General features: G+C 51.1%; 47 protein-coding genes and 3 pseudogenes (1 of these 50 running past the window's edge). 24 read left to right on the top strand and 26 right to left on the bottom strand.

Features of this window, described 5'->3' with window-relative positions:
* Nucleotides 1–2,264 carry the 3' portion of an RNA polymerase-associated protein RapA gene (gene rapA / locus ACJHXA_RS11935; RefSeq protein WP_001117011.1) on the top strand. 643 nt of this gene lie to the left of the window's left edge, so only the last 2,264 of its 2,907 coding nucleotides appear in the window; its start codon lies beyond the left edge, outside the window; its stop codon occupies nt 2,262–2,264.
* Between the two features lie 11 nt (nt 2,265–2,275).
* Entirely contained in the window at nt 2,276–2,935 is a 660-nt protein-coding gene (gene rluA, locus ACJHXA_RS11930) for a bifunctional tRNA pseudouridine(32) synthase/23S rRNA pseudouridine(746) synthase RluA (RefSeq protein ID WP_000525176.1), read from the top strand.
* A 116-nt stretch (nt 2,936–3,051) separates the two neighbouring features.
* On the opposite strand, the gene djlA is transcribed toward rluA, so the two are convergent.
* The gene (djlA, locus tag ACJHXA_RS11925; protein WP_001200579.1) at nt 3,052–3,867 is read right to left on the bottom strand and encodes a co-chaperone DjlA; all 816 of its coding nucleotides are present in this window, start codon (nt 3,865–3,867) and stop codon (nt 3,052–3,054) included.
* A 254-nt stretch (nt 3,868–4,121) separates the two neighbouring features.
* Here djlA and lptD point away from each other — a divergent pair, with 254 nt between their 5' ends.
* The 6 genes from lptD to apaH are packed head-to-tail and all read left to right on the top strand — an operon-like array spanning nt 4,122 to nt 10,851.
* Complete coding sequence (lptD, locus tag ACJHXA_RS11920; protein WP_000746151.1) at nt 4,122–6,476, top strand: LPS assembly protein LptD; 2,355 nt, start codon at nt 4,122–4,124, stop codon at nt 6,474–6,476.
* A gap of 52 nt (nt 6,477–6,528) precedes the next feature.
* On the top strand, nt 6,529–7,815 hold the full coding sequence (gene surA, locus ACJHXA_RS11915; RefSeq protein ID WP_000800453.1) for a peptidylprolyl isomerase SurA: 1,287 nt from the start codon (nt 6,529–6,531) through the stop codon (nt 7,813–7,815).
* Nucleotides 7,815–8,804 (top strand): 4-hydroxythreonine-4-phosphate dehydrogenase PdxA, encoded by a 990-nt coding sequence (gene pdxA, locus ACJHXA_RS11910; RefSeq protein ID WP_000241271.1) that lies wholly within the window; start codon nt 7,815–7,817, stop codon nt 8,802–8,804. Before surA ends, pdxA begins: the two co-directional genes overlap by 1 nt.
* Entirely contained in the window at nt 8,801–9,622 is an 822-nt protein-coding gene (gene rsmA, locus ACJHXA_RS11905) for a 16S rRNA (adenine(1518)-N(6)/adenine(1519)-N(6))-dimethyltransferase RsmA (RefSeq protein WP_001065381.1), read from the top strand. Before pdxA ends, rsmA begins: the two co-directional genes overlap by 4 nt.
* A 2-nt stretch (nt 9,623–9,624) precedes the next feature.
* The gene (gene apaG, locus ACJHXA_RS11900; RefSeq protein ID WP_000610901.1) at nt 9,625–10,002 is read left to right on the top strand and encodes a Co2+/Mg2+ efflux protein ApaG; all 378 of its coding nucleotides are present in this window, start codon (nt 9,625–9,627) and stop codon (nt 10,000–10,002) included.
* A 6-nt stretch (nt 10,003–10,008) separates the two neighbouring features.
* Entirely contained in the window at nt 10,009–10,851 is an 843-nt protein-coding gene (apaH, locus tag ACJHXA_RS11895; RefSeq protein WP_000257186.1) for a bis(5'-nucleosyl)-tetraphosphatase (symmetrical) ApaH, read from the top strand.
* A 77-nt stretch (nt 10,852–10,928) separates the two neighbouring features.
* Here apaH and folA read toward each other — a convergent pair whose 3' ends face one another.
* From folA to ACJHXA_RS11855, 8 genes are all read right to left on the bottom strand, one after another.
* The gene (gene folA / locus ACJHXA_RS11890) at nt 10,929–11,408 is read right to left on the bottom strand and encodes a type 3 dihydrofolate reductase (RefSeq protein ID WP_000624375.1); all 480 of its coding nucleotides are present in this window, start codon (nt 11,406–11,408) and stop codon (nt 10,929–10,931) included.
* Nucleotides 11,409–11,599: 191 nt separating this feature from the next.
* On the bottom strand, nt 11,600–13,462 hold the full coding sequence (gene kefC, locus ACJHXA_RS11885) for a glutathione-regulated potassium-efflux system protein KefC (protein ID WP_000377194.1): 1,863 nt from the start codon (nt 13,460–13,462) through the stop codon (nt 11,600–11,602).
* Nucleotides 13,455–13,985, bottom strand: a complete 531-nt coding sequence (kefF, locus tag ACJHXA_RS11880; RefSeq protein ID WP_000600725.1) for a glutathione-regulated potassium-efflux system oxidoreductase KefF — start codon at nt 13,983–13,985, stop codon at nt 13,455–13,457. The genes kefC and kefF overlap by 8 nt, the downstream gene beginning before the upstream one ends.
* 107 nt (nt 13,986–14,092) lie before the next feature.
* On the bottom strand, nt 14,093–15,424 hold the full coding sequence (locus ACJHXA_RS11875) for an MFS transporter (protein WP_001183198.1): 1,332 nt from the start codon (nt 15,422–15,424) through the stop codon (nt 14,093–14,095).
* A 58-nt stretch (nt 15,425–15,482) separates the two neighbouring features.
* Nucleotides 15,483–15,770 carry a ferredoxin-like protein FixX gene (gene fixX, locus ACJHXA_RS11870; protein WP_000203741.1) on the bottom strand — a complete coding sequence of 96 codons (288 nt, stop codon included), beginning with the start codon at nt 15,768–15,770 and terminating at the stop codon, nt 15,483–15,485.
* The gene (locus ACJHXA_RS11865; protein ID WP_001287715.1) at nt 15,767–17,053 is read right to left on the bottom strand and encodes an FAD-dependent oxidoreductase; all 1,287 of its coding nucleotides are present in this window, start codon (nt 17,051–17,053) and stop codon (nt 15,767–15,769) included. Before ACJHXA_RS11865 ends, fixX begins: the two co-directional genes overlap by 4 nt.
* A gap of 50 nt (nt 17,054–17,103) precedes the next feature.
* Nucleotides 17,104–18,045 (bottom strand): electron transfer flavoprotein subunit alpha/FixB family protein, encoded by a 942-nt coding sequence (locus tag ACJHXA_RS11860; RefSeq protein ID WP_001091499.1) that lies wholly within the window; start codon nt 18,043–18,045, stop codon nt 17,104–17,106.
* A 14-nt stretch (nt 18,046–18,059) separates the two neighbouring features.
* A complete protein-coding gene (locus ACJHXA_RS11855) occupies nt 18,060–18,830 on the bottom strand; it encodes an electron transfer flavoprotein FixA (RefSeq protein WP_000692200.1) in 771 nt (256 codons plus the stop codon).
* Nucleotides 18,831–19,303: 473 nt separating this feature from the next.
* On the opposite strand from ACJHXA_RS11855, the gene caiT reads away from it, so the two are divergent.
* The 6 genes from caiT (at nt 19,304) to caiE (ending at nt 26,454) form a co-directional block, all read left to right on the top strand.
* A complete protein-coding gene (caiT, locus tag ACJHXA_RS11850; protein WP_000787111.1) occupies nt 19,304–20,818 on the top strand; it encodes an L-carnitine/gamma-butyrobetaine antiporter in 1,515 nt (504 codons plus the stop codon).
* A gap of 30 nt (nt 20,819–20,848) precedes the next feature.
* Nucleotides 20,849–21,991 (top strand): crotonobetainyl-CoA dehydrogenase, encoded by a 1,143-nt coding sequence (gene caiA, locus ACJHXA_RS11845; RefSeq protein ID WP_000347117.1) that lies wholly within the window; start codon nt 20,849–20,851, stop codon nt 21,989–21,991.
* Between the two features lie 128 nt (nt 21,992–22,119).
* Nucleotides 22,120–23,337: an L-carnitine CoA-transferase gene (caiB, locus tag ACJHXA_RS11840; protein WP_000349932.1), complete on the top strand. Its 1,218-nt coding sequence runs from the start codon at nt 22,120–22,122 to the stop codon at nt 23,335–23,337.
* Nucleotides 23,338–23,410: 73 nt separating this feature from the next.
* Nucleotides 23,411–24,964, top strand: a complete 1,554-nt coding sequence (gene caiC, locus ACJHXA_RS11835) for a crotonobetaine/carnitine-CoA ligase (protein WP_001297614.1) — start codon at nt 23,411–23,413, stop codon at nt 24,962–24,964.
* Nucleotides 24,965–25,072: 108 nt separating this feature from the next.
* A complete protein-coding gene (gene caiD / locus ACJHXA_RS11830; protein WP_000004397.1) occupies nt 25,073–25,858 on the top strand; it encodes a crotonobetainyl-CoA hydratase in 786 nt (261 codons plus the stop codon).
* 5 nt (nt 25,859–25,863) lie between these two features.
* Complete coding sequence (caiE, locus tag ACJHXA_RS11825; protein WP_000122876.1) at nt 25,864–26,454, top strand: carnitine operon protein CaiE; 591 nt, start codon at nt 25,864–25,866, stop codon at nt 26,452–26,454.
* A gap of 85 nt (nt 26,455–26,539) precedes the next feature.
* On the opposite strand, the gene caiF is transcribed toward caiE, so the two are convergent.
* The 11 genes from caiF to ACJHXA_RS11770 all read right to left on the bottom strand — a co-directional run bounded on the left by caiF (nt 26,540) and on the right by ACJHXA_RS11770 (nt 40,016).
* Nucleotides 26,540–26,935, bottom strand: a complete 396-nt coding sequence (gene caiF / locus ACJHXA_RS11820; RefSeq protein WP_000333120.1) for a carnitine metabolism transcriptional regulator CaiF — start codon at nt 26,933–26,935, stop codon at nt 26,540–26,542.
* A 260-nt stretch (nt 26,936–27,195) separates the two neighbouring features.
* A complete protein-coding gene (carB, locus tag ACJHXA_RS11815; protein WP_001126376.1) occupies nt 27,196–30,417 on the bottom strand; it encodes a carbamoyl-phosphate synthase large subunit in 3,222 nt (1,073 codons plus the stop codon).
* A gap of 17 nt (nt 30,418–30,434) precedes the next feature.
* Nucleotides 30,435–31,583, bottom strand: a complete 1,149-nt coding sequence (carA, locus tag ACJHXA_RS11810) for a glutamine-hydrolyzing carbamoyl-phosphate synthase small subunit (protein WP_000597260.1) — start codon at nt 31,581–31,583, stop codon at nt 30,435–30,437.
* A 455-nt stretch (nt 31,584–32,038) separates the two neighbouring features.
* Nucleotides 32,039–32,860, bottom strand: a complete 822-nt coding sequence (gene dapB / locus ACJHXA_RS11805; protein ID WP_103262120.1) for a 4-hydroxy-tetrahydrodipicolinate reductase — start codon at nt 32,858–32,860, stop codon at nt 32,039–32,041.
* A 166-nt stretch (nt 32,861–33,026) separates the two neighbouring features.
* Nucleotides 33,027–33,941 (bottom strand): ribonucleoside hydrolase RihC, encoded by a 915-nt coding sequence (rihC, locus tag ACJHXA_RS11800; protein ID WP_001239131.1) that lies wholly within the window; start codon nt 33,939–33,941, stop codon nt 33,027–33,029.
* A gap of 65 nt (nt 33,942–34,006) precedes the next feature.
* Nucleotides 34,007–34,957, bottom strand: coding sequence for a 4-hydroxy-3-methylbut-2-enyl diphosphate reductase (gene ispH / locus ACJHXA_RS11795; RefSeq protein WP_001166406.1), 951 nt, complete (start codon nt 34,955–34,957; stop codon nt 34,007–34,009).
* Between the two features lies 1 nt (nt 34,958).
* Nucleotides 34,959–35,408, bottom strand: coding sequence for an FKBP-type peptidyl-prolyl cis-trans isomerase (fkpB, locus tag ACJHXA_RS11790; protein ID WP_000004666.1), 450 nt, complete (start codon nt 35,406–35,408; stop codon nt 34,959–34,961).
* A gap of 87 nt (nt 35,409–35,495) precedes the next feature.
* Nucleotides 35,496–35,990 (bottom strand): signal peptidase II, encoded by a 495-nt coding sequence (gene lspA / locus ACJHXA_RS11785; RefSeq protein WP_000083369.1) that lies wholly within the window; start codon nt 35,988–35,990, stop codon nt 35,496–35,498.
* Nucleotides 35,990–38,806 carry an isoleucine--tRNA ligase gene (gene ileS / locus ACJHXA_RS11780; protein ID WP_001286857.1) on the bottom strand — a complete coding sequence of 939 codons (2,817 nt, stop codon included), beginning with the start codon at nt 38,804–38,806 and terminating at the stop codon, nt 35,990–35,992. The genes lspA and ileS overlap by 1 nt, the downstream gene beginning before the upstream one ends.
* Before the next feature lie 42 nt (nt 38,807–38,848).
* Nucleotides 38,849–39,790 carry a bifunctional riboflavin kinase/FAD synthetase gene (ribF, locus tag ACJHXA_RS11775; protein WP_000767329.1) on the bottom strand — a complete coding sequence of 314 codons (942 nt, stop codon included), beginning with the start codon at nt 39,788–39,790 and terminating at the stop codon, nt 38,849–38,851.
* A 7-nt stretch (nt 39,791–39,797) separates the two neighbouring features.
* On the bottom strand, nt 39,798–40,016 hold the full coding sequence (locus tag ACJHXA_RS11770) for a DUF2575 family protein (RefSeq protein ID WP_001295417.1): 219 nt from the start codon (nt 40,014–40,016) through the stop codon (nt 39,798–39,800).
* A 102-nt stretch (nt 40,017–40,118) separates the two neighbouring features.
* Here ACJHXA_RS11770 and rpsT point away from each other — a divergent pair, with 102 nt between their 5' ends.
* The 4 genes and pseudogenes from rpsT to ACJHXA_RS11750 all read left to right on the top strand — a co-directional run bounded on the left by rpsT (nt 40,119) and on the right by ACJHXA_RS11750 (nt 44,837).
* A complete protein-coding gene (gene rpsT / locus ACJHXA_RS11765) occupies nt 40,119–40,382 on the top strand; it encodes a 30S ribosomal protein S20 (protein WP_001274021.1) in 264 nt (87 codons plus the stop codon).
* A 483-nt stretch (nt 40,383–40,865) separates the two neighbouring features.
* A pseudogene (gene espX1 / locus ACJHXA_RS11760) lies at nt 40,866–42,288 on the top strand (type III secretion system effector EspX1).
* A 246-nt stretch (nt 42,289–42,534) separates the two neighbouring features.
* Nucleotides 42,535–43,866 (top strand): annotated as a pseudogene (locus ACJHXA_RS11755) (fimbria/pilus outer membrane usher protein); the annotation flags it as partial.
* Nucleotides 43,867–43,878: 12 nt separating this feature from the next.
* Nucleotides 43,879–44,837 (top strand): annotated as a pseudogene (locus ACJHXA_RS11750) (fimbrial family protein).
* A 38-nt stretch (nt 44,838–44,875) separates the two neighbouring features.
* On the opposite strand, the gene nhaR reads toward ACJHXA_RS11750, so the two are convergent.
* Entirely contained in the window at nt 44,876–45,775 is a 900-nt protein-coding gene (nhaR, locus tag ACJHXA_RS11745; RefSeq protein ID WP_001300855.1) for a transcriptional activator NhaR, read from the bottom strand.
* A gap of 65 nt (nt 45,776–45,840) precedes the next feature.
* Nucleotides 45,841–47,007: a Na+/H+ antiporter NhaA gene (gene nhaA, locus ACJHXA_RS11740; RefSeq protein WP_000681360.1), complete on the bottom strand. Its 1,167-nt coding sequence runs from the start codon at nt 47,005–47,007 to the stop codon at nt 45,841–45,843.
* Between the two features lie 585 nt (nt 47,008–47,592).
* On the opposite strand from nhaA, the gene mokC reads away from it, so the two are divergent.
* A complete protein-coding gene (gene mokC / locus ACJHXA_RS11735; RefSeq protein ID WP_000809168.1) occupies nt 47,593–47,745 on the top strand; it encodes a type I toxin-antitoxin system toxin MokC in 153 nt (50 codons plus the stop codon).
* A 103-nt stretch (nt 47,746–47,848) separates the two neighbouring features.
* Here mokC and dnaJ read toward each other — a convergent pair whose 3' ends face one another.
* Together dnaJ and dnaK are read right to left on the bottom strand one after the other, a co-directional pair.
* The gene (gene dnaJ / locus ACJHXA_RS11730) at nt 47,849–48,979 is read right to left on the bottom strand and encodes a molecular chaperone DnaJ (protein WP_001118464.1); all 1,131 of its coding nucleotides are present in this window, start codon (nt 48,977–48,979) and stop codon (nt 47,849–47,851) included.
* An 88-nt stretch (nt 48,980–49,067) separates the two neighbouring features.
* Nucleotides 49,068–50,984: a molecular chaperone DnaK gene (dnaK, locus tag ACJHXA_RS11725; protein ID WP_000516135.1), complete on the bottom strand. Its 1,917-nt coding sequence runs from the start codon at nt 50,982–50,984 to the stop codon at nt 49,068–49,070.
* 376 nt (nt 50,985–51,360) lie between these two features.
* On the opposite strand from dnaK, the gene ACJHXA_RS11720 reads away from it, so the two are divergent.
* The 3 genes from ACJHXA_RS11720 (at nt 51,361) to satP (ending at nt 53,219) form a co-directional block, all read left to right on the top strand.
* Complete coding sequence (locus ACJHXA_RS11720; RefSeq protein WP_000843568.1) at nt 51,361–51,765, top strand: DUF2541 family protein; 405 nt, start codon at nt 51,361–51,363, stop codon at nt 51,763–51,765.
* Between the two features lie 25 nt (nt 51,766–51,790).
* On the top strand, nt 51,791–52,504 hold the full coding sequence (gene msyB / locus ACJHXA_RS11715) for an acidic protein MsyB (RefSeq protein WP_001102379.1): 714 nt from the start codon (nt 51,791–51,793) through the stop codon (nt 52,502–52,504).
* 148 nt (nt 52,505–52,652) lie between these two features.
* Nucleotides 52,653–53,219, top strand: coding sequence for an acetate uptake transporter (satP, locus tag ACJHXA_RS11710; protein WP_000528538.1), 567 nt, complete (start codon nt 52,653–52,655; stop codon nt 53,217–53,219).
* Between the two features lie 34 nt (nt 53,220–53,253).
* Here the strand turns inward: satP and mog are convergent, their stop codons facing one another.
* Nucleotides 53,254–53,841, bottom strand: a complete 588-nt coding sequence (gene mog, locus ACJHXA_RS11705; RefSeq protein ID WP_001094682.1) for a molybdopterin adenylyltransferase — start codon at nt 53,839–53,841, stop codon at nt 53,254–53,256.
* Between the two features lie 114 nt (nt 53,842–53,955).
* The gene (tal, locus tag ACJHXA_RS11700) at nt 53,956–54,909 is read right to left on the bottom strand and encodes a transaldolase (RefSeq protein WP_000130182.1); all 954 of its coding nucleotides are present in this window, start codon (nt 54,907–54,909) and stop codon (nt 53,956–53,958) included.
* 278 nt (nt 54,910–55,187) lie between these two features.
* Here tal and ACJHXA_RS11695 point away from each other — a divergent pair, with 278 nt between their 5' ends.
* Nucleotides 55,188–56,618, top strand: coding sequence for an alanine/glycine:cation symporter family protein (locus tag ACJHXA_RS11695; protein WP_001112606.1), 1,431 nt, complete (start codon nt 55,188–55,190; stop codon nt 56,616–56,618).
* Nucleotides 56,619–56,687: 69 nt separating this feature from the next.
* Nucleotides 56,688–57,464 (top strand): peroxide stress protein YaaA, encoded by a 777-nt coding sequence (yaaA, locus tag ACJHXA_RS11690; RefSeq protein WP_000906183.1) that lies wholly within the window; start codon nt 56,688–56,690, stop codon nt 57,462–57,464.
* Nucleotides 57,465–57,671: the final 207 nt, after the last annotated feature.

Raw genomic sequence — 57,671 nt, 5'->3', positions numbered from 1 at the left:
GGCTGGTAGAAATGCTGCGCCGTTTCAACCTGCGCTTTGCGCTATTTGATGATGAGCGTTATGCCGAAGCTCAGCACGATGCTTACAACCCGTTTGACACCGAACAGCTGGTGATTTGCTCGCTGGATTTTGCCCGTCGTAGCAAACAGCGCCTGGAACATCTCTGTGAAGCCGAATGGGACCTGCTGGTGGTCGATGAAGCGCATCACCTGGTGTGGAGCGAAGATGCGCCAAGCCGTGAATATCAGGCCATTGAACAACTGGCAGAGCACGTGCCGGGCGTTCTGCTGCTGACCGCGACCCCGGAACAGCTGGGGATGGAAAGCCACTTCGCCCGTCTGCGTCTGCTGGACCCGAACCGTTTCCACGATTTTGCGCAGTTCGTTGAAGAGCAGAAAAATTATCGTCCGGTTGCGGACGCCGTTGCCATGCTGCTGGCAGGTAACAAACTGAGCAATGACGAACTGAACATGCTCGGCGAGATGATCGGCGAGCAGGATATCGAGCCGCTGTTGCAGGCAGCAAACAGCGACAGCGAAGATGCCCAGAGCGCCCGTCAGGAGCTGGTTTCGATGCTGATGGATCGCCACGGCACCAGCCGCGTGCTGTTCCGTAACACGCGTAACGGTGTGAAAGGATTCCCGAAACGCGAGCTGCACACCATTAAACTGCCGCTACCGACGCAGTATCAGACGGCTATTAAAGTCTCCGGCATTATGGGCGCACGTAAAAGTGCGGAAGATCGTGCTCGCGATATGCTCTACCCGGAGCGTATTTATCAGGAATTTGAAGGTGATAACGCCACCTGGTGGAACTTCGATCCGCGCGTTGAGTGGCTGATGGGCTACCTGACCAGCCATCGCTCTCAGAAAGTGCTGGTGATCTGCGCCAAAGCTGCCACTGCGCTGCAACTGGAGCAGGTACTGCGCGAACGTGAAGGTATTCGCGCTGCGGTGTTCCACGAAGGTATGTCGATTATCGAACGTGACCGCGCTGCCGCCTGGTTTGCCGAAGAAGACACCGGCGCACAGGTACTGCTGTGCTCAGAAATCGGTTCTGAAGGACGTAACTTCCAGTTCGCCAGCCACATGGTGATGTTTGACCTGCCATTCAACCCGGATCTACTGGAGCAGCGTATTGGTCGTCTGGATCGTATCGGCCAGGCGCACGATATTCAGATCCATGTGCCTTATCTGGAGAAAACCGCTCAGTCGGTGCTGGTGCGCTGGTATCACGAAGGTCTGGATGCATTTGAGCACACCTGCCCGACCGGACGCACTATTTACGATAGCGTATACAACGATCTGATTAACTATCTGGCTTCACCGGATCAAACCGAAGGCTTTGACGATCTGATCAAAAACTGCCGCGAGCAACATGAAGCGCTGAAAGCACAGCTGGAACAGGGTCGTGACCGCCTGCTGGAAATCCACTCCAACGGTGGCGAAAAAGCCCAGGCACTGGCAGAAAGCATTGAAGAGCAGGATGACGATACCAACCTGATCGCCTTCGCCATGAACCTGTTCGATATTATCGGTATCAATCAGGACGATCGCGGCGACAACATGATCGTGCTGACGCCGTCCGATCATATGCTGGTGCCGGACTTCCCTGGCCTGTCGGAAGATGGCATCACCATCACCTTTGATCGTGAAGTGGCGCTGGCGCGTGAAGATGCACAGTTTATTACCTGGGAGCATCCGCTGATCCGCAACGGTCTGGATCTGATTCTTTCTGGCGATACCGGTAGCAGCACGATTTCACTGTTAAAAAACAAAGCGTTGCCGGTAGGTACGCTGTTGGTGGAACTGATTTATGTGGTTGAAGCCCAGGCTCCGAAGCAGTTGCAGCTCAACCGCTTCCTGCCACCGACGCCGGTACGTATGCTGCTGGATAAAAACGGCAACAACCTGGCGGCGCAGGTAGAGTTTGAAACCTTTAACCGCCAGCTTAACGCGGTTAACCGTCACACCGGCAGCAAACTGGTTAACGCCGTGCAGCAGGATGTTCACGCTATCCTTCAACTGGGTGAAGCGCAGATCGAGAAATCTGCCCGTGCATTGATTGATGCAGCGCGTAACGAAGCCGACGAAAAACTGTCTGCCGAGCTGTCTCGTCTGGAAGCTCTGCGTGCAGTGAACCCGAACATTCGTGACGACGAACTGACCGCCATTGAGAGCAACCGTCAGCAGGTAATGGAAAGCCTGGATCAGGCAGGTTGGCGTCTGGATGCCCTGCGTTTGATCGTTGTAACGCATCAGTAACGGAGCCGAAAATGGGGATGGAAAACTACAATCCACCGCAGGAACCCTGGTTGGTTATCCTGTATCAGGATGACCATATTATGGTGGTCAACAAGCCGAGCGGTTTGTTGTCAGTGCCGGGTCGTCTGGAAGAGCACAAAGACAGCGTGATGACGCGCATTCAGCGTGATTATCCGCAGGCAGAATCGGTGCATCGTCTGGATATGGCTACCAGCGGCGTGATTGTAGTGGCGCTGACCAAAGCCGCGGAGCGGGAGTTAAAACGCCAGTTCCGCGAGCGCGAGCCGAAAAAGCAGTATGTGGCCCGCGTCTGGGGGCATCCATCCCCCGCAGAAGGTCTGGTGGATCTGCCGCTGATTTGCGACTGGCCAAACCGCCCGAAACAGAAAGTCTGTTACGAAACGGGTAAACCTGCGCAGACGGAATATGAAGTGGTGGAGTATGCGGCGGATAACACGGCAAGAGTGGTGTTAAAACCGATTACCGGGCGTTCGCATCAATTGCGTGTGCATATGCTGGCGCTGGGGCATCCGATTCTCGGCGATCGTTTTTATGCATCACCAGAAGCGAGAGCGATGGCACCGCGTTTGTTGCTACATGCAGAGATGTTGACGATTACCCATCCGGCGTATGGCAATAGTATGACGTTTAAAGCGCCAGCGGATTTTTAATCGTCACGCTGGCGCAGTTCGGTAGGCGGATAAGGCGTTCACGCCGCATCCGGCAATTGTGCGCCGATTGCCTGATGCGACGCGGGCCGCGTCTTATCAGGCCTACAGTTTAAAACTTATTTAAACCCTTTCTGCTGCTTTATCAGCTCATATGCCTGCTGAATTTCCTGCGCTTTCTGCTTCGCCATCTCCATCATCTCAGGCGGCAAACCTTTCGCCACCAGCTTATCGGGATGGTGTTCACTCATCAGCTTACGGTAGGCACGTTTGATGGTGGTCGCATCATCCGTCGGCTTCACGCCCAGCACATTACAGGCATCTTCCAGCGTTGGGCCACGCTGCGCTTGCTGCCAGTTACCACCGCCAGTTTGCTGCTGATAACCGCCGCCAAACTGTGCACCGCCCTGCATCATGCGCAAAAACTGGTCAAACTGGGCGCGGGAGATCCCTAATTCTTCAGCAATGACATACAGCACCGCCCGTTCATTCGGGTGCAGTGAACCATCAGCAAACGCCGCCTGAATCTGGATCTCCAGAAACATACGAATTAAGTCAAAACGACCAAAGCAGACACTGCGAAACTGGCGCATCTTTTCGCGCAGCGGGTAATTGTCTGATTTTCCCACCCGGAACGCATTTTGCGCCGCAGTACGGGAAGCGCCATGAAGATTCATTCGGTCCATCAACTGGCTGGCGATATGAATATCAGCCTCCGTGACGCGACCTTTGGATTTGGTTAAATGCCCCATCACTTCAAAAGTGGTGGCAAAAAACAGCGCCTGACGCTCACGCTGGTTGGCGAACCACGCCATTTTACGGCTACGGGCTTTATCAAACATATGGCCAATTAACAGGCCTAACACTACGCCCCAAAAGCCGCCGCCCATCAGTAAGGCCACGGCCACGCCAATGATTTTTCCCCAATACTGCATATATTCCCCAAATCGACACACGGATATCAGGGCTATCTCCCACAATATAAAGGTGCTTTTACCGTTTTCCGGCTGCGGTCAATTGTGGGACATCGCCTATAATTTGCATTATCATACCTGTCATTCAATGCCGTGCCTAACACCACTGACGCTATTCGGACAGGATTAACACTAGCGTAGAGATGACGAGTACGTTAGTCTCTGACCGTTTGTCACGCGCAACGTTACCGATGATGGAACAATAAAATCAACGTATGAAAAAACGTATCCCCACTCTCCTGGCCACCATGATTGCCACCGCCCTTTATAGTCAACAGGGACTGGCAGCCGACCTCGCCTCACAGTGCATGTTGGGCGTGCCAAGCTATGACCGTCCTCTGGTACAGGGCGATACCAATGACTTACCCGTGACTATCAATGCTGACCACGCGAAAGGGGACTACCCGGATGACGCCGTGTTTACTGGCAGCGTGGATATCATGCAGGGTAACAGCCGTCTGCAGGCCGACGAAGTGCAGCTCCATCAAAAAGAGGCACCAGGACAACCGGAGCCGGTACGTACCGTTGATGCGCTCGGTAATGTCCATTACGACGATAACCAGGTGATCCTCAAAGGGCCGAAAGGCTGGGCGAATCTGAACACCAAAGATACCAACGTCTGGGAAGGTGATTACCAGATGGTGGGTCGCCAGGGTCGCGGTAAAGCGGACCTGATGAAACAACGTGGCGAAAACCGCTATACCATTCTGGATAACGGTAGCTTTACCTCCTGTCTGCCGGGTTCTGACACCTGGAGCGTGGTAGGTAGCGAAATTATTCATGACCGCGAAGAACAAGTTGCGGAGATCTGGAACGCCCGCTTTAAGGTGGGTCCGGTACCGATCTTTTATAGCCCCTATTTGCAGTTGCCGGTGGGTGACAAACGTCGCTCTGGTTTCTTGATCCCGAACGCCAAGTACACCACCACCAACTACTTTGAGTTCTACCTGCCATATTACTGGAACATCGCGCCAAATATGGATGCCACCATCACGCCGCATTATATGCATCGTCGTGGCAACATCATGTGGGAGAACGAATTCCGCTACCTCTCCCAGGCGGGCGCTGGCTTGATGGAACTGGACTATCTGCCTTCAGATAAAGTCTATGAAGATGAACACCCGAACGATGACAGTTCACGTCGTTGGTTATTCTACTGGAACCACTCCGGGGTCATGGATCAGGTGTGGCGTTTCAACGTCGACTACACCAAGGTCAGCGATCCTAGCTACTTCAATGATTTCGATAACAAGTACGGTTCCAGTACTGACGGCTACGCAACGCAAAAATTCAGCGTTGGCTATGCGGTGCAAAACTTCAATGCCACCGTTTCAACCAAGCAGTTCCAGGTTTTCAGCGAACAGAACACCAGTAGCTACTCGGCAGAGCCGCAGTTAGACGTTAATTACTACCAGAATGATGTTGGTCCGTTTGATACGCGTATTTACGGCCAGGCAGTGCACTTTGTTAACACCAGAGACGACATGCCTGAAGCAACCCGTGTTCACCTGGAACCGACCATCAATTTGCCGCTCTCTAATAACTGGGGCAGCATCAATACCGAAGCGAAGTTGCTGGCAACCCATTATCAGCAAACTAATCTTGACTGGTATAACTCCAGAAACACGACCAAGCTGGACGAATCCGTTAACCGCGTAATGCCGCAATTCAAAGTTGACGGCAAAATGGTCTTTGAACGCGATATGGAAATGCTGGCTCCGGGTTATACCCAAACGCTGGAACCGCGCGCGCAGTATTTGTACGTGCCGTATCGCGATCAGAGCGACATCTATAACTACGACTCATCTCTGCTGCAATCTGACTACTCTGGCCTGTTCCGGGACCGGACTTACGGCGGTCTTGACCGTATTGCCTCCGCTAACCAGGTGACGACCGGTGTCACATCTCGCATATATGATGATGCTGCCGTTGAACGTTTTAATATTTCCGTTGGTCAAATCTACTATTTCACGGAGTCTCGCACTGGCGATGACAACATAACATGGGAGAATGACGACAAAACGGGCTCACTGGTGTGGGCAGGCGATACTTACTGGCGTATCTCCGAGCGTTGGGGATTGCGTGGCGGGATTCAGTACGATACACGTCTGGATAACGTAGCGACCAGTAACTCCAGCATTGAATACCGTCGGGATGAAGACCGTCTGGTACAGCTGAATTACCGTTACGCCAGCCCGGAATATATTCAGGCTACGCTGCCTAAGTACTATTCCACTGCTGAGCAATATAAGAATGGTATTTCGCAGGTAGGTGCTGTCGCCAGCTGGCCAATTGCCGATCGTTGGTCCATTGTTGGGGCCTACTACTACGACACCAATGCGAACAAGCAAGCCGACTCTATGTTAGGTGTGCAATACAGCTCCTGCTGCTATGCAATTCGCGTCGGTTACGAGCGGAAGCTGAACGGTTGGGATAACGATAAACAACATGCGGTATATGACAACGCAATCGGCTTTAACATCGAACTTCGCGGCCTGAGCTCCAACTACGGTCTGGGTACGCAAGAGATGCTGCGTTCGAACATTCTGCCGTATCAAAACACTTTGTGATTTGTTGATTTACCACGTAATCCGCAGTGCGGTTAATTGAAATGGAAAAAGTATGAAGAACTGGAAAACGCTGCTTCTCGGTATCGCCATGATCGCGAATACCAGTTTCGCTGCCCCCCAGGTAGTCGATAAAGTCGCAGCCGTCGTCAATAACGGCGTCGTGCTGGAAAGCGACGTTGATGGATTAATGCAGTCGGTAAAACTGAACGCTGCTCAGGCAAGGCAGCAACTTCCTGATGACGCGACGCTGCGCCACCAAATCATGGAACGTTTGATCATGGATCAAATCATCCTGCAGATGGGGCAGAAAATGGGAGTGAAAATCTCCGATGAGCAGCTGGATCAGGCGATTGCTAACATCGCGAAACAGAACAACATGACGCTGGATCAGATGCGCAGCCGTCTGGCTTACGATGGACTGAACTACAACACCTATCGTAACCAGATCCGCAAAGAGATGATTATCTCTGAAGTGCGTAACAACGAGGTGCGTCGTCGCATCACCATCCTGCCGCAGGAAGTCGAATCCCTGGCGCAGCAGGTGGGTAACCAAAACGACGCCAGCACTGAGCTGAACCTGAGCCACATCCTGATCCCGCTGCCGGAAAACCCGACCTCTGATCAGGTGAACGAAGCGGAAAGCCAGGCGCGCGCCATTGTCGATCAGGCGCGTAACGGCGCTGATTTCGGTAAGCTGGCGATTGCTCATTCTGCCGACCAGCAGGCGCTGAACGGCGGCCAGATGGGCTGGGGCCGTATTCAGGAGTTACCCGGGATCTTCGCCCAGGCATTAAGCACCGCGAAGAAAGGCGACATTGTTGGCCCGATTCGTTCCGGCGTTGGCTTCCATATTCTGAAAGTTAACGACCTGCGCGGCGAAAGCAAAAATATCTCGGTGACCGAAGTTCATGCTCGCCATATTCTGCTGAAACCGTCGCCGATCATGACTGACGAACAGGCCCGTGTGAAACTGGAACAGATTGCTGCTGATATCAAGAGTGGTAAAACGACTTTTGCTGCCGCAGCGAAAGAGTTCTCGCAGGATCCAGGTTCTGCTAACCAGGGCGGCGATCTCGGTTGGGCAACAGCGGACATTTTTGATCCGGCTTTCCGTGACGCCCTGACCCGCCTGAACAAAGGTCAAATGAGTGCACCGGTTCACTCTTCATTCGGCTGGCATTTAATCGAACTGCTGGATACCCGTAATGTCGATAAAACCGACGCTGCGCAGAAAGATCGTGCATACCGCATGCTGATGAACCGTAAGTTCTCGGAAGAAGCAGCAAGCTGGATGCAGGAACAACGTGCCAGCGCCTACGTTAAAATCCTGAGCAACTAATGGTTAAAACCCAACGTGTTGTGATCACTCCCGGCGAGCCCGCCGGGATTGGCCCGGACTTAGTTGTCCAGCTTGCACAGCGTGAGTGGCCGGTCGAACTGGTTGTTTGTGCCGATGCCACTCTCCTTACCGACCGGGCAGCGATGCTCGGTTTGCCGCTCACCCTCCGCACTTATTCCCCCAACTCTCCTGCACAACCGCAAACTGCGGGCACATTAACGCTACTTCCTGTCGCGCTACGTGAATCTGTCACTGCGGGGCAGTTAGCGGTTGAAAATGGGCATTATGTGGTGGAAACGCTGGCGCGAGCGTGCGATGGCTGTCTGAACGGTGAATTTGCTGCGCTGATCACAGGCCCCGTGCATAAAGGCGTCATTAACGACGCAGGCATTCCGTTTACCGGTCATACCGAGTTTTTCGAAGAGCGTTCGCAGGCGAAAAAAGTGGTGATGATGCTGGCGACCGAAGAACTTCGCGTGGCGCTGGCAACGACGCATTTACCGCTGCGCGATATCGCAGATGCTATCACCCCTGCGCTTTTGCACGAAGTGATTGCTATTTTGCATCACGATTTGCGGACCAAATTTGGTATTGCCGAACCGCGCATTCTGGTCTGCGGGCTGAATCCACACGCGGGCGAAGGCGGTCATATGGGTACGGAAGAGATAGACACCATTATTCCGCTGCTCGACGAGTTGCGGGCGCAGGGGATGAAACTTAACGGGCCGCTGCCTGCCGATACCCTGTTTCAGCCGAAATATCTCGATAACGCCGACGCCGTGCTGGCGATGTACCACGATCAGGGTCTTCCCGTGCTAAAATACCAGGGCTTCGGGCGCGGTGTGAACATTACGCTGGGCCTGCCCTTTATTCGCACATCAGTGGACCACGGCACCGCGCTTGAACTGGCGGGACGTGGCGAAGCCGATGTCGGCAGTTTTATTACGGCGCTTAATCTCGCCATCAAAATGATTGTTAACACCCAATGAATAATCGAGTCCACCAGGGCCACTTAGCCCGTAAACGCTTCGGGCAAAACTTTCTCAACGATCAGTTCGTGATCGACAGCATTGTTTCTGCCATTAACCCGCAAAAGGGCCAGGCAATGGTCGAAATCGGCCCCGGTCTGGCGGCATTGACCGAGCCGGTCGGCGAACGTCTGGACCAGCTGACGGTCATCGAACTTGACCGCGATCTGGCGGCACGTCTGCAAACGCATCCATTCTTAGGCCCGAAACTGACGATTTATCAGCAGGATGCGATGACCTTTAACTTTGGCGAACTGGCCGAGAAAATGGGTCAGCCGCTGCGTGTTTTCGGCAACCTGCCTTATAACATCTCCACGCCGTTGATGTTCCATCTGTTTAGCTATACTGATGCCATTGCCGACATGCACTTTATGTTGCAAAAAGAGGTGGTGAATCGTCTGGTTGCAGGACCGAACAGCAAAGCGTATGGTCGATTAAGCGTCATGGCGCAATACTATTGCAACGTGATCCCAGTGCTGGAAGTACCGCCGTCAGCCTTTACACCACCACCCAAAGTGGATTCCGCCGTCGTGCGCCTGGTTCCTCATGCAACGATGCCTCACCCGGTTAAAGATGTTCGTGTGTTGAGCCGCATCACCACCGAAGCCTTTAACCAGCGTCGTAAAACCATTCGTAACAGCCTCGGCAACCTGTTTAGCGTCGAGGTGTTAACGGGAATGGGGATCGACCCGGCGATGCGAGCGGAAAATATCTCTGTCGCGCAATATTGCCAGATGGCGAACTATCTGGCGGAGAACGCGCCTTTGCAGGAGAGTTAACGATGATCAATTCGCCCCGAGTGTGTATTCAGGTTCAAAGCGTCTACATTGAGGCACAATCTTCACCTGATAATGAACGTTACGTTTTTGCTTATACCGTAACCATACGCAATCTGGGGCGAGCGCCAGTGCAGTTGTTGGGGCGTTACTGGCTGATCACCAATGGCAATGGCCGTGAAACCGAAGTCCAGGGCGAAGGAGTGGTTGGCGTCCAGCCACTTATCGCGCCTGGCGAAGAGTACCAGTACACCAGCGGTGCAATCATTGAAACCCCGCTGGGCACCATGCAGGGTCACTACGAAATGATCGATGAAAATGGCGTCCCTTTCAGCATCGACATTCCCGTATTCCGACTCGCCGTTCCCACACTCATTCATTAAAAGAATATGGCGACATACCTTATTGGCGACGTTCATGGTTGTTACGATGAACTGATCGCATTGCTGCATAAAGTAGAATTTACCCCTGGGAAAGATACCCTCTGGCTGACGGGCGATCTGGTCGCGCGCGGGCCGGGTTCGCTGGATGTTCTGCGCTATGTGAAATCCTTAGGCGACAGCGTACGTCTGGTGCTGGGCAATCACGATCTGCATCTGCTGGCGGTATTTGCCGGGATCAGCCGCAATAAACCGAAAGATCGCCTGACACCGCTGCTGGAAGCGCCGGATGCCGACGAGCTGCTTAACTGGCTGCGTCGCCAGCCTTTGCTGCAAATCGACGAAGAGAAAAAGTTGGTGATGGCCCACGCAGGGATCACGCCGCAGTGGGATCTACAGACCGCCAAAGAGTGCGCGCGCGATGTAGAAGCGGTGCTATCGAGTGACTCCTATCCCTTCTTTCTCGACGCTATGTACGGCGATATGCCAAATAACTGGTCACCGGAATTGCGGGGGCTGGGAAGACTGCGTTTTATCACCAACGCCTTTACCCGTATGCGTTTTTGCTTTCCAAACGGTCAACTGGATATGTACAGCAAAGAATCGCCGGAAGAAGCCCCTGCCCCACTGAAACCGTGGTTTGCGATTCCTGGCCCTGTCGCTGAAGAATACAGCATCGCCTTTGGTCACTGGGCATCGCTGGAAGGCAAAGGTACGCCGGAAGGTATTTACGCGCTGGATACCGGCTGCTGCTGGGGTGGGTCATTAACCTGCCTGCGCTGGGAAGATAAGCAGTATTTTGTCCAGCCGTCGAACCGGCATAAGGATTTGGGCGAAGCGGCGGCGTCTTAAACACAGCCTGATATAGGAAGGCCGGATAAGACGCGACCGGCGTCGCATCCGGCACTAGCCGTAAATTCTATACAAAATTACCGCCGCTCCAGAATCTCAAAGCAATAGCTGTGAGAGTTCTGCGCATCAGCATCGTGGAATTCGCTGAATACCGATTCCCAGTCATCCGGCTCGTAATCCGGGAAATGGGTGTCGCCTTCCACTTCTGCGTCGATATGCGTCAGATACAGTTTTTGCGCTTTTGGCAGGAACTGCTCATAAACGCGACCGCCGCCAATCACCATGATTTCTGGTACGTCACCACACGCCGCGATGGCTTCATCCACCGACTTCACCCACGTTACGCGATCGTCCGTACCCGGTTGACTGCTGAGGATAATATTTTTGCGTCCTGGCAACGGACGACCGATTGATTCCCAGGTATGGCGGCCCATAATCACGGGTTTATTTAAGGTGTTGCGTTTAAACCAGGCGAGATCGGCAGGCAGGTTCCACGGCATGGCGTTTTCCATGCCGATAACGCGATCTACCGCTAACGCCGCAATCAGACTGATCATTGAGATTTCCCGATAAAAAAAATTGTCGCCACTATACGTAAAGCGTAAACCGTCGTCGACTGGTGCGAGGATGATGTTGAGGAAAATTTTATATTCTGCTGGCGAGTCCACGCTCTCTCCCTGGACTCGCCGCATTACAATGAAACAAAAACAAACAGTTAGCTGTAAAGTGTGATTTACGTCACTCTTTATTAGGATGAGGGTTTCGTTTCCGGTTCATCCGCCATGTTGCCGGTATGTTTACCTTCTTCGGTTCCCTGCCAGCCATGTCGTTGAATTAATGACAGATGTTCGCGGTCCTCGGTAATGATCTCACTTAACATCGCGCTGGTGCGTTTATAGACCGCCGCGCGGGCTTTGGTGTCGTTCTCAACCATTGCCATCTCTTCCACCATCTGAATATTAAAGCGGCGGAACACATCGGCACGTTCTCGCGCTTCATACGGCCCCAGACCTAAACTTTCCAGTGCCAGACGCCCGGTTTTCAGCGCACCTTCGAAGGTTTCACGCTCCGGCTTTTCAACGCCTGCCTGACGCAAACGAATGTAGTGGTCGACATCGCGGGCGCGGGCAATAATCTGCAAATGCGGGAAATGTTCTTTCACCATCTCTGTCAGTTGCAGGTTGGTTTGCGGATCGTCGATGGCGTTAATCAGCACTTCCGCTTTCGCCGCTCCGGCAGATTCCAGTAAATCCATCCGCGTGGCATCGCCATAAAACACTTTCATACCAAATTTACGCAAGGTTTCGATATGGTCCGGATCGTGATCGAGTACCACCATTTTCACCCCGCTGGAGAGCAGTAAACGTCCGGTAATCTGCCCAAAACGACCGAATCCGGCGATAATCACGCGCGGCTGTTCTTCGTCGATCTCATCGGCTTCACGCGCTTCCTCAGTAGAAGATTGCTCAAGGCGATTGAGGATCACCAGCAGAATCGGCGTTGCTGCCATCGACAGCGCCACCGCCAGGGTCAGCGATTTCGCCCACTCCGGCTCCAGCACATTCGCCATCTGCGCCGCGCCAAATACCACAAAGGCAAACTCACTGCCCTGCCCTAACAACACCGCAAACCAACGACGCTGTTTATTTGGCACTTGCAACGGTCGGGCAATCAGCCACAGCATGGCGATTTTGATGATGAGGAAACCGAGCAGCAAAATGACAATGCGCAATGGGTTTTCAAGCAGCGTGCCAAAGTCTATCGACATGCCAACACCGATGAAAAACAGCCCCAACAGCAAACCTTTAAATGGTTCGATATCGCTCTCCAGCGCATGACGGTATTCCGAACTTGCCAGCAGTACGCCCGCCAGAAACGCGCCCATCGCCATCGACAAGCCGACCTCTTCCAGCAGCAAACCAAAGCCAAACACGAGGAATAACGCCACGGCACTAAACACTTCCCGCAAGCCAGAGCGGGCTACAAAACGCAGCGCCGGACGCGTGACATAGCGCCCCAGCAATACCACCAGCACCAGCGCACCCGCCACTTTTAACGCCGAGAGAGCAAATGCGCCCATCGTCGTCGAGGCACTGCTCGTTGCCAGTAGCGGAATCATCGCCACCAGCGGGATCGCCGCGATATCCTGGAACAGCAGCACCGCAAAGGCACTGCGACCCATTTGCGTCACCATCAGATTGCGTTCATTCATCGCCTGCATGGCAATCGCCGTAGAGGAGAGCGCCAGCGTCATGCCGATCAATTCCGCGACCTGCCAGCGCAGCCCAAGTAACATGCAGAACAGCCCCAGCAGGCCGCCGCAAATCACCATCTGCAATGCGCCGCCGCCGAACACTGCCGCACGCAGCTTCCATAGCCTTTGTGGATCGAGTTCGAGGCCGATAATAAACAGCATCAGCACCACGCCAATCTCGGCAAAGTGCAGGATAGATTCGGCATCGGTCACCAGTCGCAGCCCCCACGGGCCAATAATGCAGCCGGCAATCAGGTAGCCAAGTACCGATCCCAGACCAAGACGTACCGCAATGGGTACAATCAGCGCCGCCGATCCGAGGTAGATCAGCGCCTGAACCAGCGTATGGCTATCCATGATGGGCCTCCTGCCATTCCAGCAGACGTTGCTTATAGTGACGCGCCTGCCCTTCGAGGGTTTCGTCGTCACAAATAAAGGTGCAGTGCATGGCAAACGGTGGCAGCCAGTTCAGCCCGCAGTAGATTGCCGTCGCCTGTAGCGGCTGCGACAGCACATCAAAGCCCGGATGCGCACCAATTTCAAAATGGCTTTCCCCGCCGCCGGTCGTCACCGCCCACAGCAAATGTTTGCCATGCAGCGCCGTGCCGCCGTGACCGTAAGCCCAGCCGTGCGAGAAAACTTTATCGATCCAAAGTTTGAGGAGCGGTGGAATGCTGTACCACTGCATCGGGTGCTGCCAGACGATCAGATCGGCGCGAGACAGCGCCTCCTGCTCGGCGGCAATATCGATATTGAAGTCAGGATAGAGTTGATAAAGAGAGCGAATTTCGACGCCTTCCAGCGTCCTTGCCTGTTCAAGCATCCGTTTATTCGCATGGGAATGATGCGGATACGGATGCGCATAAATTATAAGAATCATAGGTAGCCCGCGTGATTACGCCTTTGTTTTCCCACAAAGTGTAGTCATATATTCACGCGGCTTATAGTCAATAATATTGATTCAGAAAAGAGAGAAATCTGAACAATTTACCCCATTCTCTGCCCGCGGATCGTCATATTGCTGGTTTGCGCCAGTGACATCCCTCGAGTCTCCGGGGCAAACGCTACGGAAATCAACAAGCCAAACAGCGAGATACCCGCCCCCATTAGCATCGTGTTACTGATACCGTAATTATTGATAAAGATCGGCAGTGCCCAGGTCGAAACAATGGTGCCAATACGGCTTAAGGACATAATCACGCCCACGGCAGAGGCGCGGATATCTGTCGGGAAGAGTTCATTAGGATAGAGCCACTGCAAATTACCCGGCCCGCCAGAGAAAAAGGCATACACCGCAAAGGCCATCACTACCAGCCAGATCCCCATATCCGGGATCAGCCCCAAAACCGCCAGCGCCAGCGTCATCATGGCAAAGCTGCCAATCAACAATGGACGCCGTCCGGCAGTGTTTAGCCACAGCATCGGCGGAATACAGCCGAGCATAAAGAACAGGCTAATCACCACGTTCCCCAGTGCCGCGTTTTTGCCAACCCCCAATCCCAACAAACCAACGATTTGCGGGCCAAAGGTGTAAATGGCGAACATTGGGATCACCTGGCAGGTCCAGATGGCGGCAACAAACAGAACAAAAGGAAAATGGCGGCGATTAAACAGATCGCGAAAACGGGTTTGCTGCGGCTGCTCTTCATCGAAAGCCACCGGTTCGCCAAACAGTTTTATCATCATCTCTTCGCACTCTTTTACTCGCCCTTTGCGTAATAACCAGCGGGGAGATTCAGGCAGTTCGAATCGACCAATCAAAATCAACAAACAGGGGATCGCCGCGCTACCCAGCATCCAGCGCCAGCCGCCTTCCACATCATAAAGCCAGTAGCCGACCAGATCGGCGCAGGTCGCGCCGACATACCACATGGCGGCGATAAAGCTGATGGAAAACGCCCGCTGACGGGTACTGGAGAACTCGGTGATCATTGAGGTGGCGATGGGATAATCTGCACCGATGACAATGCCGATAAGTACCCGCATCACCAACAGTTCGACAGGGGATGAGACAAACATCGTCGCCACCGATATCACGCCGATGGCGATGATATCAATGAGGAACATTTTGCGCCGTCCGACTTTATCGGAAATATAGCCAAACAGCGATGTGCCAACGAACAGCCCGGCGAGCGTTCCCGCGCCCAACAAGCCAATCCAGTCAGCGTCCAGTTTTAGCGCCGGAGTCAGTTGCTCCAGCGCCACGCCAATCATTACCAGTACATAACCATCCAGAAACGGACCACCGCTTCCCCACAGCAAAATGCGGCGGTGAATTGAGGAGAATTTGAGATCGTCAAAGTTTCTGGACGGTTGCATGGGTTATTCCTGTTTTTTTGCAATGAGAGTCAGTACGGCGTTACGTATCAAACCAACATCAGCCGTAACGGAACTCCACACCAAAGGTGCCGCGCGGGTATTCCCACTGTTCCAGCGCCGACCCCAGCCCCAGAATGCGACAGGTGCCGCACTCCAGACATCCGGCGTAATCGAAGCGCACACTGCCGTCATCCTGCTTCTTGTACAGACCTGCGGGGCACGCTTTCACCAGCAGCTCCAGGGCCTGTTTATCGGCATCGGCCTTCACAACAATGTGCGGATGCTCTTCATCGACATTGAATTTATTGACGCCCAGTTTGACGTCCACATTGACGGGAGAAGTCATAAAACGGTCACTCCTTTCATGCCATCCTTGATCAGATTGATGAAGCCCACTTTCTTGCCGTGGCGGAGGATTTTCTTGCGCATCAGTTCCGGCGCACTGCCGTCAATGGTGAACAGGTCACGCGCCACGCCCACCGCCAGTTCCGGGTAGCCGCTAAACATGCGTGGGTTATCAAGGAAGGCCGGTAGTTTCTGGTACATACGCATATCGCGCAGCGGGCCACTCTCAAGATGCTGACGATATTCCGCCAGTTTTTGCTTACTGAAATCGTCGCTTTTCATCGCTGAAAGCACGGTTTTTGCTGCGGCTTCCCCGGCGGCAATCGCCAGATCCATACCGCGAATGGTAAAACCGAGGTTCATACACATTCCGGCGGCATCACCGGCAATCAATACGCCGTCACCAACCAACTCCGGCAGCATGTTGATGCCTGCTTCCGGCACTACGTGAGCGGAATATTCCACCAGCTTGCCACCCGCGATCAGCGGTGCAACGGCCGGATGTTGTTTGAAATCTTCCAGCATTTGCGGCACCGATTTTTTTGCGTCATGCAGATGATGCAGACCACAAACCAGCCCCAGCGACAGGGTATTTTCATTGGTATAAAGGAAGCCGCCGCCCATCAGGCCATCGGTGGGTGATCCCGCAAACAGACAAGCCGCGCCCTGATTACCCTGCAACTGAAAACGGTCTTCGATTACCGACTTCGGTAACTCGATCAGTTCCTTCACGCCAACCGCCACATCCGTCGGTTTAACGCGTTTTGCCATCCCCAGCTTTTCGGCAAGGATGGAGTTCACTCCATCAGCAAGGATCACCGTTTTCGCTTCAATCACATCGCCATCGGCTTCTACACCGACGACTTTGCCATCGCGCTGTACGAGGTTATCGACGCGGATCCCGGTAATTAACTGCGCGCCCGCTTCTTCGGCCTGCTCCATCAGCCAGGCATCAAATTTACTGCGCAAAACGGAGTAAGAACGCTGGGATGGCGAGGTTTCGTCACCATTGCAGTAGTCCATAGTCATCGCTGACTTTTCCGTCATAAACGCGAGTTTTTCATGGGTGATCAGGCGTTCTACGGGGGCGGAGTCGGCGAAACCAGGAATAATGTGTTCCAGGCTGTGGGCATAGAGACGCCCGCCGGTGACGTTCTTGGCACCTGCGGAATTGCCACGCTCGATAACTAACACTTGCGCCCCTTCGCGGGCGAGCACCAGTGCGGCAACCGAACCGGCAAGCCCAGCACCGACGATGATGGCGTCAAAGATATCTTCGGACATAAGAGCTCCCTGTCAGCGGCAGGGCCAAAATGCAGCCCTGCCAGAGTGGATCAACGCGCTAAAGCTGCGGTCAGCGCCGGAAGGATCTTCACGGCGTCACCAACAATGCCGTAATCCGCGTACTGGAAGATCGGCGCATTTTTATCTTTATTGATGGCGAAAATGGTTTGCGATGCATTAGCACCAACCATGTGCTGGATCTGCCCGGAGATCCCCACCGCCAGGTACAGTTCAGGTTTCAGCATCAGGTTGGAGATACCGACATAGCGTTCGTGCTCCATCCATTTTTCGTTTTCCGCCACCGGACGAGAACAGGCCAACTCCGCACCTATCGCCTTGCAAAGCTGTTCTGCCAGCGCAATGTTCTCTTTGCTGCCAATACCGCGACCGACGCTGACCACCAGACGGGCTTTGTCGAGATCGACGCTGTTGCTCTGGCGCGCCTGGGTTGCCGTGCGGGTAATCGCCACAGCCGGAGCCTGCCACTCCACGGTGTGCGTTTCGCCAGTGCGTGACGCGTCTGGCTGAGCCGCATCGAACGTGCCGCTGCTGATGGTCAGTACCGCATACGGCGTGGCAATGCGTTCTTCGCCAATCGCCAGACCACCGTAAACCATGTGTTTCACTGTCGCTTTACCGTCCTGTACGCTGACGGTGCTGGCATCGTTAGACACCGCCGCTTTAAGGCGATAACCCAGTTTTGCCGCCAGTAATTTGCCGCGACGGGTGTTTGGCAGCAGCACCAGGCCGTCTGCGCCGTGCTGGCGAATAGTGTCAGCCATGACACCGGCGTAATCTTCGATCATCCGATCGTCCGGTTTGCCGTTTAATTTCCAGACATGATTAGCGCCGAGCTGGATTGCCTGTGCGCCGTCGGCATCATTGAGGACAAAGGTGTTGATTTGATTAGCTAAAGCCTGCGCACCGTTCATCAGTTCCGGCAGACGAGAAGGGGTATCGCTGAATACCCAGACTTGAGAAAACGTGTTCATAGCATCCCCTGTAATTAAATGACTTTGCGAAGATTTTCAGCAAATGCGGCGATCTGTTCTTCGCCGTCGCCTTCAATCACGATGCGCTGACGTTCGCGCTGTTTCGGCGCGGCAACCTGTTGTTCTGACCAGGCTGCCTCTGCGTTAAAACCAATATCCGCCGCCGACCATACCTGGACGGGCTTTTTCGCCGCGCCGAGAATGGCTTTCATCGAAGGAATTTGTGGGGAATTGATATCAGTGGAAACAGCAACAACCGCAGGCAGCGGAATGCTTAAGGTTTCGGTTTCATCTTCCAGTTCGCGCTCAACGGTGAGGGTATCTGCAGCCAGGGAGATAATTTTGCTGACGCCGTTAACTGCCGGAATATTGAGGATTTCGCCCACCAGCAGACCAACCTGCTGGGCATAAAGGTCGGAAGAACCATCGCCACAGAGGATCAAATCAAAGCCTGCTTTCTGGGCGGCTGCAGCCAGTGCGCTCGCCGTTTGTTGCGGCAGTGCCTGCTCGAACTGGTCATCAATCACCACAATCAGTTCATCCGGGCCGCGCGATAGCACATCTTTACGCCCTTTGGCGTTGGTCAGGGCTTTACCGCCCACACTTAAGGCCGTCACCTGCGCCTCTGCTGCCTGTTGCTTTAGCTGGCAAGCCGCTTCAATAGCGTTCAGATCGTATTGGCTTATTTTAGCATCGGCTTTGCTGAAGTCTAATGAACCATCAGCATTATTGACCGCAATATCCTGTTCATCAGGCACGCACTTATAGCAAGTAATAATCTTCATTGCATCTCCAGAAATCATGAAGGAAACGTCGTTCATATCGGTGGTGTTAATTACAGATATCACGCCCTTTAATTTGGAAATAAAACTTTAATCACCAATATTGAAAATGTCACACGCAGATAAATCCAACTTTCAATATTGTTAAGTTCCTCACCAATATTGAAAACATGGCGTAGCAAAAAGAAATTTTCAATATTGCTTTATGGATCACCAATATTGAAAGTCAGATGCTATTTTTTTACTCACAACACAACATAACAAACTGATTAATAATCAAAATTAACGAGAAAAGCGCCCTCTATTCACCCGAAACAAAAATGTGATAACAATCACAGAATGCAGCTTATTGAATACCCATTATGAGTTAGCCATTAACGCGTCCACGAGGTTAATAATAATTATATTAAATGTTAACAAAAATAAAACAAACGGGAACGCAAAATAAATATTCGTTTTCACAGTGGAATTAACTCATGAAGAATGAAAAGAGAAAAACGGGAATAGAACCGAAGGTTTTCTTTCCGCCGTTAATAATCGTCGGCATACTTTGTTGGCTTACAGTCAGAGATCTGGATGCAGCGAATGTCGTTATTAATGCTGTATTCAGTTACGTCACCAATGTATGGGGATGGGCATTTGAATGGTATATGGTGGTGATGCTTTTCGGTTGGTTCTGGCTGGTGTTTGGCCCGTATGCCAAAAAGCGTTTAGGTAACGAACCACCTGAATTTAGTACCGCCAGTTGGATCTTTATGATGTTCGCCTCCTGTACGTCTGCTGCCGTACTGTTCTGGGGATCGATTGAGATCTACTACTACATCTCCACCCCGCCGTTTGGCTTAGAACCGAACTCGACAGGGGCGAAAGAGTTGGGGCTGGCTTACAGCTTGTTCCACTGGGGACCTCTGCCGTGGGCCACTTACAGCTTCCTTTCAGTCGCCTTCGCTTACTTCTTCTTTGTCCGCAAAATGGAAGTGATTCGCCCCAGCTCGACACTGGTGCCGCTGGTAGGTGAAAAACACGCCAAAGGGTTGTTCGGCACTATCGTCGACAACTTCTATCTCGTCGCCTTGATCTTCGCGATGGGTACCAGTCTGGGCCTTGCCACGCCGCTGGTGACCGAGTGTATGCAATGGTTGTTTGGCATTCCGCATACCCTGCAACTGGACGCTATCATCATTACCTGCTGGATTATCCTCAACGCCATTTGCGTCGCTTGCGGTCTGCAAAAAGGGGTACGTATCGCCAGTGACGTGCGTAGTTACCTGAGCTTCCTGATGCTGGGTTGGGTGTTCATTGTCAGCGGTGCCAGCTTCATCATGAACTACTTCACCGATTCGGTGGGGATGTTGCTGATGTATCTGCCGCGAATGTTGTTCTATACCGATCCCATCGCTAAAGGCGGCTTCCCGCAGGGCTGGACCGTGTTCTACTGGGCATGGTGGGTGATTTACGCCATCCAGATGAGTATCTTCCTCGCCCGCATCTCCCGTGGTCGTACTGTGCGTGAACTGTGCTTCGGCATGGTGATGGGGCTGACAGCATCCACCTGGATCCTGTGGACCGTGCTCGGTAGTAACACTCTGCTGTTGATGGATAAAAACATCATCAACATTCCAAATCTGATCGAACAGTACGGTGTGGCGCGCGCCATCATCGAAACCTGGGCCGCTCTGCCACTCAGCACCGCCACCATGTGGGGCTTCTTCATCCTCTGCTTTATTGCCACCGTTACGCTGGTTAACGCCTGCTCTTATACCCTGGCGATGTCCACTTGCCGCGAAGTACGCGATGGTGAAGAACCACCGCTGCTGGTGCGTATCGGTTGGTCAATTCTGGTTGGCATTATCGGTATTGTTCTGCTGGCGCTCGGCGGCCTGAAACCGATTCAAACCGCCATTATCGCCGGAGGATGCCCGCTGTTCTTCGTCAACATTATGGTGACGCTCTCCTTTATTAAAGACGCGAAACAGAACTGGAAAGATTAATTAACCCCCAAAATATCAAGAGGTTGAAAGATGGATTTTAATTTAAATGATGAGCAGGAACTGTTTGTCGCCGGTATCCGCGAACTGATGGCCAGCGAAAACTGGGAGGCCTATTTTGCCGAGTGCGACCGTGACAGCGTCTACCCGGAACGTTTTGTCAAAGCACTGGCGGATATGGGTATCGACAGTCTGCTGATCCCTGAAGAGCACGGTGGTCTGGACGCGGGGTTTGTTACTCTCGCCGCCGTGTGGATGGAGCTGGGACGTCTGGGGGCACCAACCTATGTACTGTACCAGTTGCCGGGCGGGTTCAACACCTTCCTGCGCGAAGGCACACAAGAGCAGATCGACAAGATTATGGCTTTCCGCGGCACCGGTAAGCAGATGTGGAACTCAGCGATTACCGAACCGGGCGCGGGCTCCGACGTGGGTAGCCTGAAAACGACTTATACCCGTAGAAATGGTAAGATTTATCTTAATGGTAGTAAGTGTTTTATTACCAGCAGCGCCTACACCCCGTACATCGTGGTGATGGCGCGCGACGGGGCTTCTCCGGACAAACCTGTCTACACCGAATGGTTTGTTGATATGAGCAAACCGGGCATCAAAGTGACCAAACTTGAAAAGCTCGGTCTGCGTATGGATAGCTGCTGTGAAATCACCTTTGACGACGTGGAACTGGACGAGAAAGACATGTTCGGTCGGGAAGGTAACGGCTTTAACCGCGTCAAAGAAGAGTTCGACCATGAACGTTTCCTGGTAGCCCTGACCAACTACGGTACGGCGATGTGCGCCTTTGAAGATGCGGCGCGCTACGCCAACCAGCGCGTGCAGTTTGGCGAGGCTATTGGTCGTTTCCAGTTGATTCAGGAAAAATTCGCCCACATGGCGATCAAATTAAACTCCATGAAAAACATGCTGTATGAAGCAGCGTGGAAAGCAGACAACGGCACCATCACCTCTGGCGATGCAGCGATGTGCAAATACTTCTGCGCCAATGCGGCATTTGAAGTGGTGGATAGCGCAATGCAGGTGCTGGGCGGTGTCGGGATTGCGGGCAACCACCGCATCAGCCGCTTCTGGCGTGACCTGCGTGTAGACCGCGTCTCCGGGGGATCTGACGAAATGCAGATCCTGACGCTGGGTCGTGCGGTGCTGAAGCAATACCGCTAAGTCAATGCGCTGCCTGATGCGACGCTGATGCGTCTTATCAGGCCTACGGGAGCACGAATGTAGGCCGGATAAAGCGTTTACGCCGCATCCGGCAGTCATGCGCTACATAAATTTTTCAGGAGCAAATAATGGATCATCTACCCATGCCGAAATTCGGGCCGTTGGCCGGATTGCGCGTTGTCTTCTCCGGTATCGAAATCGCCGGACCGTTTGCCGGGCAAATGTTCGCAGAATGGGGCGCGGAAGTTATCTGGATCGAGAACGTCGCCTGGGCCGACACCATTCGCGTTCAACCGAACTACCCGCAACTCTCCCGCCGCAATTTGCACGCGCTGTCGTTAAATATTTTCAAAGATGAAGGCCGCGAAGCGTTTCTGAAATTAATGGAAACCACCGATATCTTCATCGAAGCCAGTAAAGGTCCGGCCTTTGCCCGTCGTGGCATTACCGATGAAGTACTGTGGCAGCACAACCCGAAACTGGTTATCGCTCACCTGTCCGGTTTTGGTCAGTACGGCACCGAGGAGTACACCAATCTTCCGGCCTATAACACTATCGCCCAGGCCTTTAGTGGTTACCTGATTCAGAACGGTGATGTTGACCAGCCAATGCCTGCCTTCCCGTATACCGCCGATTACTTTTCTGGCCTGACCGCCACCACGGCGGCGCTGGCAGCACTGCATAAAGTGCGTGAAACCGGTAAAGGCGAAAGTATCGACATCGCCATGTATGAAGTGATGCTGCGTATGGGCCAGTACTTCATGATGGATTACTTCAACGGCGGCGAAATGTGCCCGCGCATGAGCAAAGGTAAAGATCCCTACTACGCCGGTTGCGGTCTGTATAAATGCGCCGACGGCTACATCGTGATGGAACTGGTGGGCATTACCCAAATTGAAGAGTGCTTTAAAGATATTGGCCTCGCACATCTACTCGGTACGCCGGAAATCCCGGAAGGCACTCAGCTTATCCACCGTATCGAATGCCCTTACGGCCCACTGGTAGAAGAAAAACTCGATGCCTGGCTGGCGGCACATACCATCGCAGAAGTTAAAGAACGCTTTGCCGAACTGAATATCGCCTGTGCCAAAGTACTGACCGTACCGGAACTGGAAAGCAATCCACAGTATGTTGCCCGTGAATCAATCACTCAGTGGCAAACGATGGATGGTCGCACCTGCAAAGGGCCGAACATCATGCCGAAATTCAAAAATAACCCCGGACAAATCTGGCGCGGAATGCCCTCACATGGCATGGACACGGCTGCCATTTTGAAAAATATCGGCTACAGCGAAAACGACATTCAGGAGTTGGTCAGCAAAGGTCTGGCCAAAGTTGAGGACTAAACGCGTGGCGTCAGTCGGCTTGCCTGACTAGCGCCCGCCCAATAACAAACGAACAAAAATGGATAGAGGTGCAATGGATATCATTGGCGGACAACATCTACGTCAAATGTGGGACGATCTTGCGGACGTTTACGGTCATAAAACGGCGCTGATTTGTGAATCCAGCGGCGGAGTCGTTAACCGGTATAGTTATCTTGAGTTAAATCAGGAGATTAACCGCACGGCAAACCTGTTTTATACGCTGGGGATTCGCAAAGGCGACAAGGTTGCACTACATCTCGACAACTGCCCGGAATTTATCTTTTGCTGGTTCGGGCTGGCAAAAATTGGCGCGATTATGGTGCCGATTAACGCCCGCCTGTTACGCGAGGAAAGCGCGTGGATCCTGCAAAATAGCCAGGCGTGCCTGCTGGTGACCAGTGCGCAATTCTATCCTATGTATCAACAGATTCAGCAGGAAGATGCCACTCAATTGCGGCACATTTGCCTGACAGATGTGGCACTTCCCGCTGATGATGGCGTGAGTTCGTTTACTCAACTGAAAAATCAACAACCTGCCACCTTGTGCTATGCACCGCCGCTATCGACTGACGATACGGCGGAAATTCTCTTCACCTCCGGCACCACCTCCCGACCGAAAGGTGTGGTGATTACCCATTACAACCTGCGCTTCGCTGGATATTACTCCGCCTGGCAGTGTGCACTGCGTGACGATGACGTCTACCTGACGGTAATGCCTGCGTTTCATATCGATTGCCAGTGTACTGCGGCGATGGCGGCGTTTTCTGCCGGGGCCACCTTTGTGCTGGTCGAGAAATACAGCGCCCGCGCCTTCTGGGGACAGGTGCAGAAGTACCGCGCCACCATTACCGAATGTATTCCGATGATGATCCGTACGTTGATGGTGCAGCCGCCTTCAGCGAACGATCGGCAACACCGCCTGCGGGAAGTGATGTTTTATCTCAACTTGTCGGAGCAGGAAAAAGATGCGTTTTGTGAACGCTTCGGCGTTCGCTTGCTGACGTCTTATGGGATGACGGAAACCATTGTGGGCATTATCGGCGATCGCCCTGGCGATAAACGACGCTGGCCGTCGATTGGTCGGGCGGGGTTTTGCTACGAAGCGGAGATCCGCGACGATCACAATCGCCCGCTCCCGGCAGGTGAGATCGGTGAAATCTGTATTAAAGGCGTACCAGGGAAAACCATCTTCAAAGAGTATTTTCTCAACCCGAAAGCCACTGCGAAAGTGCTGGAAGCCGACGGCTGGCTACATACCGGCGATACCGGATACTGCGACGAAGAGGGCTTTTTTTATTTCGTCGATCGCCGCTGCAATATGATCAAACGCGGTGGCGAGAATGTCTCCTGCGTGGAGCTGGAAAATATCATCGCCACCCATCCAAAAATTCAGGATATCGTGGTTGTGGGTATTAAAGATTCGATTCGCGATGAAGCCATCAAAGCATTTGTGGTGCTGAATGAAGGTGAAACATTGAGCGAAGAGGAATTTTTCCGCTTCTGCGAACAAAATATGGCGAAATTTAAAGTGCCCTCTTATCTGGAGATCAGAAAAGATCTGCCACGTAATTGCTCGGGGAAAATAATTAGAAAGAATCTGAAATAAATGAAACAGCAGGGAACTACCCTGCCAGCTAATAATCACGCTATAAAACAATATGCATTTTTTGCAGGGATGTTGTCGTCCCTGAAAAAGCAAAAATGGAGAAAAGGAATGAGTGAATCATTACATCTGACCCGCAATGGATCAATTCTGGAAATTACCCTTGATCGTCCAAAAGCGAATGCTATTGATGCAAAAACCAGCTTTGAAATGGGCGAAGTATTTCTAAATTTCCGTGACGATCCGCAATTACGTGTCGCCATTATTACCGGTGCCGGAGAGAAGTTCTTTTCCGCGGGCTGGGATTTAAAAGCGGCAGCAGAAGGCGAAGCACCGGATGCTGACTTTGGCCCGGGTGGATTTGCGGGATTAACCGAAATTTTCAATCTCGACAAACCGGTTATCGCAGCTGTGAACGGCTATGCCTTTGGCGGCGGTTTCGAACTGGCGCTGGCGGCAGATTTTATTGTTTGTGCCGATAACGCCAGCTTCGCCCTGCCGGAAGCCAAGCTGGGCATCGTTCCTGACAGCGGCGGCGTGCTGCGTCTACCGAAGATCCTGCCGCCTGCCATCGTCAATGAAATGGTGATGACCGGCAGACGAATGGGCGCAGAAGAGGCGCTGCGTTGGGGGATAGTCAACCGCGTGGTTAGCCAGGCGGAACTGATGGATAACGCCCGCGAACTGGCGCAGCAGCTGGTTAACAGCGCCCCGCTGGCGATTGCGGCGCTGAAAGAGATCTTCCGCACCACCAGCGAAATGCCGGTAGAAGAAGCGTATCGCTATATTCGCAGCGGCGTGTTGAAACACTATCCGTCGGTTCTGCATTCGGAGGATGCCATTGAAGGGCCGCTGGCGTTTGCCGAGAAGCGCGATCCGGTGTGGAAAGGACGTTAACAACCGTGAGCTATTACGCCTTTGAGGGGTTAATTCCGGTGGTTCACCCGACGGCGTTTGTCCATCCCAGTGCCGTCTTGATTGGCGATGTGATTGTGGGAGCCGGTGTCTACATCGGCCCACTCGCCTCACTGCGTGGTGACTACGGGCGGTTGATCGTGCAAGCGGGAGCCAATATTCAGGATGGCTGCATTATGCATGGCTACTGCGACACTGACACCATCGTTGGGGAAAACGGCCATATCGGGCACGGAGCGATCCTGCATGGTTGTGTGATTGGTCGCGATGCATTGGTCGGGATGAACAGCGTGATTATGGATGGCGCGGTCATTGGCGAAGAGAGCATTGTTGCCGCCATGAGCTTTGTCAAAGCAGGCTTTCACGGCGAGAAACGCCAGTTGTTGATGGGTACGCCAGCCCGCGCTGTACGCAGTGTTAGTGACGACGAGTTACACTGGAAACGGTTGAATACCAAAGAGTATCAGGATCTTGTCGGGCGCTGTCATGCATCGTTACATGAAACACAGCCACTGAGGCAAATGGAGGAAAATCGCCCCCGTTTGCAGGGGACGACGGATGTGACGCCTAAACGGTGATCTTGCCGGATGCGACCTGGTTGCTGGATAAGATGCTACAACATCGCATCTGGCAAGCAGGACGCCCGGTATCAACGAGATAAAATTAACGACGCATACTCTTTGACAACATCATCTGCCACTTCTGCTCGCGGTTAAGTTCCGTGAGCGGAACGGCAGGAATACGCGGCGTCTTTCTTACGCCGACTAATTTATCCCGGCTGTTATTGCGCAGGCGCGCGTAAATTTGCTCATCGATATCGACCACTTTTACCAGTCGCTGGCACTGGCATCCCCGTCCTTCCAGCTTATTAGGGATCATCTTAACTTCGCAGCTTATTTCTGCGACTTCCGACAGAATATAAGTCAGGGTATTAACCGCCTTGCTGTGTTCAATATCGAAATGAATAGAGATCTCTCTTGCTATCACCCACCGATTTTCAGCCATCATCCATTCGGCGATTAACAAGTAGAGTGGTTTTTCAACATATCCTTCACACATACGAACTCCAGTTTCACAAATTAAAAGTCTGGCTATGACTCGTTTTGAAGCAATTAAACAAGGCCATATTAAAATTGTGGATATATCGATAGTATGCAACTTCACCGTCGATAAGTGTGAGCTAAATCCTGCTTATGTCATCAAAAATATCGATTCCCCAAAAGATTTACTTAATGGGCAAAAAAAACGGTCCTCATCAGAGAACCGTATTACTTATTCGATCAAATTAGCGGATGAAAAATATCCGCCATGACACGCTATTATTTGATCTGCGCGTGCATTTCCTGCACCGAAATTACTTTTTCGGTCGCGTCGGCATTCAGCGCCATCGCGGTAGCGAAACCACCGTTCAGGGTGGTGTCATAATGCACTTTATATTGCAGCGCACTGCGACGGATCACGCGGGAGTCTTCAATCGCGCGACGGCCTGAAGTGGTGTTGATGATGTAGGTATATTCGCCATTCTTGATGCGGTCCTGAATGTGCGGACGGCCTTCATGCACCTTGTTCACCAGACGCGGATTAATGCCCGCTTCGCCCAGCACAATCGCCGTGCCGTGGGTCGCATCCAGCTCGAAGCCCTGTTTCAGCAGTTTTGCCGCCAGGTCCACCACGCGTTCTTTATCGCCTTCGCGCACGGAAAGCAACGCACGACCGTGTTTCTTCATGGTGGAGTTGCTGCCCAGCTGCGCTTTGGCAAACGCTTCAGCGAAGGTGCGGCCCACGCCCATCACTTCCCCGGTGGAGCGCATTTCTGGCCCTAACAGCGGGTCAACACCCGGGAATTTATTGAACGGCAGCACCACTTCTTTCACCGAGTAGTACGGCGGGATAACTTCTTTGGTTACGCCCTGCTCAGCCAGCGATTTGCCAGCCATCACACGCGCCGCCACTTTTGCCAGCGGTACGCCGGTGGCTTTGGAGACGAACGGAACGGTACGCGCCGCACGCGGGTTAACTTCAATCAGGTAGACTTCGTTGTTTTTCACCGCAAACTGCACGTTCATCAGACCGCGCACCTGCAATTCGAAGGCCAGTTTCTGCACCTGCTGGCGCATCACATCCTGAATTTCCTGACTTAAGGTGTAGGCTGGCAGAGAACATGCGGAGTCACCGGAGTGCACGCCCGCCTGCTCGATGTGCTCCATGATGCCGCCAATCAGCACCATTTCGCCGTCGCAGATGGCATCCACGTCAACTTCTACCGCGTCATCAAGGAAGTGATCCAGCAACACTGGCGCATCGTTAGACACGCTGACCGCCGTCTGGAAGTAGCGACGCAGGTCAGCTTCGTCATAGACGATTTCCATCGCCCGACCGCCGAGAACGTAAGACGGACGTACCACCAGCGGGTAGCCAATCTCTTTCGCCTTCTCTACCGCCATTTCAATAGCGGTAACGGTGGCGTTCGCCGGTTGTTTCAGTTTCAGACGCTCAACCGCATGCTGGAAGCGTTCACGGTCTTCTGCACGGTCGATAGCATCCGGGCTGGTGCCGATAACCGGTACGCCAGCAGCTTCCAGCGCGCGCGCCAGTTTCAGCGGGGTCTGACCGCCGTACTGAACGATAACGCCTTTCGGCTTCTCAATACGCACGATTTCTAGCACATCTTCCAGAGTTACTGGCTCGAAGTAGAGGCGATCGGAAGTGTCGTAGTCGGTGGAGACGGTTTCCGGGTTACAGTTAACCATAATGGTTTCGTAACCGTCTTCGCGCAGCGCCAGCGAGGCGTGTACACAGCAGTAGTCGAATTCGATACCCTGACCGATACGGTTCGGGCCGCCGCCGAGAACCATGATTTTTTCACGGTCGGTAGACGGATTCGCTTCGCACTCTTCTTCATAAGTGGAGTACATGTAAGCGGTGTCGGTGGCGAACTCTGCCGCACAGGTATCCACGCGCTTATAAACCGGGTGCAGGTCATACTGGTCGCGCAGCTTGCGGATTTCCGCTTCGCGCACGCCCGCCAGTTTTGCCAGACGCGCATCGGCAAAGCCTTTGCGTTTCAGCTGGCGCAGGAATTCAGCGTTCAGGCCAGTGATGCCCACTTCCGCTACTTTCTCTTCCAGACGCACCAGTTCTTCAATCTGTACCAGGAACCAGCGGTCAATATTGGTCAGGTTGAACACGCCGTCCACAGACAGGCCCGCACGGAAGGCATCGGCGATGTACCAGATACGCTCTGCGCCAGCATCTTTCAGTTCGCGACGGATTTTGGTTAACGCTTCCGGGTCATCGAGGCTCACTTTCGGGTCGAATCCAGTCGCACCGACTTCCAGGCCGCGCAGCGCTTTTTGCAGGGATTCCTGCTGCGTGCGACCAATCGCCATCACTTCGCCAACCGATTTCATCTGAGTGGTCAGACGGTCGTTAGCACCAGCGAATTTTTCGAAGTTGAAGCGAGGAATTTTAGTAACCACATAGTCGATGGACGGCTCGAAGGAGGCCGGAGTACGTCCGCCAGTGATGTCGTTCATCAGTTCGTCGAGGGTGTAACCCACCGCCAGTTTCGCCGCCACTTTAGCAATCGGGAAACCGGTCGCTTTCGACGCCAGCGCCGAAGAACGGGACACGCGTGGGTTCATTTCGATAACAATCAGGCGACCGTTTTTCGGGTTCACCGCAAACTGGACATTGGAACCACCGGTTTCAACGCCGATTTCACGCAGCACCGCCATCGAGGCGTTACGCATGATTTGATATTCTTTGTCGGTCAGCGTTTGGGCTGGCGCGACAGTGATGGAGTCACCGGTATGGATGCCCATCGCATCAAAGTTTTCGATAGAGCAGACGATGATGCAGTTGTCGTTTTTATCACGCACCACTTCCATCTCGTACTCTTTCCAGCCGATCAGCGACTCATCAATCAGCAGCTCTTTGGTTGGGGAGAGATCCAGACCGCGGGCGCAAATTTCTTCAAACTCTTCGCGGTTATAAGCGATACCGCCGCCGCTACCGCCCATGGTAAAGGATGGGCGAATAATGCACGGGAAGCCCACGTCAGCGGCAACCGCCAGCGCTTCTTCCATCGTGTGTGCGATACCGGAACGCGCGGTTTCCAGACCAATTTTCTTCATCGCTACGTCGAAACGACGGCGGTCTTCTGCTTTATCAATCGCATCGGCGGTCGCACCAATCATAGTCACGCCGAACTCTTCCAACACGCCCTGACGCTCCAGCTCCAGCGCGCAGTTCAGCGCCGTCTGACCGCCCATCGTTGGCAGCACCGCGTCCGGGCGCTCTTTTTCAATAATCTTGCGTACTACTTCCCAGTGAATCGGCTCGATGTAGGTCGCATCGGCCATTTCCGGGTCGGTCATGATGGTCGCCGGGTTGGAGTTCACCAGAATGACGCGGTAACCCTCTTCGCGCAGGGCTTTACATGCTTGCGCGCCAGAGTAGTCAAACTCACACGCCTGACCGATAACAATCGGGCCCGCACCCAGAATCAGGATACTTTTTATATCTGTACGTTTTGGCATGGCTCTTTTACTCCTGATTACTTAGCGGTTTTACGGTACTGCTCAATTAACTCGATAAAGTGGTCGAACAACGGCGCTGCGTCGTGTGGCCCAGGGCTGGCTTCCGGGTGACCCTGGAAGCTGAACGCCGGTTTATCAGTGCGATGAATGCCCTGTAACGTACCGTCGAACAGGGATTTATGCGTGACACGCAGGTTTGCAGGTAATGTTGCTTCATCCACCGCAAAACCGTGGTTCTGGGCGGTGATCATCACCACGTTTTTCTCCACATCTTTAACCGGATGGTTGCCGCCGTGGTGACCAAATTTCATTTTGACAGTCTTCGCACCGCTCGCCAGCGCCAGCAGCTGATGACCGAGGCAGATGCCGAATACCGGAATATCGGTTTCGAGGAATTTCTGGATGGCGGTAATGGCGTAATCGCACGGGGCCGGGTCGCCAGGACCGTTGGAGAGGAAGATGCCGTCTGGATTCATTTTCAGCACATCTTCCGCAGAAGTTTGCGCCGGAACGATGGTCAGGCGACAGCCTCTATCCACCAGCATCCGCAGGATGTTGCGCTTGGCACCAAAATCATAAGCCACGACGTGGAACGGCAGCTCGTCTTCTTTTTTCGCTTCTGGCAGGCCGCCGGTCAACGTCCAGCTCCCTTGTGTCCAGCTATAGGCTTCTGCGGTGGTCACTTCTTTTGCCAGATCCATGCCATTCAGACCTGGGAACGCGCGGGCTTTTTCTAACGCCAACGCCGCATCCGGGTTATCGCCTGCGATAATGCAGCCATTCTGTGCGCCTTTCTCGCGCAGTAAACGCGTCAGCTTACGGGTATCGATATCGGCAATCGCCACGATGTTATGGCGCTTCAGGTAAGAAGAGAGGTCTTCGGTATTACGGAAGTTGCTGGCAATCAGCGGCAGGTCGCGAATCACCAGACCTTGTGCATGTACCTGAGAAGATTCTTCATCGGCGTCATTAGTGCCGACATTGCCAATATGGGGATAAGTAAGAGTAACGATTTGACGAGAATAGGAAGGATCAGTGAGGATTTCTTGATAACCGGTCATTGAAGTATTGAAAACGACTTCCCCAACCGCCGAACCTGTTGCCCCTATGGCCCGACCGTGAAACTGGGTTCCGTCTTCCAGAACCAATAGCGCTGACTTAATCAAAACACCCTCCAGAGAATATTCACTCACTTTATTTGCATATTAATTCACAATGATGACGTAAATCAATGCAAATCTGCTTACCGACGAATTTCTGGCAAACGGCGGCATTCTGGAGATATGGGCGCTAAAAGTCAACTTAATGGCGGGATTTTTTATATTATTTTGTGGCTCATGCATGTTTTACAGGCATTAAGCGGCAAAAAGATCATATAACCTGTTCTAGAAAACGCTTGCGCAGCAAGAAGATTGCATGAAATAAAAGCGAGTAGGGAAAAGTGGACCAAATGGTCAAAATTTACATTAAAACAACAAAAACCGAAGACAAAACATGTAATTTTTGGCACTTATAGACAATTTAAAAACATAACACTAAAAATAAAAGGGCCAAAAATTAAAGCCCTTTATAATCAATAAATTAAATGTGTTATTCTTGCACCATAACAAATATTTTGTGGTTACAAACTATTGAGATCAAGCACATCTCGCATATCAAAAAGACCACTTTCATTACTACTCAACCACAAAGCCGATCTTACCGCGCCGTTAGCAAATGTCATGCGGCTGGACGCCTTATGGGTGATCTCCAGACGCTCGCCAATATCGGCAAACATCGCGGTATGTTCGCCAACGATGTCACCTGCACGCACGGTGGCAAAACCAATGGTGCCAGGCACACGTTCACCGGTGTGGCCTTCACGACTGTAGACCGCGCAATCTTTCAGATCTTTATCAAGGGCGTGGGCGATCGCCTCTCCCATTGCCAGTGCGGTGCCTGACGGCGCATCAACTTTATGTCTATGATGTGCTTCAATAATTTCGATATCGGTGTAGTCACCCATCACTTTGGCTGCTTTCTCCAGCAGCTTAAGCATGACGTTAACGCCAACGCTAAAATTGGCGGCAAAGACAATCGCAATATCGGCGGCGGCGTCACGAATCGCCTGTTTACCGGCTTCGTCAAACCCCGTAGTGCCGATCACCATCCCTTTGCCATGCTGGCGACAAAAAGCGAGATGGTTCAGCGTACCTTCCGGACGGGTAAAATCGATAAACACATCAAAATCATCTTTTACCGCATCGAGGCTGCTTTGCACGGTAACGCCTGTTTTCCCTGCACCAGCCAGCTCACCGGCGTCGCTGCCCAGTAAAGAAGATCCTTCGCGCTCCAGCGCCGCGCCCAGCTGCACGCCTTCTAATGCCAGCGCCGCCTGAATCAACTGGCGGCCCATACGCCCCCCGGCTCCCGCGATGGCAACGCGGATGTTTGCATCATGCATAGCTATTCTCTTTTGTTAATTTGCATAGACCGTTTTCAGAGTAACCAGCGCATCGCTACGCCGCCAGCCAAAAACGCTGATAATTAGAAATTAATGATAAACAGGGAGGGATATCAGTGAAAGGCATGAGTCGATGAATGACTGCATGCCGATAACATGTGACAGGTTACGACGCCAGAGCCAGCACCTCAGCCACCCACTGCTGGAAGCCTTTCACATCCAGATCCAATGCCACCTTTACATTGGCTGGTTTGCCCAGGCAACCGTCGATATCAACCACCGTCGTGCCTGAGGTAAATTCGCCTTGAGTTTCTACCGCGACAAAACACGGCTTGAGGGTGAATAAGTCCGGGCGCACCAGCCAGGCGATGGCGCAGAGATCGTGCATTCGCAGACCGCTTTGCATACTGCCGCTACGGTAGTGGCTAAACAGTGCATGAAGCATTTTTCCGGTGCGATTCAACTCCGGCAAAGTAGCGAGATAGTCAAGGGTTAATATTGCCTGATTGGTGACATCCAGACCGCACATGACGATTTCGATTCCGCTACGGAAGACACAGGCAGCCGCTTCTGGATCGGCAGCGATATTAAACTCGGCGTTTGGCGTACAGTTGCCGCGTCCGGCAGAACCACCCATGATCACCAGACGGCGAATATACGGCTTGCATTCCGGGCATTGTGAAAGTAACAGCGCAATATTGGTTAACGGGCCAATGGCCACCAGGGTAACAGGCTCTGGTGCACGCATCAGGGCATCCCGAATCGCCAGAAACGCCGGTATCCCGAGCGGCTTTCGGTTGTGCTCAACAAAGTCGTAGCCAGCCATTCCCGATTCGCCGTGCACAGATGCCGCATCACGCGGTGCGCGTACCAGCGGCACAGCGGCCCCTTGGGCGAGCGGAATCTCCGCATTCCAGAAATGCAGCAGTTGCAGGGCATTGCGGGTAGTTTTCTCAACCGAGACATTACCCGCGACGGTGGTCATCAGTTGCAGGTCGAGTTCGGGTGCAAAAATCGCGGCGGCAATGGCGACGGCATCGTCAATGCCGGGGTCAGTATCGAGGAAGATAGGTAAACGCATGTTTTCTCCATAAAAAATGCCGGTAACAAGACCGGCATTTTCGCATAACTTAGGCTGCTAATGACTTAATCGACTTCACGAATATCGACACGCAGCTCTTTCGGCACTTCGAAAACAATGTTTTCTTCACGTCCTTCCAGCGTAATGGCTTCACCACCGCCCAGCTGTTGCAAACGTGCCACCACATTCTGCACCAGAATATCCGGAGCCGATGCGCCCGCAGTCACGCCGACGCATTTAACCTCTTTCACCCACTCTTCCTGGATATCTTTCGCATCATCAATCAAAAACGCGCTTTTGCCCATACGCTGGGCCAGCTCCGCCAGACGGTTGGAGTTAGAGGAGTTTTTCGAACCGACCACCAGCACAACTTCCGCCTGTTCGGCCAGGGCACGTACCGCTTCCTGTCGGTTAGTCGTGGCGTAGCAGATGTCATCTTTGCGCGGACCGACAATTTTCGGGAAGCGTTTACGCAGCGCGTCGATCACATCAGACGTGTCATCCACCGACAGCGTGGTCTGGGTCATAAAGGAGAGTTTCTCTTCGTTTTTGACCGTCAGTTTCCACACATCGTCTGGTGATTCAACCAGATACATTCCCCCTTCCGGGTTGCTGTACTGACCCATCGTGCCTTCCACTTCCGGGTGCCCGGCGTGACCGATGAGAATAGATTCTTCGCCACGGCGACTAGCGCGGGCGACTTCCATATGCACTTTGGTCACCAGCGGACAGGTCGCGTCAAATACCGTCAAATCGCGACTTTTTGCTTCGTTACGTACCGCCTGAGAAACACCGTGTGCGGAGAAAATCAGGATCGCGCCGTCCGGTACTTCGCTAATCTGCTCAATAAAGATAGCCCCACGCTCACGCAAGCTATCGACCACATAGCGGTTATGTACCACTTCGTGACGGACATATATCGGTGCGCCGTAAATGGCCAGCGCGTTTTCAACAATGCTGATAGCGCGGTCTACCCCGGCACAAAAACCACGCGGGTTGGCCAACAGGATCTGCATGTTACGCCTCCAGTGCCGGATCGATTTCCAGCACTTCAATATCAAAATGAACGGTCTGCCCGGCCAGCGGATGGTTGAAATCAACGGTAATGGAGTCGCCGTTAATTTCGCGGATCACGCCAGGCATCTCACTGCCATCCATTGCGGTAAAAAGCATGATTGCGCCAATTTCTGGCTCGCCTGCATCCATAAATTCACGGCGGGAGAAGTACTGAATCAGGTCCGGTGACGGCACGCCAAACGCCGCATCTGGCTCCAACGAGAAGGTGGTTTTATCGCCCACTTTCAGCCCCAACAGGTGTTGCTCCAGCCCTTCAGAAAGAGAAGCATCACCCAGGCGGAACAGCGCCGGTTTACCGTTGTTGCGGGTAGACTCGGCGGTGGTGCCATCCTCGAGTTTTAGCGTGAAGTGCACCAGGACGGCGCTATTGCTCTGTACAGATTCAGACATGCAGGTTTGCTCTTATATTTTGAGGATTTTTGCCGGATGCGGCCTACGATTTCGCAGCAATCTGTAGGCCTTATCCGGCAGGGTTTATTATTGTTTTTTCGCTTTAGAAGGCAAAAAACCTTCCAGCACAATCAGTGCCGCACCGACACAAATGGCAGTATCGGCAAGGTTGAAGGTGGCGAAGTGCCAGTCGCCGACGTAGAAGTCGATCATATCGACAACGAAGCCGTGCCACAGGCGGTCGAACAGGTTGCCCAGCGCGCCGCCAATAATCAGCGCATAAGCGATATTGTTTAGCTTCTGCGTGGCCTTCGAGCGATACATCATCACTGCCAGGATCACGCTAATACCAATCGCAATACCGGCAAAGAACCAACGCTGCCAGCCGCCGCTATCGGCAAGGAAACTAAACGCCGCGCCATAGTTACGCGCATAATGCAGATTAAGCGACGGGAACAGCGGGACCGTATCCCCCAGAGCAAAGTTCTGGAGGATCAGGTATTTGCTGCCCAGATCGATAATCAGCACGACTACCACCAGCCACAGCCAGCGTAGCCCTGTTGAACAGATCGATTGACTCATCAGGCAAACTTACGTTTTTCACCGTCACCGGCGACGTTGCTGACACAGCGGCCGCAGATTTCTGCGTGTTCCGCCACCTTGCCGACATCCTGGGTGTAGTGCCAGCAGCGTGGGCACTTCTCACCTTCGGCTTTACTCAACGCGACTTTCAGCCCTTTGAGTACTTCGCTCTGCTGAGCATCAGCAGGTGCGTCGTTATAGTCTGCAACGGTAGCGCCGGAGGTCAACAGGACAAATCGTAATTCATCGCCCAGCGCGGTCAGTTTCGCCGACAGTTCCGGTTCTGCATACAAGGTTACTGCCGCTTCCAGCGAGCCACCCACTTTCTTGTCGGCACGCGCTTGCTCAATGACTTTGTTCACTTCGCCACGCACTTTCAACAGCTCGTCCCAGAACGCATCGTTCATCGCTTCACTGTCTGCCAGACCAAACAGGCCTTCGTACCACTCACCGGTAAAGACGTATTTTTCACGTTCGCCCGGCAGGTAGCCCCACACTTCATCAGCGGTGAAGGAGAGGATTGGTGCCATCCAGCGCACCAGCGCTTCTGCGATGTGATACAGCGCAGTCTGGCAGCTACGACGCGCCACACTGTCCGCTTTGGCGGTGTACTGACGGTCTTTGATGATGTCGAGGTAGAAGGAACCCATCTCAACGGAGCAGAAGCGCATCAGACGCTGTACCACTTCGTGGAAATCGTATGCTTCGTACGCCTTGAGGATGTCTTCCTGTGCCGCTTTCGCACAACCTACGGCCCAGCGATCCAGTACCACCATCTCTTCCGGTTTCACCATATCTTTTGCCGGATCAAAACCGTTCAGGTTTGCCAGCAGGAAGCGCGCGGTGTTACGGATACGACGATAGCTGTCGGCAGCACGTTTCAGGATCTCATCAGAAACGGCCATTTCACCGGTGTAGTCAGTTGATGCCACCCACAGACGCAGAATATCCGCGCCCAGTTTGTTCATCACATCCTGCGGCGAAACGGTGTTGCCGATGGATTTAGACATCTTGCGACCCTGACCATCCACGGTAAAGCCGTGGGTCAGTACCTGACGATACGGCGCTTTGCCTTTCATCGCGGTGGAGATCATCAGGGAAGACATGAACCAACCACGGTGCTGGTCAGAACCTTCCAGATACATGTCCGCTGCGTGACCGGCAAATTCCGGACGCACGTCAACAACAGAAGAGTGGGTAGATCCGGAGTCAAACCATACATCCAATGTGTCCGGCACTTTCACGTACTGATCAGCTTCATCGCCGAGGATCTCTTTCGCATCAAGATCCCACCACGCCTGGATGCCGTCAACTTCAACGCGTTTTGCCACTTCTTCCATTAGTTCGAGAGTACGCGGATGCAGCTCTTCCGTGTCTTTGTGCACGAACAGTGACATCGGTACGCCCCAGGTGCGCTGACGGGAGATACACCAGTCAGGACGGTTAGCAACCATCGACTCGATACGCGCCTGGCCCCAGTCCGGGATCCACTGCACGCCTTTGATCTCTTTCAGTGACTGCGCACGCAGACCTTTCTGATCCATGCTGACGAACCACTGCGGCGTCGCGCGGAAGATGATCGGCGTTTTGTGACGCCAGCAGCACGGATAGCTGTGCTGCATTTTCTCAACGTGCAGCAGCGCGCCTTTTTCCTGCAGCAGCGCAACGACGATGTCGTTCGCTTTGAAGACGTTCACGCCATCCAGCGTCGGATAAGTGCCCGGCAGATAAGTGCCGTCCGGGCCAACCGGGTTAGCGGTTTCCAGGCCGTATTTCTGACCGATCACATAGTCGTCCGGGCCGTGGCCAGGCGCGGTGTGAACGGCACCGGTACCGGCATCCAGGGTAACGTGATCGCCGAGGATTGCCGGAACGTCGAAGCCCATAAACGGATGGGTAAAGCGCAGCAACTCAAGCTCCGCACCTTTTACCGTGCCGAGAATGGTGTAATCGGTCACGCCGATACGCTGCATTACGCTTTCAACCAGATCTTTCGCCAGAATCACGGCCTGACCGTCGATCTGCACCAGCGCATAGTCGAAATCAGGTGCAATAGAGATTGCGCGGTTCGCAGGCAGAGTCCACGGCGTAGTGGTCCAGATCACCAGCGAGATTGGGCCGTTAACGTTGCTTACGGCAAATTTTGCTTTCAGTGCATCCTGATCGACCGCCTGAAAAGCAACGTCGATGGACGGAGAAGTTTTGTCGTAATACTCAACTTCCGCTTCCGCCAGCGCAGAACGGCAGTCAACGCACCAGTGAACTGGCTTCGCGCCTTTGTGCAGGTGACCGTTGCCGATGATTTTGCCCAGCGCGCGGATGATGTTGGCTTCAGTTTTGAAGTCCATGGTCAGGTACGGGTGCGACCAGTCGCCCAGCACGCCCAGACGGATAAAGTCTTTGCGTTGACCGTCAACCTGGGTCGCCGCGTATTCGCGGCACTTGGCGCGGAACTCGGCGGCGGTGAATTTCTCACCCGGCTTACCGTATTCTTGCTCTACTTTCAGCTCGATCGGCAGACCGTGGCAGTCCCAGCCAGGCACATACGGCGAGTCATAACCGGAAAGCCCTTTGGACTTCACGATAATGTCTTTCAGAATCTTGTTAACCGAGTGACCAATATGAATGCTGCCATTCGCATAAGGAGGGCCATCATGCAGAATGAAGGTTTTTTTGCCTTTTTTAGCCGCACGGATGATGCCGTACAGATCATCATCAGTCCAACGCGCCAGCATTCCCGGTTCGCGCTTGGCGAGATCGCCACGCATCGGGAACCCTGTTTCCGGCAAATTCAGGGTTGATTTATAGTCACTCATCAGATTCTCGGTTCCGTGTTTCGGTTTGATTACATAACAGGCTTAAGCCGGTTTTGTTAGCCCAAAAAATTCGCGGGCGGTTAATTCATCACGCGCAATCTGCGCTTTCAGTTCGTCCAGCGACGCAAATCGCTGCTCATTGCGTATTTTTTTACGCAGCACTACTTGTATATGGCGACCGTAAAGGTCCATTGCAACATCTAACAAATGCACTTCCAGCTGCTGGCGAATACCGGCAACCGTTGGGCGTGTTCCAATGTTTGCCACGCCGGGTAACGGCTTTTCACCGAGACCCAGCACTTCTACCGCATAAACCCCTTTCACCGGGGAAACCTGACGGCGTAGCGGTACATTCGCCGTCGGGAAACCTATAGTGCGCCCTAATTCATCACCGTGGACTACACGCCCGGAGATGGCAAACGGGTGCCCCAGTAAACTTTCTGCCAGAGCCAGATTGTCATCCGCCAGCGCCTGACGCACAGCGGTGCTGCTGATACGCACGCCACCTTCGCAAAAAGTTTGCGTACTGGTGATATCGAAGCCGTATTCCATGCCAGCTTTCTGTAATAACAAGAAATCGCCTTCACGACCAGCGCCAAAGCGGAAATCATCACCTACGGCAAGAAATTTTACGCGCAAATGCTTCACCAGAAGATCGCTGATGAAATTTTGCGCGGTTAACGCCGCGAAACGCCTGTCGAAACGCACGCACAGCACGTAATCAACGCCACACTCTGCAAGGTAACGCAGTTTTTCCCGCAGCCGGGTCAGCCGTGCCGGGGCTTTATCGGTAGCAAACAGTTCCAGTGGTTGAGGTTCAAAAAGCATCACCATCACCGGTAAGTTGCGCTTGCGCCCTTCTTCCTGCAAGCCCTGTAACAGCGCGCGATGACCGCGATGCACGCCGTCGAAATTACCAATAGTCAGCACACACCCTTCTTGCGGGGCCTGGCTGAGATTATGTATGCCGCGTATCAGCTTCATGTCTGGCTCAAAACAGTGAAAATCGTCCGAGTATACCTTGTACAGCGGTCAAGGTTAACCGGCGATTGAGTACCGAAATCAGAAAGAAGTGGCTTTTCATTGCCATGGCGCAAATCACGGGAAGAAAGTGACCGCCTGCTGCAATTTTTATCGCGGAAAAGCTGTATTCACACCCCGCAAGCTGGTAGAATCCTGCGCCATCACTACGTAACGAGTGCCGGCACATTAACGGCGCTTATTTGCACAAATCCATTGACAAAAGAAGGCTAAAAGGGCATATTCCTCGGCCTTTGAATTGTCCATATAGAACACATTTGGGAGTTGGACCTTGGCTAATATCAAATCAGCTAAGAAGCGCGCCATTCAGTCTGAAAAGGCTCGTAAGCACAACGCAAGCCGTCGCTCTATGATGCGTACTTTCATCAAGAAAGTATACGCAGCTATCGAAGCTGGCGACAAAGCTGCTGCACAGAAAGCATTTAACGAAATGCAACCGATCGTGGACCGTCAGGCTGCTAAAGGTCTGATCCACAAAAACAAAGCTGCACGTCATAAGGCTAACCTGACTGCACAGATCAACAAACTGGCTTAATCGCCAATTTGCTGAAGCTTTGTGAAAAAGCCCGCGCAAGCGGGTTTTTTTATGCCTGCTGCTTTTATGATGCGTGAGAGAACACACTACCGGTTGCCAGATAGTCAAAAGATGCTGGCTTTTGCAGACATGCCGTTACACTTTCTGAACTCTTCGTGGCTTAAGAATCGTAGAACCATCGGCTGATACATTCTGAACAAGAATATCTACTCAATCTCCAGACTCCCCTACAAAGAATGTGGATATTGTGATACACATTGAGGTATTAAACTTAAGACCACTCTATTTTTGAATTAAATTCCTATACACTTTAACCATTCATAAATATCTCCTTATTAGATCTTGTAAATAATTAACAACAATCAACACAGGTTAAATACCTATTTATATTCTACTTCATAAAATTAATGAGCTATTTTTGATAGTAGTCACATTCACTCATAAATTAAATTAATAAAAATTCATCAACTTCAAGGACTGATAATGACAAATGGTATCTCAACTTCGCCACATTGTCTTTATAAATCAAATATAGTAGATGATGTAATAATAAATAAAACAAGACAAAATGAGTTAGTAAAAGTATTTTGCGAGTATAAAACAGAGTTCTTAATTTTGTTTGATGACTTTTTTAGAAGCCATAACTTGCCTAAACCATCTCCAGTCCTTCATCATTTTTTTCAATATACTCATCTGAGAGATGCATATTTTTATAGATGTAAACTCATAGAACATACAGTTCAATTTTATTTTTTTTAAACACAAAGGTATCACATTACTTAGATTGGATGTTTTTGATGACAGAACAAGCGAATGTCTTTCTGAAGAGATTAAGATATACCAAGAATGCCATGAAAAATTCGTTAATTTTTTAAAGGCAAACTTCAACCAAGAAATATACCCACAGCTATATACTCCTGAAATATTTTATGAGGCCTGCAGAAATCTCCAGTCATTTTATGATCATCAGGAAACGTCACAAAACGCAAAATACAGTGCAATAGACAAGAAAAAAAGTCATCTTAACCAGGAAATCAAAAAGCTTATTAAAAAAAATATTTTCCCTGAGCTATACAATGAGCAATGCAATAAAATCCCCTCCTCATCGATAGATGATAACCAGGGAATAATGTGGCAGAACTTTAAAACTAGCAATATTGCATATTCACAACTATGTAAAAAATTATCTTTATTTAAAAGCATACCCAGTCGATTAATAAAAAAATCAGCTTACTGCTCAACTGAAAACACAATCACCAATAAATTTGATGTTGTCTTTTCTTACTGCGGAAATAATGTAAAGGAATTTATACTTTTATTACCCTATAATAAATCTCTGGAGATGCATGAACTTAACGAGCAAAACATCCAGTATTTGACTGCCCTTAATATTAATATACATAAAATGTTGCTATCAAATATAACAATAGAAAAGAGCGACCTTTCATATGGGTATTATTTTGGTTGTGTATTATCCAATATATTATGTTTTGAAAGCGACTTATCAAACACCATCTTTTCAAATGGAGAAATTAATAATCTCTTCATTAAAAAAAGCAACATATTTGGAGCATCATTCACTAATACCAGAATAAAAAATTTGCTCTGTGAAGATATTATGCCTGGTCGATGGACCACTCAACTTGTCAATAAGCACTTAGGTTACAGATACACAGGAGTATTCAAAACCCTGGCAAGTATTGATGACAAACCGTCCCGTTTCGAAATTTTGATACCATTGGTACAAACTTTAGTTCGCGACAATGTAAAGCTAAATAATGATGTGTATAAAGAACTTAATAAGTTTATGCACGATTACGACAAAACATCATCAGAAATGAGAAAATACCTTAAAAGCATCAACGAGTGTATGTTCCTTATGAAAAACATAGCTCATCAAAATTAAAAAATCTCAAAAAAGAAGTAATTTCAGAATGAAATTAACTGTGATGATTATTAATTCACTACAGAGGAATAAAAAATAATCTGAAGCATACTCTGAAACATCCTACTCTCTCACTCTAATAATGGCACCTTGCTCTTCTTATAAAGAAGGGAATAATTAAGAATATTAAACTTTCATCAACTTCACATCAAGAAATTAAAAATTTTAAACATTAATCTAAATAATAACAACCTGATCACATAATCGGGTACGATTTTATCCGATAACTATAATGCTATAACTCTGGGAAATGGTTGGAATACACCGCTGGGTGCCATCTCTTTTTACGCTGCCCGATCGAGTAGTAAGTTAAATAATGATACCAGACACGAAGGTACGAGCTATCAGGTCGCCTATAATAAATATCTAGTACAAACAGCCACTCAATTTAGCGTGGCCGCCTGGCGTTATGCTTCGCAGGATTACAGGACATTCAGCGACCATCTTTACGAAAATGATAAACACTATCATCAGAGTGATTATGATGATTTTTATGATATTGGCAGAAAAAATAGCCTTTCTGCTAATATTATGCAACCTTTATCCAATAATCTGGGAAATGTATCATTAAGTGCGCTTTGGCGGAATTACTGGGGGCGAAGTGGAAATGCTAAAGATTACCAATTCAGTTACTCCAATAACTGGCAACACATTAGTTATACTTTCTCTGCCAGCCAATCTTATGATGAAAATAATAAAGAAGAGGAGCGTTTTAATCTGTTTATCTCCATTCCTTTCTACTGGGGGGATGATATTGCCAAAACACGTCACCAAATTAACTTATCGAATTCGACCTCATTTTCCAAAGATGGCTATTCCTCCAACAATACTGGAATTACTGGCATAGCCGGTGAACATGATCAGTTAAATTATGGTATATATGTTAATCAGCAACAACAAAATAATGATACCTCGCTTGGTACGAATTTAAGCTGGAGAACTCCCATCGCCATAATAGATGGCAGCTATAGTCATTCTAAAAACGCCTGGCAAAGTGGTGGAAGTATTAGTAGTGGATTAGTTGTCTGGCCCGGTGGTATTAATATCACTAACCAGTTATCCGATACATTTGCAATTCTGGATGCGCCTGGGTTAGAAGGTGCACATATTAATGGACAAAAATACAATCGAACAAACAGCAAAGGCCAGGTTGTTTACGACCTGATAATACCTCATCGTGAAAACCATCTGGTACTTGATATAGCAAACAGTGAAAGTGAAACAGAATTGCAGGGCAATCGTCAAATTATTGCACCTTACCGTGGAGCAGTTTCTTATGTGCAGTTTACAACTGACCAACGTAAGCCCTGGTATATACAGGCACTGCGTCCCGATGGTTCGCCATTAACCTTTGGCTATGACGTACTGGATCTCCAGGAAAATAATATTGGAGTCGTTGGCCAGGGTAGTCGCCTTTTTATTCGCGTAGATGAAATTCCCACTGGAATAAAAGTTGCTCTCAATGATGAACAGAACTTATTCTGTACTATTACTTTTCAACACGTTATCGATGAAAACAAAACATATATATGCCAGTAAAAGGAGTTTACTATGAAGTGGCTTTTATTAATCACCTTGAGTCTATATTCTTTTATTGTGCAAAGTGCTCCCTGTGCATTGACCAATGTCGGTGAACAACGTGGAACATATATACTCAAGCCACTGAGTATGAAAGGTAATCTAACCGCCGAAAAATTGAAAACACCGGAAATATCATTGAGTGTACAGACTTGCAAGAGACAACCAACGCCATTAAAGTTCATTTTTTAACACAGAACGCTTTAAGGTTTAAAGTCGGAAGTCGTCATTATATTATTAATTTCCCCTTTGAATCTGACGGTAAAAAAATAGAGCTTCCAGGGAAGTCATCTTATAATTTAGAAGAAATGCTATCTGCGATAAATTTCACCATTCCATATTCTATCGCATCTGTATCAGATAGTTCTAACACCGCAGACATTTTTCCTGGAACTCCTTTTCCTTTGTTGTTCGAAATTGAAGTGAGTTCATGTACAGGGAATAATACTAATTGTAATAGCGTCCGCTTTAATTATAATTTAAATACTATTTTACAGGTAAATTTAATGACCTGTGGTTTTGAAGATCAATCCATCGACACTGGACGATTTGTACTGTCTCGTATCAATAATGAAAATTATCAGTTTCATCATATAAGATTTGACTGCATCCAGGGCGAGCAAGGTGAATTAGTTTTTGAACCCAGTGATGTTGAATATTACTTTGAACCAGTGACGATACAGGAGTCAGGAACCAGCATATTAAAAAATGAGTTAGAAAACAGTGAGGACGGTGCGGGTCAAATAGGCTTTCAACTCTCCAATGATGGTACGAATGAAATCCAGTATGGTAAAAGCAATTACTACTCTTTTCAGCATCCCCATGAAGGAAGTAATCAGATTCCTCTATTTATTCGCCCGCGTACATATGGAAATAATGTCTCAAGCGGGCAAATAATGAGCCGAGTCAAAATCGTGGTTATGTACAACTAATCTATCTCCCCCACCTTAACTTTGGGGGGAGGTGCCGATTAACGCGCCGCTGGACTAAAAAGCGCAGAATAATCCGTATTGCAGATTCGCTGTACCGCCGGGTGCTGAATCATCCGCTCAGCAAAAATAGCATGGTACTCTTCCATCACATTCTCGACGCGACCAATTTCTACGACAGTTTTATCGGCATAAAAGTCATATGCATAAAGCGTTGGGGCAACGAAGATTGCATTGTGCATCGCACCAAAAGCTTTCATCAACGCGGCATCATCAAACTCGCCGAGGATTTCTACGTTTAATCCCTGGGAGTTAAACCAGTTAAGCAATTTGCGCCCTAACATTGAACGTCGCCCAGGAATCAAAAGTCGCCGTTCTTCCAGACAAGCCGGGAACGGTTTTTCTGGTGGTGGATTTGTACACCAGAAACTCACGCCACATTCGCCAATTCTCACGGAGAACAGGCCTTCCTGCTGCGTAGAGTCTATCGGACAGTCAGAAATGATCATATCCAGTTTATGCTGACTTAATTGCTCCAGCAGCATTTCGTGGGTGGATTCGAAGCAGCGAAGATGAATGGGCTCGCCTTCTACCACTGCGGCGTTAAGTACGCTACTGACCAGGCGTTTGGAAAGTGCATCAGCCACACCAACGTCAAACAATAAATTGGATTCTTTGCGATAGTTCACAATATCCAGCATTTCCTGGCTTAAGGTGAACATTTTATCGGCATAGCGATAGACCAGTTCTCCCAGCTCGCTGGGTTCGAGACCACGTCCCTTGCGTTTAAATAATTTGCCTTGCAGGCGCTCTTCCAGCGCTCGAATCTGTCCGGTAATGGTTTGTGGAGTTAAATAAAGCGCCTCCGCTGCGCCAACCACGGAACCTTCTTTATAGACATGCCAGAAGTAATACAAGTGGTTGTAATTGATATGAGACATGCTCATTTCTCTCCCTGATAACAATGAAAAGGGAGCCGTTTATGGCTCCCCGGTAAACCGTCCTGTCAAACTGATGGACGCAAACGAACGCGTAACCAGCTGTATCCAATTACCGCCGAAGAGATAGAACCGACCAGGATACCGAGTTTCGCCCAGTTAATCAGTTCTGGATCTACGCTACCAAAGGCCAGGCTGGCAATAAAGATAGACATAGTAAAACCGATACCGCACAGGATCCCCACCGCCATAATTTGCTGATAAGTCGTTCCCTCAGGCAGATGCGCCAGTTTCAAACGCAGCGCCAACCAGCAGAACAGACTAATCCCCAGCGGTTTGCCAATCAGCAAGCCAGCGATGATCCCCAATGGCAGAATGGAGGTCAAGCCATCCAGCGTGACACCTTGCAGTGAAACGCCAGCATTAGCAAATGCAAACAGCGGCAAAATCAGATACGCCACCCACGGGTGTAACACATGCTCCAGTCGCTTCGCTGGAGAACGCCCATGCTTCTCTTTCAAAGGAATAAAGAAGCCGACAATTACCCCCGCCAGGGTTGCGTGAACCCCCGATTTCAACACCGCAGTCCACAACACTACGCCAACCAGAATATAGACGCCCGTGCGGCGTACACCACACAGATTCAATACCGCGAGTACCGCAATTGCTACAGCCGCGACGCCAAGAGAGGCCATCGATAAGTCATTAGTGTAGAACAATGCGATGATAATGATGGCCCCAAGATCGTCGATAATAGCCAGAGCCATCAAAAAGATCTTCAGCGCTAACGGAACACGACTTCCCAACAGCGCCAGCACACCAAGTGCAAAGGCAATGTCAGTAGCCGCCGGGATCGCCCACCCTTCGCGGGTAATCGGATCGGCATAGTTAAAGGCCAGATAGAGTAATGCCGGCACAATCATCCCACCAATAGCGGCGATAACTGGAAATGCGGCCTGGCGTAAGCTGGCTAGCGATCCTTGCATCAGTTCACGTTTAACTTCCAGACCGACTAACAGGAAAAATACCGCCATCAGCGCGTCATTTATCCATAACAGCATGTTTTTGTTGATTTCGAGTGAACCAACCCGGAGCTGAACCGGCGTCTCCAGAAAGTCGTGATACCATCCACTGGTTGCGCCGCTATTGGCCATAATCATCGCCAGGATAGCGGCAATGATAAGAATAATGCCTCCCGAGGCATCACTGCTAAAGAATCGATGCAGATGTTTCACTTTTTATTTCTCTTTCAGGTGAATAGATCGTTTTTACTATTTTACCCCGCACAAATCATCGTTAAAATCAGATTATAGTGTAGGAATAACTCGTTTTTTACGATCCATTGAAGAATTTGCGCCATCAGCGGTGAGATGAGTTTTTGACGGCTGTAAGCGCTCACGAGTGACCCTAAGCCCAGATAATCATAGCTTAAGGTGAGGATTTCTGAGAGATTAATTAGGAAAAGTAATAATTAATTTGTTGTCAGTCGGCGATGTTTGTTAGGCCAATATTTCAAAAATAATCCAGCTTGTCGTCAATAATTGCGATGAAGAGATAAATTAAAGTTAAATAATTAAATCATTAAAAAATTACGCCATAAAAATGCGAGGCGTCTTCAGGATTAGAATCGATAAAACAGAATGGGTTAAAGAGAGCGATATAATAGCGGCGGGTGCTTGAGACTGTCTGTCTCAGGCATTAGCTGAACGGCAGATAGAGAAAAGCCCCGAGTGATATTTTACCATCAACCCGAGGCCCCCTATATGCTGAACACATGTAGAGTGCCTCTTACTGACCGTAAGGTCAAGGAGAAGAGAGCAATGAAGCAGCATAAGGCGATGATTGTCGCCCTGATCGTCATCTGTATCACCGCCGTAGTGGCGGCGCTGGTAACGAGAAAAGACCTCTGTGAGGTTCACATCCGAACTGGCCAGACGGAGGTTGCTGTTTTCACGGCTTACGAATCCGAGTAAGAGCAACGGCGGGGAGTGATCCCCGCCACTTTACAGGTGCTCGCATATCTTCAACGCACCCTATTTTTACCCAGGCCTGCCCACGGGCAGGCTTTTGGGGAGGTTAGCGGGTCAGGTCGTCAAAAAACTTCTTCACACCATCAAAGAAGCTCTTTGAGCGCGGGCTGTTGTGCTCGCCGGTTGGGCCACCGAAGCTTTCTTGCAGCTCTTGCAGCAGCTGTTTCTGCTTCTCGTTCAGGCCTACCGGTGTTTCGACGACAACGCGGCACAGTAAATCACCCTGTGCGCCACCGCGGACAGACTTGACGCCTTTACCGCGCATACGGAACAGCTTACCAGTCTGGGTTTCGCCAGGCACTTTCAGTTTGACGCGACCATCAAGGGTCGGTACTTCGATTTCGCCACCCAGCGCCGCCATAGCGAAGTTGATCGGGACTTCGCAATACAGGTTGTTGCCTTCACGCTCGAAAATCGGGTGCTGTTTAACCTGAACCTGAACGTACAGATCGCCTGCCGGTGCGCCATGCTCGCCCGCTTCACCTTCGCCCGCAAGACGGATGCGGTCTCCAGTGTCCACCCCTGCCGGGATTTTAACGGACAGCGTTTTGCTGCGCTCAACACGACCATGACCATGACATTTGTTGCACGGATCTTTGATCAGCGTACCGCGACCCTGACAGTGTGGACAGGTCTGCTGCACGGCAAAGAAACCCTGACGCATCTGCACCTGACCAGAACCATGACAGGTCGGACAGGTCTGCGGCTGTGTACCTGGTTTTGCACCGCTACCGTGGCAAACGTCACACTCTTCCAGAGTCGGAATGCGGATCTCTTTGGTCACGCCACGTACAGCTTCTTCGAGGGTGAGCTCCATGTTATAGCGTAAATCAGCACCGCGCGCCGCACGTTGACGACCACGTCCGCCGCCAAAAATATCGCCGAAAACGTCACCAAAAATATCGCTGAAGTCTGCGCCGCCGCCAAAACCGCCGCCGCCCATACCACCTTGCTCAAACGCAGCATGACCATACTGATCGTATGCCGCACGTTTTTGCGAGTCGGTCAGAACTTCATAAGCTTCCTTGATCTCTTTAAATTTCGCCTCGGCCTCTTTGTCACCCTGGTTACGGTCCGGGTGGTATTTCATGGCCAGGCGTTTGTAGGCCTTTTTGATTTCACGCTCTTCCGCTGTTTTGGAAACGCCTAAAATCTCGTAATAATCTTGCTTAGCCATCTTTTTTAAATTGCCCCTAGATGAATGCACGGGCGGAGAGGAAATTCCCCTTCGCCCGTGTCAGTATAATTACCCGTTTATAGGGCGATTATTTTTTGTCTTTGACTTCTTCAAATTCAGCGTCGACAACATCGTCATCTTTCGCGTTGTTTGCAGAAGCATCAGCACCGGCAGTCTGCTGCTGGGCATGTTGCTGCTGGGCGATTTCCATCAGTTTCTGGGAAACCTGTGCCAGCTCCTGCATTTTCGCTTCGATAGCGGCTTTGTCTTCACCTTTCAGAGCAGTTTCCAGTGCAGTCAGTGCAGACTCGATAGCAGTTTTGTCGTCAGCCGGCAGTTTGTCGCCTGCTTCTTCAACCTGCTTACGGGTGCTGTGCAGCAGATGGTCGCCCTGGTTGCGAGTCTGTACCAGCTCTTCAAACTTACGGTCAGCTTCGGCGTTAGCTTCTGCGTCGCGTACCATTTTCTGGATTTCATCTTCGTTCAGACCAGAAGAAGCCTTGATGGTGATCTTCTGCTCTTTACCGCTGTTTTTATCTTTCGCGGAAACGTGCAGGATACCGTCAGCATCGATATCGAAGGTAACTTCGATCTGCGGCATGCCGCGCGGTGCCGGGTTGATACCATCCAGGTTGAACTGACCCAGAGATTTGTTATCAGCCGCACGTTTACGTTCACCCTGCAGCACATGGATGGTTACCGCAGACTGGTTGTCTTCAGCGGTAGAGAACACCTGGCTGTGCTTGGTCGGGATAGTGGTGTTTTTCGCGATCAGCGTCGTCATCACACCGCCCATGGTTTCGATACCCAGAGACAGCGGGGTAACGTCCAGCAGCAGTACGTCTTTCACGTCACCAGTCAGAACACCACCCTGAACAGCAGCACCGATTGCTACAGCTTCGTCCGGGTTAACGTCTTTACGCGGCTCTTTACCAAAGAACTCAGCAACTTTCTTCTGAACCATTGGCATACGAGTCTGACCACCAACGAGGATAACGTCGTCGATATCAGATACGGACAGGCCAGCGTCCTGCAGTGCAACTTTCAGCGGCTCAATGGAACGGTTTACCAGATCTTCAACCAGGCTTTCCAGTTTCGCACGAGTCACTTTGATGTTCATGTGTTTCGGACCGGTCGCATCTGCAGTGATGTACGGCAGGTTAACGTCGGTCTGCTGAGCGGAAGACAGTTCGATTTTCGCTTTTTCTGCCGCTTCTTTCAGGCGCTGCATTGCCAGCGGATCGTTGCGCAGGTCAATGCCCTGATCTTTCTTGAATTCTTCAACCAGGTAGTTGATCAGACGGCTGTCGAAGTCTTCACCACCCAGGTGGGTATCACCGTTGGTAGCCAGAACTTCGAAGGTTTTTTCGCCGTCAACTTCGTCGATTTCGATAATAGAAATATCGAAAGTACCACCACCCAGGTCATAAACCGCGATAGTACGGTTGCCAGTACCTTTGTCCAGACCGTAAGCCAGCGCAGCTGCGGTCGGTTCGTTGATGATACGTTTTACTTCCAGACCAGCGATACGGCCTGCGTCTTTGGTTGCCTGACGCTGAGCATCGTTAAAGTATGCCGGTACGGTGATAACAGCTTCAGTTACCGGTTCACCCAAGTAATCTTCAGCGGTTTTCTTCATTTTTTTCAGCACTTCAGCAGAGATCTGCGGCGGTGCCATTTTCTGGCCTTTAACTTCGACCCATGCGTCGCCGTTATCAGCAGCAATAATTTTGAACGGCATGATGGAAACATCACGCTGTACTTCTTCGTCCTGGAAGCGGCGGCCAATCAGGCGTTTAATCGCAAACAGGGTGTTTTGCGGGTTCGTCACTGCCTGACGTTTAGCCGGCTGACCAACCAGAGTTTCACCATCCTGGGTATAGGCAATGATAGAAGGCGTGGTGCGATCGCCTTCGGCGTTCTCCAGCACGCGAGGAGTGGTGCCATCCATAATCGCTACACAAGAGTTGGTAGTACCCAGGTCGATACCAATTATTTTACCCATCTAAACGTCTCCACTATATATTCGGTCATCATGTGGTTGTGAGTCTGTAATAGGGGCGAAACGTCTGGTTTCAACTGCCCAATTCCATTTTTTTGCAGACTCACTCACTGCGGTTGACTACTAAATGGGGTCGTAACCCACGTCATCAAGGGGGAGATGCAAAAATTTTTTGTGCTTTTGCGCAGAAATTTCGCGATATGGCAGGACAAGACGTAAAATTGACAGCAATTTTATTCATATAAAGAATGAATCGCAGCCAAGGCATTCATCAAAAAATTGTAATAAAAAGAAAAGATTACGTACCTGAATCTTCTCTTTATCAGCAGTAAACTAGTGGGTATTCATCCCTCTACCTCTTCCCACTAAGAGAATCCTTATGAAATCCGTTTTTACGATTTCCGCCAGCCTGGCGATTAGCCTGATGCTGTGCTGCACGGCGCAGGCAAACGACCATAAACTCCTCGGCGTCATTGCAATGCCGCGTAACGAAACCAACGATCTGGCGCTGAAACTTCCTGTTTGTCGCATTGTGAAACGCATACAACTCTCTGCCGACCATGGCGATTTACAGTTAAGCGGTGCATCGGTTTATTTCAAAGCCGCCCGTAGCGCCAGTCAGAGTCTGAATATTCCTTCAGAAATAAAAGAAGGGCAAACCACTGACTGGATCAACATTAACAGTGATAACGACAATAAACGCTGCGTCTCAAAAATCACCTTTTCCGGTCATACGGTGAACTCATCGGATATGGCCACGCTGAAAATTATCGGCGACGACTAACGCCAGAATATAGAAGCCACAAAAAATGAATGTTAATTACCTGAATGATTCAGATCTGGATTTTCTCCAGCATTGCAGTGAGGAACAGTTGGCAAATTTCGCCCGATTGCTCACCCATAATGAAAAAGGCAAAACTCGCCTCTCCAGCGTACTGATGCGCAACGAACTGTTTAAATCGATGGAAGGGCATCCCGAGCAACATCGCCGCAACTGGCAGCTGATTGCTGGAGAATTACAGCATTTTGGTGGCGATAGTATCGCCAACAAACTGCGCGGACACGGTAAATTGTATCGGGCCATTTTGCTCGATGTTTCAAAACGATTGAAGCTGAAAGCCGACAAAGAGATGTCTACGTTTGAGATTGAGCAACAGTTACTGGAACAATTTCTGCGTAACACCTGGAAGAATATGGACGAGGAACATAAGCAGGAGTTTCTGCACGCGATCGATGCCAGGGTGAATGAGCTGGAAGAGCTGCTGCCGCTGCTGATGAAAGACAAATTATTGGCAAAAGGCGTGTCGCATTTGCTTTCCAGCCAACTGACCCGCATTTTACGCACCCACGCAGCAATGAGCGTACTTGGGCATGGTTTGCTGCGCGGCGCGGGGCTGGGAGGCCCTGTAGGTGCGGCACTAAATGGGGTTAAAGCGGTCAGCGGCAGCGCCTATCGCGTGACGATTCCAGCCGTACTGCAAATCGCCTGCCTGCGCCGGATGGTTAGCGCCACTCAGGTCTGATACCGGAAACCGGGGAAAATTTTCATTTTCCCCTCAAAAGATCGTAGACACTGCCCCACTGGCTGATTATTATGCCGCGCCCTGAAAACACTACAGTTATTCAGGGAAATTATTTCACCATTCATTCGATGATGATTTTTGAGGAATTATGGGCAACACTAAGTTGGCTAATCCGGCACCGCTGGGCCTGATGGGCTTCGGCATGACCACCATTCTGCTTAACCTGCACAACGTGGGTTATTTCGCTCTGGACGGTATTATTCTTGCCATGGGCATTTTCTACGGCGGCATCGCGCAAATTTTTGCTGGTCTGCTGGAGTACAAAAAAGGCAACACTTTCGGTTTAACCGCATTCACCTCTTACGGTTCTTTCTGGCTGACGCTGGTTGCGATTCTGCTGATGCCGAAACTGGGTCTGACCGATGCGCCAAATGCACAGTTCCTTGGTGTCTACCTGGGTCTGTGGGGCGTATTTACGCTGTTTATGTTCTTCGGCACGCTGAAAGGCGCACGCGTTCTGCAATTCGTTTTCTTTAGCCTGACCGTGCTGTTTGCCCTGCTGGCGATCGGTAACATTGCCGGTAACGCCGCAATCATCCACTTTGCCGGCTGGATTGGGCTGATCTGCGGTGCCAGCGCAATCTATCTGGCGATGGGTGAAGTACTGAACGAGCAGTTTGGTCGCACCGTTCTGCCGATTGGTGAATCCCACTAATTGTTTTGAGATCCCCCCGCTCGGGGGGATTTTTTTATTCGCTAACGTCGCGTCTTGCACTCTTCGGTCTGAATGCTGCAACCACTTCCGGTGCCGTTTCAACGTATGGCCCTTCCAGCAACTGAATGCAGTACGGTACGCTGGCAAAAATACCGTGTACCACAACGTTACCCGCAGCGTCCTTCACACCTTCCAGCGTCTCTTTAATAGACTTCGGCTGACCGGGTAAGTTAAGGATCAGCGCCTGTTTGCGAATCACGCCCACCTGACGCGAAAGGATCGCAGTTGGTACAAAATGCAGGCTGATCTGGCGCATCTGTTCACCAAAGCCAGGCATCTCGCGGTCCGCTACTGCCAGCGTCGCATCGGGCGTTACGTCACGACGCGCCGGGCCAGTTCCGCCCGTGGTGAGCACCAGATGGCAACTCATTTCATCCACTAGCTCACACAACGTTTGTTCGATGATCGCCTGCTCATCGGGGATTAAGCGGGTTTCCAGTTCAAACGGCGTGGTTAGCGCCGATGTCAGCCATTCTTCCAGCGCAGGGATGCCTTTATCCTGATAAACGCCGCTGGATGCGCGATCAGAGATGGAAACTAAGCCAATACGTAAAGTATTCATCAAGATTTTTCCGTTTAAACAGTCTCGTTAAACAGAATGATACACTGCGAAGGGAGTGACAGACAGGCTTCAGAAGAGGTAGCGTGACCGACTTCCCGGTCACGCTAAGAATGATTACAGCAGATCGCCGATCATTTTTTCCAGTTTTTCCTGGTCAATAGCAAACTTACGGATACCTTCCGCCAGTTTATCTACTGCCATTGGATCCTGGTTGTGCTGCCACAGGAACTCGGACTCAGTGATACGCGCCGGACGCGCTTTCACTTCGCCGGTGTAAGACAGTTTACGTTCGATAGCCCCTTCGCTCTCCGCCAGCTCTTTCAGCAGTGCCGGTGCGATGGTCAGACGGTCGCAGCCTGCCAGTTCCAGAATTTCGCCGATGTTACGGAAGCTTGCGCCCATAACCACTGTTTCATAACCGTGCTCTTTGTAGTACTGGTAGATTTCAGATACAGAAACCACGCCCGGATCTTCTGCCGGAGCGTACTCTTTCTTATCACTATTCGCTTTGTACCAGTCAAGAATACGGCCAACAAATGGCGAGATCAGGAACACGCCTGCTTCCGCACAAGCACGAGCCTGAGCGAAGGAGAACAGCAGGGTCAGGTTACAGTTGATGCCTTCTTTTTCCAGCTGTTCTGCAGCACGGATACCCTGCCAGGTAGAAGCCAGTTTGATCAGAATACGATCGTTGCTAATACCAGCATCGTTGTAGAGTTTGATCAGGCGTTTTGCTTTCGCAATTGACGCTTCGGTGTCATAGGAAAGACGCGCATCAACTTCAGTTGAGATACGGCCCGGAACCAGTTTCAGGATTTCCAGACCAATATTTACTGCCAGTTTGTCGGTCGCGTCCACGATCTGCTGCGCGCGATCGTTGCTCTGCTGTTTCGCCCAAGCGACAGCATCATCAATCAACTTACGGTATTCCGGAATCTGCGCTGCGTTAAGAATGAGAGAAGGGTTGGTTGTGGCATCCTGCGGTTGATACAGCTTCATTGCCGCGATGTCCCCAGTGTCGGCCACTACGGTGGTGTACTGACGAAGGGAGGTCAATTTGTCCGTCATGATAGTATTTCTCTTTAAACAGCTTGTTAGGGGGATGTAACCGGTCTGCCCTGATGATATCACGACGCAACGTCAGCGCAACCGCCGACAAGACGGTTATCGCCAGGCGAGACTGTTTCGGATTTCTGACACTGCGTTGATATCGCCCGCCATTTTTATACAAAACCTCATGTATGCTACGCAGAAGTTATCAAGTACCTCGTAGCGTATATACTTCTTAAACAATTGGTAACGTTTACACAGGAAAGTCATCGCGACCGGCAATAAGAGGGATATGCATGCCAGATTTTTTCTCCTTTATTAACAGCGTCCTTTGGGGATCGGTAATGATTTACCTGCTCTTCGGCGCAGGTTGTTGGTTCACTTTTCGCACCGGATTTGTGCAGTTTCGCTACATCCGCCAGTTTGGCAAAAGTCTTAAAAATAGCATTCATCCACAGCCAGGCGGTTTAACCTCATTTCAGTCATTGTGTACCAGTCTTGCGGCGCGCGTGGGTAGCGGCAACCTGGCCGGCGTTGCGCTGGCAATTACCGCCGGTGGACCTGGAGCCGTCTTTTGGATGTGGGTTGCCGCGTTTATCGGCATGGCGACCTCGTTTGCCGAATGTTCTCTGGCACAACTTTATAAAGAACGTGACGTCAATGGACAGTTTCGTGGCGGACCGGCATGGTATATGGCGCGCGGGCTGGGGATGCGTTGGATGGGCGTTCTGTTCGCCGTCTTTTTGCTCATCGCCTATGGCATAATTTTCAGCGGAGTTCAGGCGAACGCCGTTGCCCGAGCCCTGAGTTTTTCTTTTGATTTTCCCCCGCTGGTGACAGGCATTATTCTCGCTGTCTTTACTCTGCTGGCAATCACTCGCGGTCTTCATGGCGTCGCCCGGCTCATGCAGGGTTTTGTCCCGTTGATGGCGATAATCTGGGTACTGACCAGCCTGGTGATTTGCGTAATGAATATCGGGCAACTTCCCCACGTCATTTGGTCTATTTTTGAGAGTGCTTTTGGCTGGCAGGAAGCGGCAGGCGGCGCGGCGGGATATACCTTAAGCCAGGCGATTACTAACGGTTTTCAGCGCAGTATGTTTTCCAATGAGGCGGGAATGGGTTCTACACCAAACGCAGCAGCGGCAGCTGCGTCCTGGCCTCCGCATCCGGCAGCTCAAGGGATTGTCCAGATGATTGGCATTTTTATCGACACCCTGGTCATCTGTACGGCAAGCGCCATGCTGATATTACTGGCGGGTAACGGCACAACCTACATGCCGCTGGAAGGTATTCAGCTTATCCAGAAGGCGATGCGGGTGCTAATGGGTTCCTGGGGTGCTGAGTTTGTTACCCTCGTGGTTATTCTGTTTGCCTTCAGCTCCATCGTTGCCAACTACATTTATGCCGAAAACAATCTCTTCTTTTTACGCCTGAACAACCCTAAAGCGATCTGGTGTTTGCGGATCTGCACCTTCGCAACGGTCATCGGCGGCACCTTGCTAAGTCTTCCGCTGATGTGGCAACTGGCAGATATCATAATGGCCTGCATGGCTATTACCAATTTGACCGCCATTTTACTGCTCTCGCCTGTGGTTCATACCATTGCCAGTGATTATCTACGCCAGCGTAAACTCGGCGTGCGCCCGGTGTTTGATCCGTTGCGTTATCCGGATATCGGTCGCCAGCTTTCTCCGGACGCGTGGGATGATGTTTCGCAGGAGTAATCACAACTATCGATCAACTCATTCTCTTTTTTTGCTAAAGTCGGCATAAATTTCCTGCAAGGACTGGATATGCTGATTCTTATTTCACCTGCGAAAACGCTTGATTACCAAAGCCCGTTGACCACCATGCGCTATACGCTGCCGGAGCTGTTAGACAATTCCCAGCAGTTGATCCATGAAGCGCGGAAACTGACGCCTCCGCAGATTAGCACGCTGATGCGCATCAGCGACAAACTGGCGGGTATCAACGCCGCTCGCTTTCATGACTGGCAGCCAGATTTCACGCCGGAGAATGCCCGCCAGGCGATTCTGGCGTTTAAAGGTGATGTCTACACCGGCTTGCAGGCCGAAACCTTCAGCGAAGACGATTTCGATTTTGCCCAACAGCATTTGCGAATGCTTTCCGGCTTGTATGGCGTACTGCGCCCGCTCGATTTAATGCAGCCTTATCGTCTGGAAATGGGGATCCGTCTTGAGAATGCCCGAGGGAAAGATCTGTATCAATTCTGGGGAGATATCATCACCAACAAGCTGAACGAGGCGCTCGCAGCACAAGGCGATAATGTGGTGATTAATCTGGCGTCAGATGAGTATTTTAAATCGGTGAAGCCGAAGAAATTGAATGCCGAGATTATCAAGCCGGTGTTCCTCGATGAGAAGAACGGCAAATTTAAGATCATCAGCTTCTACGCTAAGAAAGCACGCGGTCTGATGAGTCGTTTCATTATTGAAAATCGGCTGACCAAACCAGAGCAACTGACTGGTTTTAATAGCGAAGGTTACTTCTTTGATGAAGCTTCCTCCAGCAATGGTGAACTGGTGTTTAAACGCTACGAGCAGCGTTAAGTTTGTAGCCAATGCCGGATGCGGCGTGAACGCCTTATCCGGCCTACAAAAGCATGCAGATTCAATATATTGCAGAATTAACGTAGATACTGTTATGGCCTGCAAGTTTTTTCCTGGTCCGGTTTCCCGGATTGCAGGCATGCCAGACACAGCGCCGTCAGGCGCTGTTTTTTTCATCCCTTCCGCGATTTTTACGCCGCTACCGGA

The organism is Escherichia sp. WS33, assembly GCF_046486385.1.
Classification (GTDB): domain Bacteria; phylum Pseudomonadota; class Gammaproteobacteria; order Enterobacterales; family Enterobacteriaceae; genus ECMA0423.
Note: the sequence above shows the minus strand (reverse complement) of the source record. Positions and strands in the feature narration are given on the sequence as shown.

What these genes read in the sequence shown, in the direction of transcription:
- carB (WP_001126376.1), bottom strand. Translation starts at nt 30,417, where the DNA reads ATGCCAAAACGTACAGATATAAAAAGTATCCTGATTCTGGGTGCGGGC.
- caiF (WP_000333120.1), bottom strand. Translation starts at nt 26,935, where the DNA reads ATGTGTGAAGGATATGTTGAAAAACCACTCTACTTGTTAATCGCCGAA.
- apaG (WP_000610901.1), top strand. Translation starts at nt 9,625, where the DNA reads ATGATCAATTCGCCCCGAGTGTGTATTCAGGTTCAAAGCGTCTACATT.
- fixX (WP_000203741.1), bottom strand. Translation starts at nt 15,770, where the DNA reads ATGACTTCTCCCGTCAATGTGGACGTCAAACTGGGCGTCAATAAATTC.
- msyB (WP_001102379.1), top strand. Translation starts at nt 51,791, where the DNA reads ATGAATGTTAATTACCTGAATGATTCAGATCTGGATTTTCTCCAGCAT.
- ACJHXA_RS11720 (WP_000843568.1), top strand. Translation starts at nt 51,361, where the DNA reads ATGAAATCCGTTTTTACGATTTCCGCCAGCCTGGCGATTAGCCTGATG.
- ileS (WP_001286857.1), bottom strand. Translation starts at nt 38,806, where the DNA reads ATGAGTGACTATAAATCAACCCTGAATTTGCCGGAAACAGGGTTCCCG.
- caiT (WP_000787111.1), top strand. Translation starts at nt 19,304, where the DNA reads ATGAAGAATGAAAAGAGAAAAACGGGAATAGAACCGAAGGTTTTCTTT.
- ACJHXA_RS11875 (WP_001183198.1), bottom strand. Translation starts at nt 15,424, where the DNA reads ATGCAACCGTCCAGAAACTTTGACGATCTCAAATTCTCCTCAATTCAC.
- tal (WP_000130182.1), bottom strand. Translation starts at nt 54,909, where the DNA reads ATGACGGACAAATTGACCTCCCTTCGTCAGTACACCACCGTAGTGGCC.
- ACJHXA_RS11865 (WP_001287715.1), bottom strand. Translation starts at nt 17,053, where the DNA reads ATGTCCGAAGATATCTTTGACGCCATCATCGTCGGTGCTGGGCTTGCC.
- fkpB (WP_000004666.1), bottom strand. Translation starts at nt 35,408, where the DNA reads ATGTCTGAATCTGTACAGAGCAATAGCGCCGTCCTGGTGCACTTCACG.
- rihC (WP_001239131.1), bottom strand. Translation starts at nt 33,941, where the DNA reads ATGCGTTTACCTATCTTCCTCGATACTGACCCCGGCATTGACGATGCC.
- yaaA (WP_000906183.1), top strand. Translation starts at nt 56,688, where the DNA reads ATGCTGATTCTTATTTCACCTGCGAAAACGCTTGATTACCAAAGCCCG.
- folA (WP_000624375.1), bottom strand. Translation starts at nt 11,408, where the DNA reads ATGATCAGTCTGATTGCGGCGTTAGCGGTAGATCGCGTTATCGGCATG.
- kefF (WP_000600725.1), bottom strand. Translation starts at nt 13,985, where the DNA reads ATGATTCTTATAATTTATGCGCATCCGTATCCGCATCATTCCCATGCG.
- ACJHXA_RS11855 (WP_000692200.1), bottom strand. Translation starts at nt 18,830, where the DNA reads ATGAAGATTATTACTTGCTATAAGTGCGTGCCTGATGAACAGGATATT.
- mokC (WP_000809168.1), top strand. Translation starts at nt 47,593, where the DNA reads ATGAAGCAGCATAAGGCGATGATTGTCGCCCTGATCGTCATCTGTATC.
- lptD (WP_000746151.1), top strand. Translation starts at nt 4,122, where the DNA reads ATGAAAAAACGTATCCCCACTCTCCTGGCCACCATGATTGCCACCGCC.
- caiA (WP_000347117.1), top strand. Translation starts at nt 20,849, where the DNA reads ATGGATTTTAATTTAAATGATGAGCAGGAACTGTTTGTCGCCGGTATC.
- caiD (WP_000004397.1), top strand. Translation starts at nt 25,073, where the DNA reads ATGAGTGAATCATTACATCTGACCCGCAATGGATCAATTCTGGAAATT.
- ACJHXA_RS11770 (WP_001295417.1), bottom strand. Translation starts at nt 40,016, where the DNA reads ATGTGCCGGCACTCGTTACGTAGTGATGGCGCAGGATTCTACCAGCTT.
- rsmA (WP_001065381.1), top strand. Translation starts at nt 8,801, where the DNA reads ATGAATAATCGAGTCCACCAGGGCCACTTAGCCCGTAAACGCTTCGGG.
- ACJHXA_RS11860 (WP_001091499.1), bottom strand. Translation starts at nt 18,045, where the DNA reads ATGAACACGTTTTCTCAAGTCTGGGTATTCAGCGATACCCCTTCTCGT.
- apaH (WP_000257186.1), top strand. Translation starts at nt 10,009, where the DNA reads ATGGCGACATACCTTATTGGCGACGTTCATGGTTGTTACGATGAACTG.
- dnaK (WP_000516135.1), bottom strand. Translation starts at nt 50,984, where the DNA reads ATGGGTAAAATAATTGGTATCGACCTGGGTACTACCAACTCTTGTGTA.
- ACJHXA_RS11695 (WP_001112606.1), top strand. Translation starts at nt 55,188, where the DNA reads ATGCCAGATTTTTTCTCCTTTATTAACAGCGTCCTTTGGGGATCGGTA.
- pdxA (WP_000241271.1), top strand. Translation starts at nt 7,815, where the DNA reads ATGGTTAAAACCCAACGTGTTGTGATCACTCCCGGCGAGCCCGCCGGG.
- nhaR (WP_001300855.1), bottom strand. Translation starts at nt 45,775, where the DNA reads ATGTCTCATATCAATTACAACCACTTGTATTACTTCTGGCATGTCTAT.
- caiC (WP_001297614.1), top strand. Translation starts at nt 23,411, where the DNA reads ATGGATATCATTGGCGGACAACATCTACGTCAAATGTGGGACGATCTT.
- dapB (WP_103262120.1), bottom strand. Translation starts at nt 32,860, where the DNA reads ATGCATGATGCAAACATCCGCGTTGCCATCGCGGGAGCCGGGGGGCGT.
- satP (WP_000528538.1), top strand. Translation starts at nt 52,653, where the DNA reads ATGGGCAACACTAAGTTGGCTAATCCGGCACCGCTGGGCCTGATGGGC.
- ribF (WP_000767329.1), bottom strand. Translation starts at nt 39,790, where the DNA reads ATGAAGCTGATACGCGGCATACATAATCTCAGCCAGGCCCCGCAAGAA.
- ispH (WP_001166406.1), bottom strand. Translation starts at nt 34,957, where the DNA reads ATGCAGATCCTGTTGGCCAACCCGCGTGGTTTTTGTGCCGGGGTAGAC.
- surA (WP_000800453.1), top strand. Translation starts at nt 6,529, where the DNA reads ATGAAGAACTGGAAAACGCTGCTTCTCGGTATCGCCATGATCGCGAAT.
- caiB (WP_000349932.1), top strand. Translation starts at nt 22,120, where the DNA reads ATGGATCATCTACCCATGCCGAAATTCGGGCCGTTGGCCGGATTGCGC.
- kefC (WP_000377194.1), bottom strand. Translation starts at nt 13,462, where the DNA reads ATGGATAGCCATACGCTGGTTCAGGCGCTGATCTACCTCGGATCGGCG.
- lspA (WP_000083369.1), bottom strand. Translation starts at nt 35,990, where the DNA reads ATGAGTCAATCGATCTGTTCAACAGGGCTACGCTGGCTGTGGCTGGTG.
- djlA (WP_001200579.1), bottom strand. Translation starts at nt 3,867, where the DNA reads ATGCAGTATTGGGGAAAAATCATTGGCGTGGCCGTGGCCTTACTGATG.
- dnaJ (WP_001118464.1), bottom strand. Translation starts at nt 48,979, where the DNA reads ATGGCTAAGCAAGATTATTACGAGATTTTAGGCGTTTCCAAAACAGCG.
- rluA (WP_000525176.1), top strand. Translation starts at nt 2,276, where the DNA reads ATGGGGATGGAAAACTACAATCCACCGCAGGAACCCTGGTTGGTTATC.
- mog (WP_001094682.1), bottom strand. Translation starts at nt 53,841, where the DNA reads ATGAATACTTTACGTATTGGCTTAGTTTCCATCTCTGATCGCGCATCC.